At 59.6% G+C, this 42,909-nt stretch carries 54 protein-coding genes, 1 tRNA gene and 1 riboswitch; of the genes, 47 read left to right on the forward strand and 8 right to left on the reverse strand.

All coding sequences use genetic code 11. From position 1 onward, the window contains the following. Positions 1-84 precede the first annotated feature (84 nt). Positions 85-1,325 (reverse strand): IS3 family transposase gene (locus BM269_RS27760; protein ID WP_373994410.1). Its coding sequence is split into 2 segments (ribosomal slippage): positions 85-986 and positions 986-1,325, totalling 1,242 coding nucleotides; the frame shifts between segments, so codons are not numbered across the junction. 989 nt (positions 1,326-2,314) lie between these two features. Here BM269_RS27760 and BM269_RS27765 point away from each other — a divergent pair. From BM269_RS27765 to BM269_RS27835, 15 genes are all read left to right on the forward strand, one after another. Then, positions 2,315-2,596: a hypothetical protein gene (locus BM269_RS27765; RefSeq protein WP_090445439.1), complete on the forward strand. Its 282-nt coding sequence runs from the start codon at positions 2,315-2,317 to the stop codon at positions 2,594-2,596. Between the two features lie 68 nt (positions 2,597-2,664). Next, positions 2,665-2,949, forward strand: a complete 285-nt coding sequence (locus tag BM269_RS27770) for a hypothetical protein (protein WP_090445441.1) — start codon at positions 2,665-2,667, stop codon at positions 2,947-2,949. A 600-nt stretch (positions 2,950-3,549) separates the two neighbouring features. Next, positions 3,550-3,789, forward strand: a complete 240-nt coding sequence (locus BM269_RS29575; protein WP_170860505.1) for a hypothetical protein — start codon at positions 3,550-3,552, stop codon at positions 3,787-3,789. Positions 3,790-3,832: 43 nt separating this feature from the next. Further along, positions 3,833-5,095: a serine hydrolase gene (locus tag BM269_RS27780; protein ID WP_170860506.1), complete on the forward strand. Its 1,263-nt coding sequence runs from the start codon at positions 3,833-3,835 to the stop codon at positions 5,093-5,095. 156 nt (positions 5,096-5,251) lie between these two features. Then, a complete protein-coding gene (locus BM269_RS27785) occupies positions 5,252-5,614 on the forward strand; it encodes a hypothetical protein (RefSeq protein ID WP_090445450.1) in 363 nt (120 codons plus the stop codon). Between the two features lie 170 nt (positions 5,615-5,784). Beyond that, positions 5,785-6,180, forward strand: coding sequence for a hypothetical protein (locus BM269_RS27790; protein WP_090445453.1), 396 nt, complete (start codon positions 5,785-5,787; stop codon positions 6,178-6,180). Positions 6,181-6,261: 81 nt separating this feature from the next. Continuing rightward, positions 6,262-6,816: a YrhB domain-containing protein gene (locus BM269_RS27795; protein WP_090445456.1), complete on the forward strand. Its 555-nt coding sequence runs from the start codon at positions 6,262-6,264 to the stop codon at positions 6,814-6,816. 195 nt (positions 6,817-7,011) lie between these two features. Further along, complete coding sequence (locus tag BM269_RS27800; protein ID WP_090445458.1) at positions 7,012-8,355, forward strand: ankyrin repeat domain-containing protein; 1,344 nt, start codon at positions 7,012-7,014, stop codon at positions 8,353-8,355. A 44-nt stretch (positions 8,356-8,399) separates the two neighbouring features. Next, the gene (locus tag BM269_RS27805) at positions 8,400-8,786 is read left to right on the forward strand and encodes a hypothetical protein (protein WP_139232892.1); all 387 of its coding nucleotides are present in this window, start codon (positions 8,400-8,402) and stop codon (positions 8,784-8,786) included. Between the two features lie 48 nt (positions 8,787-8,834). Further along, on the forward strand, positions 8,835-9,629 hold the full coding sequence (locus tag BM269_RS27810) for an SMI1/KNR4 family protein (protein WP_090445464.1): 795 nt from the start codon (positions 8,835-8,837) through the stop codon (positions 9,627-9,629). A gap of 44 nt (positions 9,630-9,673) precedes the next feature. Then, positions 9,674-10,072, forward strand: a complete 399-nt coding sequence (arr, locus tag BM269_RS27815) for an NAD(+)--rifampin ADP-ribosyltransferase (RefSeq protein ID WP_373994411.1) — start codon at positions 9,674-9,676, stop codon at positions 10,070-10,072. After that, positions 10,053-10,589, forward strand: a complete 537-nt coding sequence (locus BM269_RS27820; protein WP_090445470.1) for a demethoxyubiquinone hydroxylase family protein — start codon at positions 10,053-10,055, stop codon at positions 10,587-10,589. The genes arr and BM269_RS27820 overlap by 20 nt, the downstream gene beginning before the upstream one ends. Positions 10,590-10,653: 64 nt before the next feature. Then, positions 10,654-11,121, forward strand: a complete 468-nt coding sequence (locus BM269_RS27825; RefSeq protein WP_090445472.1) for a YciI family protein — start codon at positions 10,654-10,656, stop codon at positions 11,119-11,121. After that, the gene (locus BM269_RS27830; RefSeq protein ID WP_139232893.1) at positions 11,118-11,438 is read left to right on the forward strand and encodes an MmcQ/YjbR family DNA-binding protein; all 321 of its coding nucleotides are present in this window, start codon (positions 11,118-11,120) and stop codon (positions 11,436-11,438) included. The genes BM269_RS27825 and BM269_RS27830 overlap by 4 nt, the downstream gene beginning before the upstream one ends. 171 nt (positions 11,439-11,609) lie before the next feature. Then, on the forward strand, positions 11,610-12,911 hold the full coding sequence (locus BM269_RS27835; RefSeq protein ID WP_090445477.1) for a serine hydrolase: 1,302 nt from the start codon (positions 11,610-11,612) through the stop codon (positions 12,909-12,911). Positions 12,912-12,960: 49 nt separating this feature from the next. Here BM269_RS27835 and BM269_RS27840 read toward each other — a convergent pair whose 3' ends face one another. The 5 genes from BM269_RS27840 to BM269_RS27860 all read right to left on the reverse strand — a co-directional run bounded on the left by BM269_RS27840 (position 12,961) and on the right by BM269_RS27860 (position 16,299). Beyond that, entirely contained in the window at positions 12,961-13,359 is a 399-nt protein-coding gene (locus BM269_RS27840; RefSeq protein ID WP_139232894.1) for a hypothetical protein, read from the reverse strand. Positions 13,360-13,371: 12 nt separating this feature from the next. Next, positions 13,372-13,776 carry a hypothetical protein gene (locus BM269_RS27845; protein ID WP_139232895.1) on the reverse strand — a complete coding sequence of 135 codons (405 nt, stop codon included), beginning with the start codon at positions 13,774-13,776 and terminating at the stop codon, positions 13,372-13,374. A 16-nt stretch (positions 13,777-13,792) separates the two neighbouring features. Then, positions 13,793-14,200: a hypothetical protein gene (locus BM269_RS27850; RefSeq protein ID WP_090445486.1), complete on the reverse strand. Its 408-nt coding sequence runs from the start codon at positions 14,198-14,200 to the stop codon at positions 13,793-13,795. A gap of 135 nt (positions 14,201-14,335) precedes the next feature. Further along, on the reverse strand, positions 14,336-14,749 hold the full coding sequence (locus BM269_RS27855) for a hypothetical protein (protein WP_090445489.1): 414 nt from the start codon (positions 14,747-14,749) through the stop codon (positions 14,336-14,338). Positions 14,750-14,886: 137 nt separating this feature from the next. Beyond that, positions 14,887-16,299: a DUF7133 domain-containing protein gene (locus BM269_RS27860; RefSeq protein WP_090445493.1), complete on the reverse strand. Its 1,413-nt coding sequence runs from the start codon at positions 16,297-16,299 to the stop codon at positions 14,887-14,889. A 145-nt stretch (positions 16,300-16,444) separates the two neighbouring features. Between BM269_RS27860 and BM269_RS30025 the strand changes: the two genes are divergently transcribed. The 5 genes from BM269_RS30025 to BM269_RS27880 all read left to right on the forward strand — a co-directional run bounded on the left by BM269_RS30025 (position 16,445) and on the right by BM269_RS27880 (position 19,864). Further along, positions 16,445-16,579 carry a hypothetical protein gene (locus tag BM269_RS30025; protein WP_255372318.1) on the forward strand — a complete coding sequence of 45 codons (135 nt, stop codon included), beginning with the start codon at positions 16,445-16,447 and terminating at the stop codon, positions 16,577-16,579. 31 nt (positions 16,580-16,610) lie between these two features. Next, positions 16,611-17,372: a GIN domain-containing protein gene (locus BM269_RS27865; protein WP_090445496.1), complete on the forward strand. Its 762-nt coding sequence runs from the start codon at positions 16,611-16,613 to the stop codon at positions 17,370-17,372. A gap of 43 nt (positions 17,373-17,415) precedes the next feature. Further along, on the forward strand, positions 17,416-18,033 hold the full coding sequence (locus tag BM269_RS27870) for a tetratricopeptide repeat protein (RefSeq protein WP_090445499.1): 618 nt from the start codon (positions 17,416-17,418) through the stop codon (positions 18,031-18,033). A gap of 51 nt (positions 18,034-18,084) precedes the next feature. Beyond that, positions 18,085-18,259, forward strand: a riboswitch (yybP-ykoY riboswitch). A 6-nt stretch (positions 18,260-18,265) separates the two neighbouring features. After that, a complete protein-coding gene (locus BM269_RS27875; RefSeq protein ID WP_090445502.1) occupies positions 18,266-18,844 on the forward strand; it encodes a TMEM165/GDT1 family protein in 579 nt (192 codons plus the stop codon). Between the two features lie 39 nt (positions 18,845-18,883). Continuing rightward, complete coding sequence (locus tag BM269_RS27880; RefSeq protein WP_090445570.1) at positions 18,884-19,864, forward strand: NAD(P)H-quinone oxidoreductase; 981 nt, start codon at positions 18,884-18,886, stop codon at positions 19,862-19,864. An 11-nt stretch (positions 19,865-19,875) separates the two neighbouring features. Here BM269_RS27880 and BM269_RS27885 read toward each other — a convergent pair whose 3' ends face one another. Both BM269_RS27885 and BM269_RS27890 read right to left on the reverse strand, forming a co-directional pair. Further along, positions 19,876-20,298, reverse strand: a complete 423-nt coding sequence (locus tag BM269_RS27885) for a hypothetical protein (RefSeq protein WP_090445505.1) — start codon at positions 20,296-20,298, stop codon at positions 19,876-19,878. A gap of 13 nt (positions 20,299-20,311) precedes the next feature. Further along, positions 20,312-20,698, reverse strand: a complete 387-nt coding sequence (locus BM269_RS27890; protein WP_090445508.1) for a hypothetical protein — start codon at positions 20,696-20,698, stop codon at positions 20,312-20,314. 75 nt (positions 20,699-20,773) lie between these two features. Between BM269_RS27890 and tpiA the strand changes: the two genes are divergently transcribed. The 27 genes from tpiA to BM269_RS28025 all read left to right on the forward strand — a co-directional run bounded on the left by tpiA (position 20,774) and on the right by BM269_RS28025 (position 42,660). Further along, the gene (gene tpiA, locus BM269_RS27895) at positions 20,774-21,520 is read left to right on the forward strand and encodes a triose-phosphate isomerase (protein WP_090445511.1); all 747 of its coding nucleotides are present in this window, start codon (positions 20,774-20,776) and stop codon (positions 21,518-21,520) included. Between the two features lie 30 nt (positions 21,521-21,550). Then, entirely contained in the window at positions 21,551-22,009 is a 459-nt protein-coding gene (gene secG, locus BM269_RS27900) for a preprotein translocase subunit SecG (RefSeq protein ID WP_090445514.1), read from the forward strand. Positions 22,010-22,104: 95 nt separating this feature from the next. Then, a tRNA-Leu gene (locus tag BM269_RS27905) sits at positions 22,105-22,189 on the forward strand. 141 nt (positions 22,190-22,330) lie between these two features. Continuing rightward, positions 22,331-22,690, forward strand: a complete 360-nt coding sequence (locus BM269_RS27910; RefSeq protein ID WP_028104279.1) for an NADH-quinone oxidoreductase subunit A — start codon at positions 22,331-22,333, stop codon at positions 22,688-22,690. Positions 22,691-22,693: 3 nt separating this feature from the next. Further along, positions 22,694-23,170: a NuoB/complex I 20 kDa subunit family protein gene (locus BM269_RS27915; RefSeq protein WP_028104278.1), complete on the forward strand. Its 477-nt coding sequence runs from the start codon at positions 22,694-22,696 to the stop codon at positions 23,168-23,170. 6 nt (positions 23,171-23,176) lie between these two features. After that, positions 23,177-23,767 carry an NADH-quinone oxidoreductase subunit C gene (locus BM269_RS27920; RefSeq protein WP_090445516.1) on the forward strand — a complete coding sequence of 197 codons (591 nt, stop codon included), beginning with the start codon at positions 23,177-23,179 and terminating at the stop codon, positions 23,765-23,767. 3 nt (positions 23,768-23,770) lie between these two features. Further along, on the forward strand, positions 23,771-25,024 hold the full coding sequence (locus BM269_RS27925) for an NADH-quinone oxidoreductase subunit D (protein WP_090445519.1): 1,254 nt from the start codon (positions 23,771-23,773) through the stop codon (positions 25,022-25,024). A 9-nt stretch (positions 25,025-25,033) separates the two neighbouring features. Then, complete coding sequence (gene nuoE, locus BM269_RS27930) at positions 25,034-25,513, forward strand: NADH-quinone oxidoreductase subunit NuoE (RefSeq protein ID WP_090445522.1); 480 nt, start codon at positions 25,034-25,036, stop codon at positions 25,511-25,513. Beyond that, positions 25,510-26,808, forward strand: coding sequence for an NADH-quinone oxidoreductase subunit NuoF (gene nuoF / locus BM269_RS27935; protein ID WP_028104274.1), 1,299 nt, complete (start codon positions 25,510-25,512; stop codon positions 26,806-26,808). The genes nuoE and nuoF overlap by 4 nt, the downstream gene beginning before the upstream one ends. Before the next feature lie 12 nt (positions 26,809-26,820). Further along, on the forward strand, positions 26,821-29,151 hold the full coding sequence (gene nuoG / locus BM269_RS27940; RefSeq protein ID WP_090445524.1) for an NADH-quinone oxidoreductase subunit NuoG: 2,331 nt from the start codon (positions 26,821-26,823) through the stop codon (positions 29,149-29,151). Next, positions 29,151-30,233, forward strand: coding sequence for an NADH-quinone oxidoreductase subunit NuoH (gene nuoH / locus BM269_RS27945; protein WP_090445527.1), 1,083 nt, complete (start codon positions 29,151-29,153; stop codon positions 30,231-30,233). Before nuoG ends, nuoH begins: the two co-directional genes overlap by 1 nt. A 15-nt stretch (positions 30,234-30,248) precedes the next feature. Beyond that, positions 30,249-30,737 carry an NADH-quinone oxidoreductase subunit NuoI gene (gene nuoI / locus BM269_RS27950; protein ID WP_090445529.1) on the forward strand — a complete coding sequence of 163 codons (489 nt, stop codon included), beginning with the start codon at positions 30,249-30,251 and terminating at the stop codon, positions 30,735-30,737. A 17-nt stretch (positions 30,738-30,754) separates the two neighbouring features. Next, positions 30,755-31,387: an NADH-quinone oxidoreductase subunit J gene (locus BM269_RS27955; RefSeq protein ID WP_090445532.1), complete on the forward strand. Its 633-nt coding sequence runs from the start codon at positions 30,755-30,757 to the stop codon at positions 31,385-31,387. Beyond that, positions 31,384-31,686, forward strand: coding sequence for an NADH-quinone oxidoreductase subunit NuoK (nuoK, locus tag BM269_RS27960; RefSeq protein WP_057259369.1), 303 nt, complete (start codon positions 31,384-31,386; stop codon positions 31,684-31,686). Before BM269_RS27955 ends, nuoK begins: the two co-directional genes overlap by 4 nt. A gap of 32 nt (positions 31,687-31,718) precedes the next feature. Then, the gene (nuoL, locus tag BM269_RS27965; RefSeq protein ID WP_090445534.1) at positions 31,719-33,767 is read left to right on the forward strand and encodes an NADH-quinone oxidoreductase subunit L; all 2,049 of its coding nucleotides are present in this window, start codon (positions 31,719-31,721) and stop codon (positions 33,765-33,767) included. A 24-nt stretch (positions 33,768-33,791) separates the two neighbouring features. After that, entirely contained in the window at positions 33,792-35,303 is a 1,512-nt protein-coding gene (locus BM269_RS27970) for an NADH-quinone oxidoreductase subunit M (RefSeq protein WP_090445537.1), read from the forward strand. A 22-nt stretch (positions 35,304-35,325) separates the two neighbouring features. Beyond that, positions 35,326-36,813, forward strand: a complete 1,488-nt coding sequence (nuoN, locus tag BM269_RS27975) for an NADH-quinone oxidoreductase subunit NuoN (RefSeq protein ID WP_090445538.1) — start codon at positions 35,326-35,328, stop codon at positions 36,811-36,813. A gap of 3 nt (positions 36,814-36,816) precedes the next feature. Further along, entirely contained in the window at positions 36,817-37,122 is a 306-nt protein-coding gene (locus BM269_RS27980; RefSeq protein WP_090445541.1) for a DUF2818 family protein, read from the forward strand. 63 nt (positions 37,123-37,185) lie between these two features. Next, the gene (locus BM269_RS27985; protein ID WP_090445544.1) at positions 37,186-37,743 is read left to right on the forward strand and encodes an NUDIX domain-containing protein; all 558 of its coding nucleotides are present in this window, start codon (positions 37,186-37,188) and stop codon (positions 37,741-37,743) included. Between the two features lie 4 nt (positions 37,744-37,747). Continuing rightward, complete coding sequence (locus BM269_RS27990) at positions 37,748-38,455, forward strand: hypothetical protein (protein WP_090445547.1); 708 nt, start codon at positions 37,748-37,750, stop codon at positions 38,453-38,455. Next, the gene (gene ispD / locus BM269_RS27995) at positions 38,452-39,135 is read left to right on the forward strand and encodes a 2-C-methyl-D-erythritol 4-phosphate cytidylyltransferase (RefSeq protein WP_090445550.1); all 684 of its coding nucleotides are present in this window, start codon (positions 38,452-38,454) and stop codon (positions 39,133-39,135) included. The genes BM269_RS27990 and ispD overlap by 4 nt, the downstream gene beginning before the upstream one ends. After that, positions 39,132-39,629 (forward strand): 2-C-methyl-D-erythritol 2,4-cyclodiphosphate synthase, encoded by a 498-nt coding sequence (ispF, locus tag BM269_RS28000; RefSeq protein WP_090445553.1) that lies wholly within the window; start codon positions 39,132-39,134, stop codon positions 39,627-39,629. Before ispD ends, ispF begins: the two co-directional genes overlap by 4 nt. 4 nt (positions 39,630-39,633) lie before the next feature. Beyond that, a complete protein-coding gene (locus BM269_RS28005) occupies positions 39,634-40,572 on the forward strand; it encodes a cupin-like domain-containing protein (RefSeq protein ID WP_090445556.1) in 939 nt (312 codons plus the stop codon). 102 nt (positions 40,573-40,674) lie between these two features. Beyond that, positions 40,675-40,938 carry a hypothetical protein gene (locus BM269_RS28010; RefSeq protein ID WP_090445558.1) on the forward strand — a complete coding sequence of 88 codons (264 nt, stop codon included), beginning with the start codon at positions 40,675-40,677 and terminating at the stop codon, positions 40,936-40,938. A 99-nt stretch (positions 40,939-41,037) separates the two neighbouring features. Further along, the gene (locus BM269_RS28015) at positions 41,038-41,391 is read left to right on the forward strand and encodes a hypothetical protein (RefSeq protein WP_090445561.1); all 354 of its coding nucleotides are present in this window, start codon (positions 41,038-41,040) and stop codon (positions 41,389-41,391) included. A gap of 105 nt (positions 41,392-41,496) precedes the next feature. Continuing rightward, the gene (locus tag BM269_RS28020; RefSeq protein ID WP_090445564.1) at positions 41,497-41,682 is read left to right on the forward strand and encodes a hypothetical protein; all 186 of its coding nucleotides are present in this window, start codon (positions 41,497-41,499) and stop codon (positions 41,680-41,682) included. 777 nt (positions 41,683-42,459) lie between these two features. After that, positions 42,460-42,660, forward strand: a complete 201-nt coding sequence (locus BM269_RS28025) for a hypothetical protein (protein ID WP_090445567.1) — start codon at positions 42,460-42,462, stop codon at positions 42,658-42,660. The last annotated feature ends 249 nt before the right edge of the window (positions 42,661-42,909 follow it).

A 42,909-nucleotide genomic window follows, 5' to 3' on the forward strand; every position in this document is an offset into this window, starting at 1 on the left:
GCGCATTGATTCTCAGGTAGGAAATGACGGGATGTCAGGATAACATTCGGCCGACCGCCCCGGTTGATGCTTCGGGGCGGTATTTCAGCAGCCTGTTAGCTCTTCCCGAAACATGCTTGGCGACTTATAGCCCAAGGACGAATGCGGATGAATCTCGTTGAAATGCCTGAATGCCGCTGGCATCTGTCGCAGTACGATATCGGCGCTGCTCCGGTCCATCTGGCTGACGTAATCGCGCTTGAACGTGTTCACGAAGCTCTCGGCCATGCCATTGGACTGCGGGCTGCACACCGGGGTGTGGACCGGCTTGATGCCCAGATCCTTGGCCAAAGTGTGCGTATCCTTCGCCCGAAAAGCGCCGCCATTATCACTCAAGAATTCCAGTTCGATGTCATTGCGCACCTTGGCCTCGCCAAAACGCGTTTCAACACCCTCGACCAGCATGTCACGCACAGGCTCACCAGGCAGGCCACGACTAGACCACGCACGCCAAGAAATGATCTCGCGGTCGCAGCAGTCTTTCAGGAATACGCCGGTGACCACGTCGCCGTTGTCGCAGCCAATCTCAAAGCCGTCGGAGCACCAACGGCGATTCGATTCCTGAACTGCCACAGTGCCGTTGTGCACGCGGGCGCTGACGATTCGCTTCGGCGCTTTCGGCAACAGCAGCCGATAAGCCTTCATGACTCGATAGAAGCGCTTGTGATTAAACAGCGCCAGGCCCGCTGCCATGCGCCGGCGGTTGACCAGTGCCCCAGCGCGTCGGTATCCGTACGTCGGCAATTGACCAATCTCCGCGCGAACCGCGTCGACCAAGGCAAGGTCGGCAAGTACGTCGATCTGGCGCACCGTGCGGCCATCAACCCAATCCGGAGGCCGCGTCATCAACTCAATCACGTGAGAGCGCGCCACGCCCAAGGCCTGGCAGACCGGTTTCACTGGTCGTCCTTCGGCAACAAGGGCGCGCGCGCAAGCCACTTTTTTTCGCGGGCAAAATCCACGGCCTCCTTCAGAATTTCAGCCTCCATGGTCTTCTTGCCCAGCATGCGCTGCAGCTGTGCGATTTGGGCACGGGCGGCTGCGAGCTCGCTGGCTGGCACGACCGATTCGCCGGCATGGACTGCCACCAGGGCGCCTTCGCGCTCCAATTTCCGCCAGTTGAATAGCTGGCTCGCGCTGATTCCATGTTTGCGCGCCACCAGCGAAACGCTCATTCCTGGCTCGTATGTTTCGCGCACTAGTGCTGCTTTTTCTGCGGCGGACCACCGGCGACGCTTCTCGTCGCTGACCGTCACCACCTCGATTGTTTGCCTGCTTTTAGTCATATGCCTAGTCCTATTCCTAGTCGTAAGGATAATGCATAGACTGTGTCCGGCGATTCAGGGGGCTATCTCACGGTTACGTCCAACGTTATGCCTAGCTCTTACATACATCTCGCCAATTCGCAAAACTTCCGAATCTCACACGAGTACGAGACGGTGTGGCTTGAGCGTGAAAATCAATCAAACGTGGTGATCGGAGACTTCTACGGCGATCCAAGCGCTGCGATAATTGACGCTGAAGAACGTCGGTGCGCGTGGGAATAGTTAATTGCGGGAACAGTGACTCTGATGGCCTGTGTCATGTTCGCGCTGAAACGGAAAATTGAGTGGGAGAGCGGTGGCCAGACCACTGCAGAGGAACGACCGGTGTTATTTTGGTCTTTCGTTATAAGTTTTGGCTGTGTTGGTTTTATCGGAATGGTATTGGTATATTCACATTATTGGGTTGGCGTCATGGCTAACATATCGCTCAATGCCGCTCGCGTTTCGTGGTCGACAGCTTCGTTGGCCGTCGGTGGCCAGTACAGGCGCTCGGTCCAGTACTGCGTTCCAGCGGACTGCCAACGGCGCGCGCTGAATTTGGACGTTAGTTCTCCCCGCAATGACTAATCGAAGCAAGCGCCTCACGAAAAAACTCCACCGCTACTGGCTTGGGCTGGGCGTCGTTGATGCGAGCCAAAGTTCGTACTGGCGAAAACGGCTATACGCGTCAGAACAAGGCAAGGTCTTCGTTATTTCCGCCGAAGATACAGCTGGGCTGCGGAACGATGTTGCGGCAGCAGTACGCCGTTATAAATTGCACTTCTCCGTGGCAAAGGTCGCGTCTAGCGAGGCTGAATCATGGCTTAGCGAACAAGGCCACATTATTTTTAAGTTTTGGGCTACTGCTTTTCCTACTGTCCGTGCATATTCTGGCAACAATCCGGCAATATTGTGAGAGGGCTTCCGTTGTGACCAGTGGAGCCTTCACCTTACACGTTAGAATTCAACGAATGAATCAAATGACCTTCCCAACACTAGACTCCGCTCGTTCAGCTCGCGACGGAGGCATCGACGCTATGGCGGCTCTCGACAAAGCAGTGCGAGAGGTGCTCGTTGGACTGTCTGACGCAGACCAAAAAAAGATTAAACTTGCCTTCGGCGAGGTGATGGGGGAGGTCGTTGAAAAACTTATCAATCCAGCGATACGGGCGTTTCCTGAACTGGACCTAGACCAAACTACTTGGACCGCAATCGCCAGGGCGCGCGCGGTAGCAAGAGCAAATGCGGTCTAACCATTTATTTATTCCAGCGGATCGCCTTCGGCGCCCGCTGAACAGCAACGTTGGGCATTTACGGAGCAATGAAAGTCCTGTTCACAATTCTCGCTAAGATCGTTGCTAGCTATCTCTTTGCCGGCGCGGCCTACCTGCTATATTTCAAGTGGCCCCACTACGATGGTCATGCTCACGTGCCATTTAGTGGTTTTCCTGAGTTCTTGGTATTCGCGCCGTTTTCTCCGTTCTTCTTGCTTGAAGATTTTCACGATAGGTCCGCAAACGCGCTTTCGGGCGCGCTGGTCTATGGAGCGTCGTTGGTCTGCTCGTTATGGTTCTTTTTCAAGAGGCGAAGGAATGTCCGACAATAAGCCTCAGCTAACGTGCTACAGCGGGCCGTTCCCGCCTTCGCACACCGCCGACCGATTACGGTAGCCCAATGGCAGCTCCTTTCAAAGAATACGAACTCGTTCGCGTGTGCCGGCTGATTCAATCTGGCGGTGCTCTCGATGGCTGGCGCTTGAATCAGCGAGCCCCGGCTCCTGGTGACGTAGGTACGCTGCTTAACATCTTGACTGCCCATGGCCTCCCGAACAAGTATGTCGTTGAGTGCTCCGGTCAAGACGGTGTTTCCATTTGGCTCGCGGATTTTTTCGCGGAGGAGATCGAGCATGTGTAATTGGGCTAACCTTGCGGGCAACCGTACTGCCTACGCTGCGGTTCCTTCAGCCAGATATCTTAGACGTTAGAAATTCAATGAGTGCACCGATTCCCTGTCCACGTTGCGACGGTCAAGGTCACGTACTACATGTGACTGTCCGCGCAATTTCTCTGGAGCTTTGGCTGTGCGATGAGTGCGACGCTACTTGGCGCACGAAGGATGCCATCTCACGTACGAAGTTTGAAGACTTTGAAACACTGGCCAAGTCTCTTGGCTTTTCACCCAAGTGGGATGGACTCGAGGTGCACCAATGAACGAGCTTATTTGTCCTGACATTCAGCTCAAGAGGACGCGAGATCTGATGGCATTGTTGGCCAATTACCTCCAGGCTGCGTATTGCCGCAGCCCGGGAAGCGTGGTGGATTTTGGTGAGCCTTTCCTGATCCTTGGTAAGTTAAGATATGCCGACTTTTTCAGGAGCCCCATTGATGTCCTTACACCCAATCGTTGGCGCAGCGCTGTTGCTGCAGGCCTGCTTCGCACACGCTAACAATACTTCCCTGGAGGGTCTGCTGGATGCCAAGTTGGCGCCCATGTTCAAGTCCGGCGCCCCCGGCGCCGCCGTCATTGTGATGCGAGATGGCGAGATGGTCTTCCGCAAAGCATATGGCCTGGCCGACGTCGACAAAAAGGTCCCGCTACAGGCGGATATGCAGTTGCGACTGGGCTCAATCACCAAGCAGTTCACCGGAGTGGCAATCCTGATGTTGGCGGAGCAGGGCAAACTTTCGCTGCAGGACGACATCACGCGGTTCGTGCCGGACTATCCGACCAAGGGCAAGTCCATCACCATACAGCAGCTGCTGCAGCACAAGTCCGGCATCCACAACTACACGGCCATGCGTTCGTTCTGGTCGGTGGCGCGCAAGGACATGAGCGTCGCGCAAATGATCGACTTGTTCAAGAATGAACCGCTGGACTACGCGCCAGGCGAACGCTGGGCCTACAGCAACTCTGGCTACTTCCTGCTTGGCGCAGTTATCGAGAAAGCCTCCGGCATGCGCTATGCCGATTTTATTGCACGGAACATCTTTGAGCCTTTAGGTATGGTGGATACGGCCTACGAAGGCGCGGAGCGCAGCACGAAGCGCCGCATTCCTGGCTATCGCGGCGGATTTTTCTCGGGCTATAGTCCGGCCGAACAAATCAGCATGTCATTGCCCTACGCGGCGGGTGCGCTGGTTTCCACCGTTGACGACCTGGCGCGTTGGGATGCCGCCATTAGCGCCGGTAAGCTGCTGACGGCGGAAAGCTGGAAGCAGGCTTTCACGCCATGCACGCTGCCTGATGCGTCGGCATGTAATTATGGTTTCGGTTGGACTATTGGCAAACTGCGCGGGCACCAGGAAATAGCGCACGGCGGTGATATTCCTGGCTTTAATGGTCACGTGATTCGCCTGCCGGACGATAAGGTTTATGTGGCTGTGTTGAGCAATGGCGAACGCAGTTTGCTCAATTCGGAAGTCGTTGCGCAGCATGCTGCAGCCATTGCAATCGGCGATCCATTCCCAGAGCGGAAGGTCATCGCTCTGACGTCGGAGGCGCTGGATGCCTTCGTCGGCACTTATAAGCTGGCCGATAACAGCACGCGTACGGTGCGTCGCAAGGGGCCAACTCTGACCTGGCAGCGCGATGGCCGTCCGGCGACAGACCTGAAGCCGTATGCGTCGACCAGCTTCTTCATGGAGGGAACCATGAATAGCGTTGAATTTCGGCGCGATGCCGGCGGCAAAGTTACTAGCCTGTTGATGCAGCAGACCATTGGCGACCAGGTGGCCGAGCGCATCGCGGATTAAGTGCGTGAAGTAGTAGGATCGATAAATAAGTTCAGGGGTACCTATGTATTTGAAAACCACGAACTGGATTTCAAATTCTAAAGCCCCTGACATTTAGCTCTAGCGGAAGGCATGCGGCGCCGCTGAGGGGCACGTTAGATTAAGTTGTACGCACTTATGGCAAGGCACTGGAAAGAGAAACTGGACCCCAGCAAGCATCGCGACTTTATGCGCGGCTATCAGGACGCGGGCGGCCTACCTATGGATGCGCCGCGGGACAACCTTCTGGAGTCTTGGGTTTACTTTGTTGAAGTTGCGGGGTTCACCTTTCAGTTCGTATCCGTCGATCAAATTCACGAAGCGTTGCGCTATTTTGAAGAGAAGGTCCATCCGAGCACCAAAGAATACAATAACGGACTTGAGCACCACTGGCAGCCGTGGTTTTGCCGCCTTGCCCCCGGGATCAAGTCCGAAGCCAAACGCGTAAAAGTGGTCAAAGCACTTCAGGCAACTTTAATTGAATACGGATCCGAAACCTAACCACCTCTCCGGAATGCCCGACGCAATGGCCATCGTGAAGGAGTATGGGTTGTACTTCTGCGACCACGGTGGACACGGCCGCAAGTACCTAGGGTTCGTAGTGGCGCAGCTTGTTCGAAACTTTGGTTCCGTCACGGTTGAAGAGCTGGCATAGCACATTGGGCCTATTTATGAACATTCGATTTCGGGCTGCGGATGCGGTTCTATCAGCCCGGGACATTTCGGCGATTCGCCGCGAATGCACCCTGTCTATCAGTGAGATCAAGGAGCGCGCGGGACGCTCGGACTGGTTATTTGAGATTCAGGTTTTTTCGGGCGATTGGCCGGCTGGCAGGCCAAGGGTGGTACGTTTGCTGACGGAGATCGAAAGCGGGAGGCTGCCTCTCGCGGTTTCGGAGCAATCGGATAGCGCGGGCGAGGATGAGCCGCTTACTCTTCCTGAGGCGAGAGCGAGAGTTCAGCTCTTTCGAGAAATCGCCATTGAGCAGCATCGGGCGTCTCAGCTGGAAGCCGGCCACATCGCGCAGCCGGACGACTACATTCCTGCAGGTGAAGATGAGGCTTAGTCACAAGTTCCAGTTGGCGTCCTTATGTTTGCTTCGCCACCGTAAAGCCGCGGCTGCGCTTGGGCGTTGGATCAATTGAATATGACGAACCCGCAAGGATTTGCCCAGAATTTGCGCACAGCAGAACAAGCCAGAAAGGTTGCCATCAGCATGCTGGCTTCAGGCGATTTCAGGGAAATGAAGGCAATGCTCATCGATGGCCACATCGAAGAGTTCGAGGCTGGATGGGTCTACTATTATCAGTCCGCACGGTTTTTGGAGACCGGGGACTTTAGAGACTGTCTGGTCGGAAATGCGCCGCTCTTCGTACCTCGAAATGGCGCTCCCGCTACTTTTATCAGCTATCACCGACCCGCGGTGGAGTCGATGGAAGCGTTTTCCTTTTGTGGAGATGCGAACGAAAAGGCAAATCCGGAGGTCGAGATATCTGGAGGACAGCCTGATTCGCTCAAGATTCCCGCCATCCAGTGCATCCGAACATACTCCGGCATTGGCCTAGCCGCAGCAAAAGAGGCGATCGACAAATGCCTGTCAGGCGAAGTCGTGCGAGTCCCCACGCAGAGTGTTGAGATCGCCCGCGAGCTGGTTTCTGCGCTCAGACAGTTGAGCTTTGTGACCATGGTGACCTACGGCTGAGAACGTTAGCGAACGGGATTGCCTGCCTCAGCGCTCGCGACTAGATTTGCCGAGCGTGAGAATTTGCGCATTTTGCATATGGACAAGAATGCTATCCTGCCGCCGGCGACCGGTTAAGGCCTGTCGAACACCATATATTTCATTCTCATAATAGTCCGTCGCGCATGTACGCGATGAGCGCCCTTGGAGGAGCCAATGTCACGTCTCGCAAGCACCCTGTATGCGGTGTTCACTTTGCTGTCGGCTAGTTGCGTGGCGACTTCCGCTGTTGCACCACTGCCGGCGATAGCTGCCGAGGCCAAGCCAGTTGATATCGATATTCTTCGGCTTGCAGCGCAAGGCGATGCGATTCAGCTCAAGGGCCTGCTGGCAAAAGGTGGTAATCCCGATGCGGTGGACAGTCGCGGCGTATCGGCTTTGTGGATTGCACTCGGTAGCGGAAATGCTGCAGTTGTTGAAGCTCTGCTGGATGCCGGCGCCAAGGGAATCAATGTCCCGGTGCGTATGCCTGACGGGAATTTGGTCACGCCGATCTACACGGCGGCCATGCGTGGCAACACCAATATCGTGCGTGCGTTGTTGGCCCGCGGTGCCGATCCGCAGTGGCGGGATAATCGCAAAACCGACATAGTGTTCCAGCTCGTGAATTGGCCCGATGCGAACGTTGAAACGTTGGGAGTCCTTCTCGATAGCGGCGTGAAGCTCGATAACCGCTTTAAAGACGGCGCCACCTATTTGATGGCCGCAGCGTTGACCGGCAAGCCCGAGACGGTGCAGCTACTGCTGGACCGGAAAGCGAATCCGAATGACGTGAACAATGGCGGCATTTCCGCCTTGGACTACGCAATGGCCGAATCGCGCGAAGACATCGTGGACATCCTTCTCGCCAACGGCGCCCGCACCGATTTGTTCCATGCCGACGGCTACACCACGCTGGACTATATTTCGCAGATCGAGAATGCGGCGGCCCGCGAAAGCATTCGCCAGAAGCTGGTGGCAAAGGGCGCAACGAAACTGACCAAGAACCGTCCAATGGATGAAGCTTTCCTCACGGCTGTCAAGAAGGGAGATATGGCCGGTGTCGAAAAGGCGTTGCAACAAGGCGCGGATTTGCACGTTCGAGTTGCGGGTACCTTCGGCGGCCGCAGCGCTCTGCACATGGCAATGCCATATCCGGCCGTCGTCAAACTCTTGCTGGACCGAGGCATCAGCGCCAATGTGTGGTGCGGTGGTACGTATTCGGCGCTGCATGAGGCTTCTGCGGTCGATGCCTCGCCGGACAGCATCCGCTTGCTTGTGGAGCGGGGCGCTGACATCAACGGCGAGCATAAGTATGGCGGCACGCCTCTGGCGTTTGTCATCAAAAGCCACCGTAAGGACAAGGCCGAAATCGTAGCGCTATTGCTGCAACTTGGCGCAAACCCGGATGGACGTATGAGAAATGGTGAGCCTTCGATGCTGACCTATGCGCGAACCAAGGGGTTAAAAGAGATTGAGACCTTGCTGATCAATGCTGGCGCCACGGTGGCACAGCAGTGATGAAAAGGCTGGCGATGAACTTTATCTATTTATGAGGAGGTACTTTGTCAAATCGTTTTGACCGCTATAACGGACATTTGATTGCGCTGCTAAAAGAGTCGATTTCGTGTTCGCCCGAAAGCTGGCAGGCAGGATACCTGACCATTGATTGCGACGGCTCTTACATGAACTATTCGCTCAAGAATGCGAGCAGCGAAGACAAGGCGCAAATCAGTGGCCAGCTGCGACAGCTCTGCGAAGACCTTTACGTCGAGATGCGGGAGTCGGGAGATTGGTGGGTCAAGGCGGTGCTGCATTTCTTCCGGGAGGATGGCTCCTGGTCGTACAAACTTGATTTCACCTACCAGGACCAAACTGCAACCCTGCAGCATTTGGAGCGCCAGCCTCACCAGGAGAGCAAGACGAAACCTTGGTGGAAATTCTGGAGCTGAGTCGCTTCTCGCCCGTAGCAGAAACTTTAAGAACCTGGATCTGATCAAATGGAACAACTGAATGACCTCATACGCGCCCAGCTCAAACGCGATTTGATTCGCGATAGAGCGTTGCCGTTCGAGCCGGAATTTCATCGAACAACCGATTTGGAACGATCGATTCTCGACCGCTTCGGCCGACCTGGGGCCGAGTTCATTATCAGCCAATATGATCTCGTCCCTTCTTTCGATGCCACCTGTCCGTGGCAGATCGAAGGCATGGAGGCCATCGATGCTGTGGAGCAGGTGCTATCGCCACTTCGCCGGCTGCTTCCGGAGTTTTTAACAACGCTGGAAGAACGAATTCGGTGGGTCGTGCCAGTGCGCAGCGAGGGCGCTTGGAAGCTTGTTTATCTTGTTGACCGGGCACTGTATGACGGCCGGCCTTACTACGAACTGATCGTCGGTGGCGCCCCAAATCCAACACCGCGACTCTCGGAGCGGGCGGAGGCCATGGGGTGGATCGTACCTCAATCGATGCGCGAACTGTGCATGGTCCATGACGGCCTGGGTGCTCTTGAGGGCGGAATGCTTGCTAGCCGAAACTTGGTGGATCTGGGCGAACTCATGGATCCGATCGCGAAGGAACAAGGCTTCCTTCCTGACGATTACCAGTTTCAAGATCTGCTTGAGTTCTGCTCGGATGGCGCGGGCAATTGCCAAGCCTTCCACCGCCACAGTCGCGACGACGCGGATCCGCTCACAGTCGATTGGGATCATGAGACACGCGAGATTTCTGGCGAGATGCCGTTTTTTGAATTTGCCGATGAAAGGCTGCTAGGCCAGATTCTCGATGAAGAGTGATCGATGGTTCGGCGGCCGCGGTGGCAGGAAACTAAGGGGGTATTGTGATCGAGGGACCTTTTTATCATGGCACCAAGGCCGACCTGAAGGTTGGAGACCTGATTGAGCGCGGCTTTTCCTCCAATTACGGGACGCGGCGGCAGGCCAATTTCGTCTATCTCTCCGCGACCCTGGAAGCGGCAACCTGGGGAGCCGAATTGGCGGTAGGAGAAGGGCGGGGCAGGATCTATATCGTGGAGCCGACGGGGGCGATTGAGGACGATCCAAACCTGACGAACAAGCGCTTTCCCGGCAATCCGACCAAGTCATATCGCTCGCGTGAACCGCTGCGTGTCACCGGTGAAGTCGTGGAGTGGACAGGCCATCCGCCAGAACGGCTTCGTGAAATGCTTGACCACCTTGAAAAACTCAAGGAGCAGGGCATTGAAGCAATCGAAGAATAGGGCGCACACGTTTGCGGAGCACGTTTTAAAGGTGAACCACGCTGGAGAGAATGGCGCGGTGCATATCTACGCAGGGCAGCTTGTTTTCGGGCGGTTGACGGCACCGGGGTTGGTGGCGGAACTGCGTGAGTTCAGGATTCATGAGGAAACGCATCGCGAGATCTTTGCGTCCGAGTTGCGGCGTCGCGGTATCAGGCGCTGCCGCAGCTTTGTCCTGTGCGCGATCGGAGGCTATGTACTTGGCCTGATGACCGGACTCTTTGGCAGGACAGCCATTGCGGCGACCACAGTGGCGGTGGAGCGCGTGGTGCTTGCCCACTTGCGGGAGCAGTTGCGCTTCCTGGACGGTAGCGATGCGGAGGCCGCGGCCGCTATCTCGCACATCGTCGCGGACGAGCAGGAACACCACGACCGCTCGGCAACTCACGCGGCTGAAGGCAAGTTCTGGCCCGCAGTCCTGTCTCCCGTCGTCGAAATTTCCACAGAATCAGTGATTTGGCTTGGCATGCGTTTGTGAGTGCGGAGCGCCGGGTTATGATTGTGCTCGATGCCGGGATCGACTGGCGACTAGGGGAGAGAAAATGAAAAAAGTCTTGAGCGCGATCTTGCTGGCCGCGCTGGCCTGCTTGGCGCAGGCGCAATCGCAATCATCAACGCCGCCCGCATACGATGCCGAGCTGGCGAAGTCGTTGGGCGGGAATGAACATGGCATGCGCAAATACGTGTTCGTGGTGCTGCGTACGGGCCCGAACAAGGTGCCGGCGGGACAGGAACGAACCGAAATGTTCGCCGGCCATATGGCCAATATCCAGCGCCTGGCCGATGAGAGCAAGTTGGCCTATGCCGGCCCGCTGGATGGCGTCGGCGGCGCGCGCGGCATTTTCATCTTCGCAGTGGAAAGCATCGATGAGGCCAAGGCGCTGGTGGCGACAGATCCCGTCATCGTCAAAGGCGAAATGGTGGCGGAGTACCACACCCATTTCGGCTCGGCAGGACTGATGATGGTGAACCAGGTCCATTCGAAAATCATGAAGCCGGCGGCAAAGTGAGATTCTCCACTGTCCGCACCTTCGCCATGTCGCTGCCGGACGTCAGCGAAGAGCCGCATCACAATTTCGGCTCGTTCCGCGTGAAGGGCAAGATATTCGTCACCACCCCTCCCGGGGAGGAATTCGTCCACATCTTCATTCCCGACGAAAAGCGCGATGAAGTACTGGAGCTGTATTCCTCCTTCGCGGAAAAGCTGGTATGGGGCAGCAAGGTGCTGGGCGTGCGGGTAGAACTGGCAAAGGCCGATGCAGCGGTGGTCAAGCGCCTGGTGAAGCAGGCGTGGGAGCATAAAGCGCCGAAACGCAAGGGTGCCTGACATTCACGCCGGGTATCCGGCCATTCGCCCCCCGGAATCAACCATTCGTCGGTTCGCCCAACCGCACGGGGCAGGGCGGGATTAGCATCCAGATTTTGAGGAGGCCACACTGTGACGAAAATAACCGCGACTCTCTTCGTATCACTCTCTCTTCTGCTAGGCAACAGCGCGATGGCGGAAACCCCGCTCGAGCAGCGCCTTGATGCCGCGCTGGCGCCTATGTTCAAGCCGAATTGGCCAGGCGCCACGGTCATCGTCACGCGCGACGGCAAGCCGGTCTTCCGCAAGGCTTACGGCCTGGCCAACGTGGCGGAAAACACGCCAATGCAGCCGGACATGCAGTTTCGCATGGGTTCGATCACCAAGCAGTTCACCGCAGTCGGCATCCTGATGCTGGCGGAGCAGGGCAAGCTGTCGGTGAAGGACGATATCCGCAAGTACCTGCCGGATTTCCCGGACAAGGGCCCTCGCATCACCATCGAACACCTGTTGCAGCACACCTCCGGCATCCCGAACTACACTGCGCTGAAAGGCTTCCGCGATCTGCCGGATGAAGGCGTCACGCTCACGCAGGTGTTCGACGTTTTCGCCAAGGAGCCACTGGAATTCGCGCCGGGCGAGCGATACAGCTACAGCAATTCGGGCTACTTCCTGCTGGGCCTTATCATTGAAAAGCTGTCCGGCATGAAGTACCACGACTTCATCGCGAAGAACATCTTCGAGCCGCTAGCCATGCAGGACACAGCCCACGAAGGCTTCGAGCGCAGCGCCAAACGCCACATCAAGGGCCACCGCCTGAGCGGAAAAGAGATCGTGGCAGTGAAGGATATCGACGTGACCCTGGCCTATTCGGCCGGTGCGCTGGTGACTACGGCGGAGGATATGGCGCGCTGGGATGCAGCCGTCAGCGGCGGCAAGCTGCTCAAGCCGGCCACTTGGCGCCAGGCCTTCACGTCATGCCGCTTGCCGAAGGAGGCGCCATGCAACTATGGCTACGGCTGGCATATCGGCACGCTGTCGGGCCACAAGATGATCCACCATGGCGGCTCGATCCCGGGCTTTACCGCACAGGCGCTGCGGCTGCCGGACGACAAGGTGTTTGTTGCGGTGCTCACCAACGGCAACGGCGGGGCGGTGAACACGCCGGTAATCGCCTACAAGGCGGCGGGCATTGCGATCGGCCAGCCGTTCGCCGAGTTCAAGCCGATTGCGCTGGCTCCGGAGTCGCTGGATGCCTTCGTCGGCACTTACGTCGGCACGGACAAGGTCAAGCGCGTGGTGCGGCGCGACGGCGACAAACTGGTGCTGCAGCGAGAGGGGCGCGATGCCGCACCGATCATGGCGCATGCGCCGGACAGCTTCTACATGGAAGGATCGCTGGCGAGCCTTGAGTTCCAGCGCGGCGCGGACGGCAAGGTCCACAGCCTGCTGGTACGCCAGCCAGGCGCGGACGAGACGGCGCTGCGCCAGTAAAAAGAGGCCGCCAGCGCAGTTCCTGCTGGCGGCCCGGACGTGCCCGCGGCTAGCGCGTCATGAGGGAGGCATAGGCCAGCGGTTTTTCTGGCAGGTCCTCATCTTGATAAACAATGCTGCCACTGACATAGCCTTGGCGCGAGATGACGATGTTGAGGGTCATTTTCTTGTCAACCGATTCAAACATGTTCTCACCCGTGGCTACAATTTCCCTTTCGGTCTGCTTGCCCACCTGCGCGTAAAGGTGGTTGGCAATGCGGTTGATGTACATCTTCTTGCCGTTGGAAAGATAGTATTCGCCCTTGTAGGCTTGCAGGTCGTCCGGCCAGATAAAGTATGGCTGGGGTTTGGCGGCCGGAACGATCACCCGGCCGACATCGGCTTGTTGCTGCGCCAGGGCTTGCGTGCAGCACATGGCAAGCCCCAGTGTCGCAATTGTTCTTTTCATGGCGCCCCCTTTTCAGCGTGAGGCGAATTCCACCAGCACGTGCACGAGGCCTGCGCTGCGATTGCTATCGACATAAGCTACATTGCCGGTGATCTGGCCGTCCCAAGTGTATTTGATGTGGACGGAAAGCTGGCCGTCCGCTGCGCTGAATTTGCGCAATCCTGTGGCGATCAGTTCGTGCTTCGGTAGCGAGCCAATCTGGCCGTACATCCTGGCGCCTTGCCTGGTGAGGTACAAGGTCTTGCCGTTGGCGAGCTGGTAGTCGCCAATAAATTCAAGGATTTCGTCGGGCCACAACGTAAGCGGCTTCACGTCCTTCTGGGCAGGCACCACAACTGTTTCGACCGAAGTCTGGCTTTGGGCGGGAACGCTAGAAGCGAAGAAGCCCAGGCCGCACGCGAGCAATAGGCGTTTCACGATAGCCTCCCTAAGGTCAGCGCGACGCAAACCGGATGCTGATTACCTTGGGTTCCAGGCCGGCCATCGATGGCGATTCGTCGACATAGTTCAAGCTGCCGCCGACGGAGTTGTCATTTGCCCACACGAGTTCCATCCACATCTTGCCGTCCAGGGCCTGGAACTTCCCATTGCCGGCGCGGGTGATTTCGTGTTCGCTCTGGTCGTCGACCCGCGCATACATGCGCGTAGCCTTGCGAATCAGGTACAGCGTCTTGCCGTTGGAGAGGTCGTATGCGCCCTTGTATTTGCTGAATTCGTCGGGCGACATATAGCTGCGTGAAACCTCTTTCGAGGCGGGGATCAAAACTGTTTGTTCGCTGCCCTGTGCGACCGCCGTAAGGGCGAGCGCGAACAGGCAGCCGGTAGCCACTAACCGCTTCATGATTGCCTCCAATTTTTTTGGTGTGGCCAGGGCTCTAAAATTGCCTGGCTCTTTCAATATAGTGCCCGGTTGGGCAGGATGCTACCCCTGCGTCACCTTGGTTTGTAACCGCGATGCGCAGGCTTTCGCTCGCGTTTAGCGCGAGGCTATTGAGAGGGTGGCATGCACCGGTTGATGACCGGCCATGCTTGGCGAAAAGTTCAGTTCACCGGTGGCGGTATCGTCGTCTTTCCAGACGATGTTCATATCCAGGCTGCCGTCGGCTGCAATGAACTTGCCGTCGCCTTGCCAAAGGATTTGCTGCCGGGGATGATGGCCAACTTGCGCGTAGAGGTGGACTGCGCCGCGCGACAGAGTGAGGGTCTGGCCGTTGGACAGGGCATAGGCGCCCTGGTATTGATAGAACTCTTGCGGTGAGATGAGCTTGCGTTCCAAATTCACTTGCTTCTGCGCGGGCACAACCACCGATTGGTCAGCGCTGGTGCCGCTTTGTGCCGCTGCGGTCGCAGCGAACACAAACAGCCCAGCGGCAGCGAAGTATTGCTTCATGACTGCCTCCATTCGTGGACCAAGGGTGCCAGTTCTAATTGTTGTCTGGCACTTTCCAATATAGCCTTGGAGGAGGCAGGCGGAATTTCAATATTTTGATGAAAGTGACTGCGGCGATACCTTGCGCATATGCCCCATCAACGTTGGTAGGTAACGCGATACACCTTGTGCGCGTGGTCGTCGGAAACCAGTATCGAACCATCCGGCATCACCGCGATATCGACCGGCCTGCCGCTGACCTCTTCGTTCTGCAGGAAACCGTCGATGAAGGCGGTGTCGCTGACCAGCTTGTTGCCGTGCAGGGTGACCAGGCGCACCTGGTAGCCGATCTTGTTGGCGCGGTTCCACGATCCGTGTTCCGCGATCAGCAACTGGTTGCGGTATTGTTCGGGGAACTGCGTGCCCGTGTAGAAGGCCAGGCCAAGCGGCGCCACGTGCGGCCCGAGTGCCGCCACTGGCGGGACATAGGCATCGCAGCTCTTGCCTTTGCCGAACTGCGGATCAGGCAGCACGCCGCCATGGCAGTAGGGGAAGCCGAAGTGCATGCCGGCTTTCGGCGCCACATTCAATTCGCAGGACGGCGTGTTGTCGCCCATTTCGTCGCGGCCGTTATCGGTGAACCACAGTTCCTTCGTCACCGGATGCCAGGTGAAGCCAACCGTGTTGCGCACGCCGCGCGCGTACAGTTCCCAGTTGCTGCCATCGGGGTTCATGCGCCAGATCTTGGCGTAGGCCTCGTTTTCCTTGTCGCAGACATTGCAAGGTGCGCCGATCGGGATGTACAGCTTGCCGTCCGGGCCGGCCTTGATGTATTTGGCGCCGTGCCAGGTTTCGGTTGGCAGGTCGCTCTTGATGACTTTGTAGGCTGGCTTGGCGGCGTAGTTCTTTTCGATATCGTCGAACTTGAGGATGCGCGAAATTTCGCCGACGTACAGGTCGCCGTTCAACAGGGCGACACCGTTGGGATTGTTCAAGCCTTCGGCGACGGTGACGACTTTTTCGGCGACGCCGTCCTTGTTGGCGTCAACCAGGGCGTAGACTTTGCCTGCCTTGGTCGAGCCAACGAAGACCAGGCCGCTGTCGGTCACGGCCAGTTCGCGTGCGCCATCAACCTTGTCGGCATAGACGGCGATCTGGAAACCTTTCGGCAGCGTGAGGGCGGACAGGCCTTTGGCCGGGGCGGCCGGCGCAGTGGCGCGGCCGGTCCCGGCGGCGGCCTTGCGGGCGGCGGCATTGGCCGGCAGCAGGTATTCGGCCAATTGGCTGACCTGGGCGCTGCCCAGTTGCTTGTCCCAGGCCGGCATGCCTTTGTCGATCAAGCCTTTGCCGATCACGCGCACCAGGTTGGCCTTGGTGGGGTGTCCGTGCAGCCAGGTTGCGTCGGCCAGGTTGGGGCCGGCGGCGCCTTGCAGGTCCTTGCCGTGGCATTGGGCGCAATTGGCCTGGTACAGCTTGTGGGCGGCGGTCAGCTCCGGGGCGGAGTATGCCGCGGAGGAGAGCAGGGCGGCAACCATGGCCGGGGCGGCCAGGGTCAGGACTTTGTTATGCATTGTGTTTCCCTCGGGAATGACGAAAAGGCAGTCGGATTATCCGCCTGTTCCCTGTTTTTTGCATTTCGTCGCATAGGGCAGGACGGGGGCAGGGGCGGCCGATATGATGAAACCATCGAAAAACCAGTCATTTCGGGAGTGCAAAATGAAAATCGCTAAAAACATGGAAGCCATCTTCCTGGCCGCCCTTATTATCCTTGGTGGTATTAATATTGCAACCAACGTCGTCACCGGCGCGCTCCCGGAACTGCCTTTCGTCCTCACGGCAGCCAACCTGTAACAATGCGCTGATGACTTACCAAGGATACGAGATGAAGAAACCATTCCAGATTGGCTGGCTGTTCACCGCGCTGTGTCTGTTGCTGGGCCTGGCCCGTGCCGACGACACGACGACGGAAACACGGCCCATCGATGCGCGCGTGGTGCGCGTCAAGCTCGACGGCGTGATCGACCTCAAGCTGCGCCGCGGCGACACGCCGGCGCTCAACATCACCACCGACAAGCGCTACGTCAACAAGGTGACGGCGGTGCAGACCGGCGACACGCTGTACCTCGATACGGAAAGCCGCGGCGTCAAGCTGAAGTCTTCGGCGGTGAAGGTAGAGCTGGTGCTGCCGCAATTGCGGGAACTGGTGTCGGAAGGCGTGGGCAGCACGGAGGTGAGTGGCTTCAGCGGCGAGAATATCGACCTCACCCTGGATGGTGCGGGCAGCATGAAGGTGGTCTGCGACTACAAGAAGCTGAAGGCCAACCTGGGCGGCGTGGGCAGCATGCATGTGTGGGTGACGGAGAACGAAAACGTCGACCTGGACCTGCAGGGGGCGGGCTACATCACCATCGGCGGCCGCAGCAAGAACCTGAAAGCCACGCTGGGTGGCCTGGGCGGCTTGAATGCGCAGCAGTTCAAGGCGGAGGACGTGAGCCTGGATTTGAGCGGCTTGGGCAACGCGACCATCAACGCGTCCAACAACGCCAACCTGAATTTGAGCGGGCTCGGTTCGGTGACCGTGTACGGCAAGCCTACGACCCGCAACGTGAGCGTGGATGGCCTGGGCAAGGTGAGCTGGAAGTAAGAGACATTCTGCAGTGCATAAAAAGAGATAAATCTAAAGCACCATGAAAAAACTACGAGGCGTGTTAATCGCGCTCGGCATCGCACTTGGGCTACAGGCCAGTGCGCATGCCGGGTTCGCGGAAGGGGCCACGGCGTATAACAACAAGAATTATGCGCTGGCCTACAAGGAGATCCTGCCGCTGGCCAAGGCGGGCAATACGGATGCCGAGCATTTGCTTGGCTTGATGTATTACATGGGCCGTGGCGTGCCGCAGGATTACAAGCAGGCGCTGACCTGGCATCGCAAGGCTGCCACCAAGGGCAAGGCGGATGCGCAGTATGTGGTCGGTGCCATGTATTACACCGGCAATGCGGTGATCCAGGACCATAAGGAGGCGGTGACCTGGTTCCGCAAGGCGGCCGAGCAGGGGCACCCGGATGCGCAGCAGGTGCTTGGCCTGATGTACCGGTATCACATTGGCGGCATGCCGCAGGATAACGTGATTGCTTATATGTTGTGGAACCTGGCCGCGGCTGGCGGGTCTGCCAATGCGGCGGAGCAGCGGGCGGCGGTAGCGCGCGGAATGACCCAGGAGCAGATCGAGGAAGGGCAGGCGTTGTCGTCGGCCTGGCGGCGGGGGACGGCGTTGCCGCGCTCGTCGCGCACTGGGGGCGGCTGAAACCGGCAAACGGGGGGGGCTGACCCCGTTTGCCGGTTTCGGGTTACAATCCCGCCCGTCATTGGGGAGTAGCTTCTCCTCCACCTGCGGAGGAGGCATATGTCAACACACTTGGCCCACAGGCCATGGCATATGCGGTCCCATACTTGGCAAGACCTTTGACCACAGCGCCGCCGATTTAGGCCGGGGGCGTGCTGTGGTCATTCGTCCGTGCCCGGCCTGGATTAATACAATGGAATCCCTCCTCATCTCAACCGGCGTCGTCGCCCTGGCCGAAATCGGCGATAAGACCCAGCTGCTGGCCTTCCTGCTGGCGGCCCGTTTCAAGAAGCCGCTGCCGATCATCGCCGGCATCTTTATCGCCACCATCTTCAACCATGGCCTGGCCGGTGCGCTGGGCGCTTGGATCACCTCTTTGCTGACACCGGAAGTGCTGCGCTGGGTGCTGGGCCTGTCTTTCCTCGGCATGGCTGCCTGGACCCTGGTGCCGGACCAGATCGAGGACGATGAAGCCACCATCGCCAGCCGCTTCGGTGTGTTCGGCGCCACCCTGGTGACTTTCTTCCTGGCCGAGATGGGCGACAAGACCCAGGTCGCCACGGTGGCCATGGCCGCCCACTATCCCGACCCGCTGATGGTGGTGGCCGGCACCACGCTCGGCATGCTGGTCGCCGACGTGCCGGCCGTCTTTGCAGGCGACAAGCTGGCCGCGAAAATCCCCCTCAAGCTGGTGCACGGCATCGCTGCCGCCATGTTCGCTGGGCTGGGCCTGGCGACCCTGCTTGGCATGGGCGCACGCTTCGGCCTGTAAGCGCTACAATCGCCTCTTTCCCAGGGAGGTGCTGCCATGATGCGTGCGATCGAAATCCAGAAACCCGGCGCGGCCGATGTGCTGCGTTTATGCGAGCGCCCGCTGCCCGTGGCGAGGGAGGGCGAGCTGCGCATCCGCGTGCACGCGGCCGGCATCAACCGGCCGGACGTGTTCCAGCGCATGGGCAGCTATGCTCCGCCGCCGGGCGCCACCGATATCCCCGGCCTGGAAGTGGCGGGCGAGATCGTCGATGGCGACCTCGCGGCAGGCGGCTTCAAGATCGGCGACATGGTATGTGCGCTGGTGCAGGGCGGCGGCTATGCCGAATACGTGACCGCGCCGGTGGAGCAGGTGCTGCCGGTGCCGCGCGGCCTGTCGCCATTGGAGGCGGCCTCGCTGCCCGAGACTTTCTTCACCGTCTGGAGCAATGTGTTCGACCGCGCTGGGCTCGGCAAGGGCGAGACCCTGCTGGTGCAAGGCGGAACCTCGGGCATCGGCGTGACGGCGATCCAGCTGGCGCGGGCGCTGGGCCATCGCGTGTTTGCCACGGCTGGCAGCGACGAGAAGGCGAGGGCGTGCGAAGCCCTGGGCGCGGCGCGCGGCATCAATTACCGTACCGAGGATTTCGCCGCTGTGGTGCGCGAGCTGACCGGTGATATCGGGGTCGACGTGATCCTGGACATGGTGGGCGGCGATTACCTGCCGCGCGAAATCAGCTGCCTGGCCGATGACGGACGCATCGCCATCATCGCGCTGCTGGGCGGCGCCAAGGGCATGCTGGACATGGGCCAGGTGCTGAAACGCCGCCTGACCATCACCGGTTCGACCCTGCGCCCGCGCTCGGTGGCCTTCAAAGGCGCCATCGCGCGCCAGTTGCGCGAAAAAGCATGGCCCTTGATCGAAGCGGGCGACATCAAGCCCGTCATCTACGAAAGCTTCCCGCTGGAGCAGGCGGCACAGGCCCACGCGCTGATGGAAAGCAGCCACCATGTGGGCAAGATCATGCTGCAAGTGCTTTAGTCCGGCATCCGCTATTTGGCGGGCGGCTTTTTCTTCGTGAAGCGGCTGGCGACAAACGCGACGAAGGCCGCTCCCCAGCCGAAGCCACCCAGCACGATCACCAGGACCACCGCGCCGACGCCAGCTGCCGCCGCGGCAGGTGCGCCCGCCGAAGTGGCGCTCTTGCCGGCGATGAGCCCAAACAGGGCTATGATCGCAACGACAGGAATCAGGATGAGCGGGACGATGATGCTGCGCAGGAAGCGGTGGACAGTCTGCCTCGCGCCGTCGCTGCGCATGCCGTAATAGGTGAGCGCCGGCCATCCGGCCAGGAAAACCAGCGCACCCAGTTCGCCGTTTTTTCCGATCAGTCCCACGATGAGGGCCGCTAGCAGGGCCTGGATGAGGGCCAGCACGGCACTTAACAGGAAGTGCCCGATTTTTTTCATCAGCATGTCTCGCAACCTATCAATTGGTGGCCCAGGCAAGCGCTGCGGCCAATAAGCCCAGGCAAACCGTGCTGGCGGCGACGATGCTCATCAAGAGCCAATAGGCGCCGCCGGCATAGCCGCCCGGCAGCTTGATCATGCCGAACATGGCGGCGGTGGCGGCCAGCGGCAGCAGGAGCAGGGCGGCGACCAGGTATTGGCGGAACTCGCGCTTGCCCTCGCCATGGCGGCGCGCGATGCAAAGCTGGGCCAGCATTGTCCAGGCAAGGAGCAGGGTGCAGGCTGTCGCCAGCAGTGCCAGGCTGCCGGCTTCGTTGTCAAAGGCCAACGGTATGGTGCCGGCCATGATCGAGAGCGGCAGTGCCAGGGCGAAGCCAAAAGAGATGTCAAAAATATTATTTTTCATAGGGCGCGGAGTCTAGCGTTTGACCCGACTTTGGGGCGCACGCTACAATTACGGGTTATTAAAAATTAAGCTACTATGCGCCGCAAACTCGTCATCGGTAACTGGAAAATGAACGGCAGCCGTGCCGCCAACACTACCCTGTTGGCTGGCATCAAGGCTGGCCTGGGTGACGCAAGGGCCGATACCGCGGTCTGCGTCCCAGCCCCGTATCTGGCACAATGTCAGGCTGAACTCACCGGCAGCGCGATTGCCTGGGGTTCGCAGGATGTGTCCGCCCACGCTGCGGGCGCCTACACGGGTGAGATCTCGGCAGCGATGCTGCAGGACTTCGGCAGCAAATTCGCCATCGTCGGCCACTCCGAGCGCCGCTCCTATCACAAGGAGAGCAGCGCCCTGGTGGCGCAGAAGGCGCTGGCCGCCGTGAATGCCGGCCTGGTGCCGGTGGTGTGCGTCGGCGAAACGCTGGAACAGCGCGAAGCCGGCAAGACCGCCGACGTGGTGGGTGAACAGCTGGATGCGGTACTGGAGGTGCTGGGCGCCGGGCAGTTGGCAAAGATTGTGCTGGCGTACGAGCCCGTCTGGGCAATCGGCACCGGCAAGACCGCCACCCCGGACATGGCGCAGGAAGTGCACGCACTGCTGCGCGCCCGGGTGGCACAGAAGGATGCGGCATCGGCCGCCGGCATGCAGATCCTGTATGGCGGCAGCATGAAGCCGGAAAACGCCAAGGAGCTGTTGGCCCAGCCGGATATCGACGGCGGCCTGATTGGCGGTGCGGCACTGAAGGCGGCGGATTTCCTCGCCATCATCGCTGCTGCATAAGCAGGGCAATTTTATTAATTAAGGAATAGCATGAACACTTTGTTCAATCTGGTTATCGTAGTACAGGTCATTTCCGCGGTGGCGATCATCGGCCTGGTATTGCTGCAGCATGGTAAGGGCGCCGATATGGGTGCGGCCTTCGGTTCGGGTGCTTCCGGCAGCCTGTTCGGCGCCTCCGGCTCCTCCAACTTCCTGTCCAAGTCGACCGCCCTGGCGGCAGCGATTTTCTTCGGCGCCACCCTGGGCCTGTCGGTCCTGGCCAGCAAGGGCAACGTTTCGGCCGGTGCCGGCGTGATGGATAACGTCAAGGCGCCAGCGGCAGCCCCTGCGCCGGTCGGCGGCGCGGCAGCGATCCCTTCCGCTGCCCCGGCCCCTGCGCCTGCTGCCCCGGCCGCTGCAACCCCGGCTCCTGTTGAGGCTCCGGCGGCTTCCGCGCCAGCTGCGTCGGCGCCTGCCGCGGCCGCGCCGGCGGCGTCGCCGGCGAAGTAAAACTGGCAACTTTGAACTTTTTGCCGTTTTTCTTCTTGATTATGCGCAATGTGCATTAACAAAGCGACGATCACAGTGTAGAATAGCGGCCTATTGCCGACGTGGTGAAATTGGTAGACACGCTATCTTGAGGGGGTAGTGGCGCAAGCTGTACGAGTTCGAGTCTCGTCGTCGGCACCAAAAAAGATCAAAAGCCAGCAGGTCGTTTGAATCATAGATTCAGGGCTTAGCTGGTTTTTTTACGAGGATGTGTCGTTTGATCCTGGTCTCAGTAGCAAGTGATTGGGGTCGAGCGTATTTCAACTAAGCTGCTTACCCATCGTGAACCTCGAAAATTACTTCCCCGTCCTGTTGTTCCTTCTCGTCGGCATTGGTGTCGGCGTAGTCCCGCAAGTGCTCGGCCATATCCTTGGCCCGAACAAGCCCGATGCGGCCAAGCTTTCCCCATTCGAGTGCGGCTTCGAAGCTTTCGAAGACGCGCGCATGAAATTCGACGTGCGTTACTACCTCGTCGCAATTCTGTTCATTCTGTTCGACCTTGAAACTGCATTCTTCTTCCCATGGGGCGTCTCCATGCGTGAACTGGGCTGGCAGGGTTACGTGACGATGATGGTGTTCATCGCCGAATTCGTGGTCGGTTTTTGGTATATCTGGAAGAAAGGTGCCCTTGATTGGGAATAAGCCATGTCTATTGAAGGCGTATTTAACGAAGGCTTCATCACCACTACCTTTGACACGGTAATCAACTGGGCGCGTACGGGGTCGATGTACCCGATGACGTTCGGTCTGGCTTGCTGTGCGGTGGAGATGATGCATGCTGGTGCTGCCCGTTACGACCTGGAGCGTTTCGGTTTCATGTTCCGTCCGTCGCCACGTCAGTCCGACGTGATGATCGTGGCAGGCACCCTGTGCAACAAGATGGCCCCTGCGCTGCGCAAGGTCTATGACCAGATGCCGGATCCGCGCTGGGTGATCTCGATGGGTTCCTGCGCCAACGGCGGCGGCTACTACCACTACTCGTACTCCGTGGTGCGCGGCTGCGACCGTATCGTGCCGGTCGACGTGTACGTGCCGGGCTGCCCGCCGACTGCAGAAGCCCTGCTGTACGGCATCCTGCAGCTGCATAACAAGATCAAGAAGACCAACACGATCGCGCGGTAAGACCTTATGAACACACATCTGCAAACACTGGTCTCCGCCCTCGAGCAAAAGCTGGGCGAGCGGGCCTCCATCGTCGTCGCGCTGGGCGAAGTGACGATTACAGTCAAATCTGGGGACTACTACCAGGTAATGCAAGAGCTGCGCGACGACGCAGCTTTGCGTTTTGATACGCTGATCGACTTGTGCGGCGTTGACTACTCGACCTACGGTGAAGGCACCTGGGACGGCCTGCGTTTCGCGGCCGTGACCCACCTGCTGTCCGTGGAAAAGAACTGGCGCCTGCGCGTGCGCGTGTTCGCGCCGGACGAAGACTTGCCTATCGTGGCCTCCGTGACCACGATCTGGCGCGCCGCCAACTGGTTCGAGCGCGAAGCGTTCGACCTGTTCGGCATTATTTTCGAAGGCCACAACGACCTGCGCCGCATCCTGACCGACTACGGTTTCATCGGCCACCCATTCCGCAAGGACTTCCCGGTGTCGGGCTACGTTGAAATGCGCTATGACCAGGAGCAGAAGCGCGTCGTCTACCAGCCTGTGACCATCGAGCCGCGCGAAAACGTGCCGCGCGTGATCCGCGAAGAAAACTACGGGAAGTAAGAAATGGCTGAAATTAAGAATTACACCCTGAACTTTGGTCCGCAGCACCCTGCGGCGCACGGCGTGCTGCGCCTGGTGCTGGAGCTGGACGGTGAGGTGATCCAGCGCGCCGACCCGCATATCGGCCTGCTGCACCGCGCCACCGAAAAGCTGGCCGAGCAGAAGACCTACCTGCAATCCGTGCCGTACATGGACCGTCTGGACTACGTGTCCATGATGTCCAACGAACACGCCTACGTGATGGCGATCGAGAAGCTGCTGGGTCTGGACGTGCCGATCCGCGCGCAGTACATCCGCGTGATGTTCGACGAAATCACCCGCCTGCTGAACCACCTGCTGTGGCTGGGCGCGCACGCGCTGGACGTGGGCGCCATGGGCCCGTTCCTGTACGCGTTCCGCGACCGCGAAGACCTGATGGATTGCTACGAGGCCGTGTCCGGCGCGCGTATGCACGCGGCGTACTACCGCCCGGGCGGCGTGTACCGCGACCTGCCGGACGCCATGCCGCAGTACAAGGCATCGCTGATCCGCAACGCCAAAGCGCTGGCCGAGCGTAACGAAAACCGCCAGGGCTCCCTGCTGGATTTCGTGGAAGACTTCACCAAGCGTTTCCCGACCTATGTCGACGAATACGAAACCCTGCTGACCGACAACCGTATCTGGAAACAGCGTACCGTCGGCGTGGGCGTGGTGTCGCCGGAAGATGCGAAGGCCATGGGCTTCACCGGCGCCATGCTGCGCGGCTCGGGCATCGCCTGGGACGTGCGCAAGAAGCAGCCGTACGAAGTCTATGACAAGATGGACTTCGACATCCCGATCGGCACCAACGGCGACTGCTATGACCGTTACCTGGTGCGTATCGAAGAGATGCGCCAGTCGAACAAGATCATCAAGCAGTGCGTGGCATGGCTGAAAGCCAATCCGGGTCCTGTCATGACCAGCAACCGCAAGGTCGCGCCGCCCAACCGCGTGGACATGAAGACCAATATGGAATCGCTGATCCACCACTTCAAGCTGTTTACCGAAGGCTTCCACGTGCCGCCGGGCGAAGCGTACAGCGCGGTGGAACACCCGAAAGGCGAATTCGGCATCTACCTGATCTCCGATGGCGCCAACAAGCCATACCGTATGAAGATCCGCGCACCGGGCTTTGCCCACCTGCAGGGTCTGGACGAAATGTCGCGCGGCCACATGATTGCCGACGCCGTGACCATCATCGGTACCCAGGACATCGTTTTCGGTGAAATCGACCGCTAAGGGCAAGAAATGCTGTTATCCCAAGAATGCTATAAAAAAATCGACCGCGAGTTGGCCAAGTATCCGGCCGACCAGCGCCAGTCGGCCGTGATGGCCTCGCTGGCCCACGCCCAGGTTGAACTGGGCTGGCTGTCGCCACAAACCATGAAGGAAATCGCGGACTACATCCGCATGCCGGCCATCGCCGTGCAGGAAGTCGCGACTTTCTACAATATGTACAACCTGAAGCCGGTCGGCAAGCACAAGATCACCGTGTGCACCAACCTGCCATGCGCACTGTCGGGCGGCGTGAAAGCTGCCGAGCACCTGAAGGCCAAGCTGGGCATCGACTTCCGCGGCACCACCGAAGACGGTGCGTTCACGCTGATGGAAGGGGAGTGCATGGGGGCCTGCGGCGACGCGCCGGTACTGCTGGTCAATAACCACCGCATGTGTTCCCACATGAGCAACGACAAACTGGACGCCCTCGTGGAGGAGCTCAAGAAATGACTTCCCTGCACGACCGTCACATCAATCCGCTGATCCTGAAGGATCTGAACGGCGACAACTGGCACCTGGCCGACTACGTCAAACGCGGTGGTTACTCCGCGCTGCGCCGCATCATCGAAGAAAAAATCGCGCCGGAAGCGATCATCGCCGACCTGAAGACCTCCGGCCTGCGCGGCCGCGGCGGTGCGGGTTTCCCGACCGGCCTGAAATGGTCCTTCATGCCGCGCCAGTTCCCTGGCCAGAAGTACCTGGTCTGCAACACCGACGAAGGCGAACCGGGTACCTTCAAGGACCGCGACATCATCCGCTACAATCCGCACTCGCTGATCGAAGGCATGGCCATCGGCGCGTATGCGATGGGCATCACCGTGGGCTACAACTACATCCACGGCGAGATCTTCCAGGATTACCTGCGCTTTGAAGAAGCGCTGGAAGAGGCGCGCGCCGCCGGCTTCCTGGGCGACAAGATCATGGGTTCGGACTTCAGCTTCCAGCTGCACGCCCACCATGGCTACGGTGCCTACATCTGCGGCGAAGAAACCGCGCTGCTCGAATCGCTGGAAGGCAAAAAAGGCCAGCCGCGCTTCAAGCCGCCGTTCCCGGCCTCGTTCGGCCTGTACGGCAAGCCGACCACCATCAACAACACCGAGACTTTCGCGGCCGTTCCGTTCATCCTGAACATCGGCGCCGAGAACTACCTCGGCCTGGGCAAGCCTAACAACGGCGGCACCAAGATCTTCTCGATCTCGGGCGACGTCGAGCGTCCAGGCAATTACGAAGTCCCGCTGGGCACCCCGTTCGCCAAGCTGATGGAGCTGGCCGGCGGTATGCGCGGCGGCAAGAAGATCAAGGCCGTGATCCCCGGCGGTTCGTCCGCTCCGGTGATCCGCGGCGAGATCATGATGCAGACTGACCTCGATTACGATTCGATCGCCAAAGCCGGCTCCATGCTCGGTTCGGGCGCCGTGATCGTGATGGACGAGACGCGCTGCATGGTGAAGGCCCTGGAACGCCTGTCCTACTTCTACTTTGAAGAGTCGTGCGGCCAGTGCACCCCGTGCCGTGAAGGCACCGGCTGGATGTACCGCATGATCCACCGTATCGAAAACGGCCAAGGCCGTCCGAGCGACCTGGACATGCTGAACTCCATCGCCGACAACATCCAGGGCCGCACCATCTGCGCGCTGGGCGATGCTGCCGCCATGCCGGTACGCGCCTTCGTCAAGCAGTTCCGCGAAGAATTTGAATATCACGTCGAACATAAGCACTGTCTGGTGCCTGTTTCGGCTTACTAAGCTGCGATTATCATGGTTGAAATCGAAATTGACGGCAAAAAGGTAGAAGTCCCTGCGGGTAGCATGGTGATGGACGCCGCCAACAAGTTGGGCACCTACATCCCGCACTTCTGCTATCACAAGAAATTGTCGATCGCGGCAAACTGCCGTATGTGCCTGGTCGAAGTGGAGAAGGCGCCGAAGCCTTTGCCAGCATGCGCCACGCCGGTATCGGCTGGCATGATTGTGAAGTCCGCCTCCGACAAGGCTGTGCAGGCACAGAAGTCGGTGATGGAATTCCTGCTGATTAACCACCCGCTGGATTGCCCAATCTGCGACCAGGGCGGTGAGTGCCAGCTGCAGGACTTGGCCGTAGGTTACGGCAAGATGGAGTCCCGCTACGAGGAAGAAAAGCGCGTGGTGCCGCCGAAGGCCGGCAGCGCGCTGGTGGCGATGGAAGAAATGTCGCGTTGCATCCACTGCACCCGTTGCGTGCGCTTTGGCCAGGAAGTGGCCGGCGTGATGGAACTGGGCATGCTGGGCCGCGGCGAGCATTCCGAGATCACCACCTTCGTCGGCGAAGCGGTGAGCTCCGAGATGTCGGGCAATATGATCGACCTGTGCCCGGTCGGCGCGCTGACCTCGCGTCCGTTCCGCTACAGCGCCCGTACCTGGGAACTGTCGCGCCGCAAATCGGTCTCCCCGCACGATTCCACCGGCGCCAACCTGATCGTGCAAGTGAAGCAGGGCTCCGTGAAGCGCGTGCTGCCGTTCGAGAACGACGACGTCAACGAGTGCTGGATTTCCGACAAAGACCGCTACTCCTACGAAGCGCTGGAAAGCGCCGAGCGCCTGACCAAGCCGATGCTGAAGCAGGGCGGCGAGTGGAAGGAAGTTGAATGGCAAGTCGCGCTGGAATACGTGGCGCACGGCCTGAAGAACATCAAGCACGAACACGGTGCGGATGCGCTGGCTGCCTACGGCACCGCGCATTCCACCGTGGAAGAACTGGCCCTGCTGAAGAAACTGATGCACGGCGTGGGTTCGGAGCACGTGGACTTCCGCCTGCGCCAATCCGACTTCGCGCTGGACGGCGAAGTGAAGCCATGGCTGGGCATGCCGATCGCCGAACTGAGCGCGCTGCAGCGCGTGTTCGTGATCGGTTCCTTCCTGCGCAAGGACCACCCGCTGTTCGCCACCCGCATCCGCGCGGCCGTGAAGGCCGGCGGCAAGCTGTCCGTGCTGCACGCTGCCGATACCGAAAACCTGATCACCACCGCCAACAAGATCATCGCTGCGCCGACCGACTGGCTGGCCGCGTTGTCCGGCGTGGTTGCCGCCGTGGCGAAAGCCAAGGGCGTGGCCGCTCCGGCCGGCTTTGAAGGCGTGGTGGCTTCGGCCAACGCCGATGCGATCGCCGAATCCCTGCTGGGCGGCGAGCGCAAGGCGGTGTTCCTGGGTAACGCCGCCGTGGCGCATCCGGAAGCGTCGAAGCTGCACGCAGCGGCGCAGTGGATCGCCGAACAGACCGGCGCCAAGCTGGGGGTCCTGACCGAGGCGGCCAACACCGTTGGCGGCTACCTGGTTGGCGCCACCGCGAAGAGCGCTGCGCCGGCCTTCTCCGTGCAGAAGAAAGCCTATGTGCTGCTGAACGCCGAGCCGGAACTGGACGCTGCCAACCCGCAAGCTGCCAAGGCCGCGCTGAACGCCGCCGACATGGTGGTGGCGATGTCGGCCTTCAAGCACGGCATGGATTATGCCGACGTGCTGCTGCCGGTCGCGCCGTTCGCCGAGACTTCCGGCTCCTTCGTCAATGCCGAAGGCCGCCTGCAGTCTTTCAACGGCACCGTCAAGCCGATGGGCGACGCCCGTCCGGCCTGGAAAGTGCTGCGCGTACTGGGCAACATCCTGGGTCTGGGCGGCTTCGACTACGAAACGTCGGAATCGATCCGCGACGAACTGTTCGAAAAAGGCGTGTCCGACCTGTCGGCCAAGCTGTCGAACGTGTCGCGCAAGGCAGCAGTTGCCGGCGTGCCGTTCACCGCAACCGGCTTGCAGCGCCTGGCCGACGTGCCGATCTACTTCGCTGACGCCATGGCGCGCCGTTCCGGCCCGCTGCAGGCGACCACCGATGCTGCCGCGCCTAAAGCGCACCTGTCCACTGCCACCGCGCAGCAGATCGGCGTGAAAGCCGGCGACAAGGTCGAAGTGAAGCAGGGCTCCGGCTTTGCGATCCTGGAAGCCATCATCGACGCCGGCCTGCCAGCGAACGTGGTGCGCGTGTCCGCCGCACACGCATCGACCTCGATGCTGGGCGCGATGTTCGGTGAGATCACCGTTGCTAAAGCAGGGGAGGGCAAGTAATGGCTCTGCCAGAAATGATTGATTCGATTAAAGTGATGGGCGAGGCCAACCTCGGCACCTTCTGGCCGTTCGTCTGGACCATGGCCAAGATCCTGTGCGTGACCCTGCCCCTGATGGGCCTGGTTGCCTACCTGACCCTGTGGGAGCGCAAGCTGCTGGGCTGGATCCAGATCCGTATCGGCCCCAACCGCGTGGGCCCGAACGGCCTGCTGCAGCCGATCGCCGACGCGCTGAAACTGCTGTTCAAAGAGATCATCGTCCCGACCAAGTCGAACAAGTCCCTGTTCTTCATCGGTCCGGTGATGACCATCATGCCGGCGCTGGCATGCTGGGCGGTGGTGCCGTTCGCCCCGGGCGCCGCCCTGGCCGACGTCAACGCCGGCCTGCTGCTGATCATGGCGATCGCCTCGATGGAGGTGTACGGCATCATCATCGCCGGCTGGTCCGCCAACTCGAAGTACTCCTTCATGGGCGCGATGCGTGCATCGGCACAGATGGTGTCCTACGAAATCGCGATGGGCTTCGCCCTGGTGATCGTGCTGATGGTTTCCGGTTCGCTGAACCTGTCGGAAATCGTCGCCGGCCAGCAGAAGGGCACCATGGCTGCCATGGGCCTCAGCTTCCTGTCCTGGAACTGGCTGCCGCTGCTGCCGATCTTCGTGGTGTACCTGATTTCCGGCCTGGCAGAATGTAACCGTCACCCGTTCGACGTGGTGGAGGGCGAGTCCGAGATCGTCGGCGGCCACATGGTTGAATACGGCGGCATGGCCTATGCCATGTTCTTCCTGGCGGAATACGCCAACATGATCCTGATCTCGCTGCTGGCGTCGATCATGTTCCTGGGCGGCTGGGCTGCTCCGATCGCAGCGCTGGATATCGGCGGCGTGTTCGGTGGCTTCTTCTGGTTGTTCATCAAGACCTTCTTCATCGTGTCGCTGTTCATCTGGACCCGCGGAACGTTCCCACGTTATCGCTACGACCAGATCATGCGTTTGGGCTGGAAAGTGTTCATCCCACTGACCCTGGCTTACCTGGTCTTCGTGGCGACCTGGATGCAGACCTCCTGGAATATTTGGAAGTAAGAGAGCGAATACAGAATGGACCGATTGAAAGATTTCTTCGGCAGCTTCTTGCTGACCGAGCTGTTCAAGGGGATGGCGCTGACGGGCAAATACATGTTTGCCAAGAAGATTACCGTCCAGTTCCCTGAAGAGAAAACCCCGATCTCGCCGCGTTTCCGCGGCCTGCACGCCCTGCGCCGTTACCCGAACGGCGAAGAGCGCTGCATCGCCTGCAAACTGTGCGAAGCAGTGTGCCCGGCGATGGCGATCACCATCGAGTCGGAGCAGCGTGACGACGGCAGCCGCCGTACCACCCGCTACGACATCGACCTGACCAAGTGCATCTTCTGCGGCTTCTGCGAAGAATCCTGCCCGGTGGACTCGATTGTCGAGACCCACGTACTGGAATACCACGGCGAAAAACGCGGTGACCTGTACTACACCAAAGAGATGCTGCTGGCCGTAGGCGACCGCTATGAAGCGGACATCGCGGCTAACCGCGCGGCCGATGCCAAGTACCGCTGATCGCCGAGGCTAATCATATGAACTTCACTTCTATTTTGTTCTACGTGTTCGCCGCCATCCTGGTGCTGGCGTCGCTGCGCGTCATTACGGCTCGCAACCCGGTGCAAGCTGCCTTGTTCCTGGTGCTGGCCTTCTTCCAGGCGGCCGGCATCTGGATGCTGCTGAAAGCCGAATTCCTGTCCATCGTGCTGGTGCTGGTGTACGTCGGCGCCGTGATGGTGCTGTTCCTGTTCGTCGTGATGATGATCGACATCGACCTCGACAAGCTGCGCGCCGGCTTCTGGAATTACCTGCCGCTGGCGGCGATTGTCGGTGGCGTGATCGTGATCGAGATGTCGGCTGTCATCTGGCGCGCCTTCCCGGGCACCGGTACCGCCGTGCCCGAGGCAGCCAACAGCATCGGCCAGACCAAGGCGCTGGGCCTGAAGATCTACACCGAGTACATCTACGCGTTTGAAATCGCGGCCGTGGTGCTGCTGGTGGCAATCGTTGCCGCCGTGGCCCTGACCCTGCGCAAGCGCAAAGACACCAAGGCTATCGACCCGGGCCTAGCCGTCCGCGTCAAGCGTAATGACCGCCTGAAGATCGTGAAGATGGACGCCACCGTCCACGCTCCGGTCGCCCCGGCGGAAACGAAGGAGGCACCATGACTTTATCCTCGGTACTGATCCTGGGCGCGATCCTGTTCGCGATCTCGATCGTCGGTATTTTCCTGAACCGCAAGAACGTCATCGTCCTGCTGATGGCCATCGAACTGATGCTGCTGGCAGTGAACATGAACTTCATCGCGTTCTCGCACTACCTGGGCGACGCGGCCGGGCAGATCTTTGTCTTCTTCATCCTGACCGTGGCGGCTGCCGAATCGGCAATCGGCCTCGCGATCCTGGTGGTGATGTTCCGTAACCTGGACACCATCAACGTGGAAGACCTGGACAGCCTCAAAGGCTAAGTTAAAACCTCGAAAAATAGATAAGGTAAATCATGACGGGGCAACTTAACCCAACCCTCCTTCTGGCCGTTCCGCTGGCGCCATTGGCAGGTTCCGCAATCGCGGGCCTGCTGGGCACCAAGTTCTTCGGCAATGTCGTCGGCCGCAAGGTGTCGCATACCGCGACCATCCTGGGCGTGCTGATCGCCTTCCTGATCTCGTTCCAGACCCTGCTGCAGGTGATGGATGGCGCCACCTACAACGCGGACGTGTACCGCTGGATGACCGTGGCCGGCGTCAAGCTGGCGGTCGGCTTCCAGATCGACACGCTGACCGCGATGATGATGAACGTGGTGACGTTCGTGTCGCTGATGGTGCACATCTACACCATCGGCTACATGGCTGAAGACGAAGGCTACAACCGCTTCTTCTCCTACATCTCGCTGTTCACCTTCTCGATGCTGATGCTGGTGATGTCGAACAACTTCCTGCAGCTGTTCTTCGGCTGGGAAGCTGTCGGCCTGGTGTCCTACCTGCTGATCGGCTTCTGGTACACCCGCCCGACCGCCATCTTCGCCAACATGAAGGCCTTCCTGGTCAACCGCGTGGGCGACTTCGGCTTCATCCTGGGCATTGGCCTGATCCTGGCCTACACCGGTTCCATGGACTACCAGGAAGTGTTCGCCAAGAAGGATGCGCTGATCAACGGCACCCTGCCGGGCACCGACTGGATGCTGATCTCGGTTGCCTGTATTTGCCTGTTCATCGGCGCGATGGGCAAGTCGGCGCAGTTCCCGCTGCACGTCTGGCTGCCGGATTCGATGGAAGGCCCGACCCCGATCTCGGCGCTGATTCACGCGGCAACCATGGTTACCGCCGGCATCTTCATGGTGACCCGCATGTCGCCGCTGTTCGAAATGTCGGACGCTGCGCTGTCGTTCATCCTGGTGATCGGTTCGATTACCGCGCTGTTCATGGGCTTCATGGGCATCATCCAGAACGACATCAAGCGCGTGGTGGCCTACTCGACCCTGTCGCAGCTGGGCTACATGACCGTGGCACTGGGCGCCTCCGCTTACTCGGTGGCCGTGTTCCACCTGATGACCCACGCGTTCTTCAAGGCCCTGCTGTTCCTGGGCGCCGGCGCTGTCATCATGGCGATGCACCACGACCAGGACATCCGCAATATGGGCGGCCTGAAGAAGTACCTGAAGATCATCTGGATCACCTCGCTGCTGGGCTCCCTGGCGCTGATCGGTACCCCGTTCTTCTCCGGCTTCTACTCGAAAGACATGATCATCGAAGCGGTGCATGCCACCCACCTGCCGGGCGCTGGCTTTGCCAACTTCGCCGTGCTGGCCGGCGTGTTCGTGACGGCGTTCTACTCCTTCCGTATGTACTTCGTCGTGTTCCACGGCCCGGAGAACTTCGGCAAGGAACACCACCACGCGCACGATTCGCACCACGCTGACGAAGGCGAGGAAGACGACCACGGCCACCACGGCCTGGCCCCGGGCGAGAAGCCGCATTCGCCAGGCCTGGTAGTGACGCTGCCGCTGATCCTGCTGGCTATCCCGTCGGTCATCATCGGCGCGATCGCGATCGAACCTATGCTGTTCGGCAGCTTCTTCAAGGACGTGATCTTCGTCGGCGAGAACCACCACGCGATGCACGAACTGGCGGAAGAATTCCACGGCCCGGTTGCCATGGCAATCCATTCCCTGACCACGCTGCCGCTGTGGCTGGCGATTGCAGGCGTGGCTTCGGCTTACTACTGCTACATGGTCAATCCGAAGGTCCCTGCATGGTTCTACGCGAAATTCAAGTTCCTGCACACCCTGCTGGATAACAAGTACTACATGGACAAGTTCAACGAGGCTGTCTTTGCCCGCGGCGCACGCCTGCTGGGCGAGGGCCTGTGGGCAGCGGGCGACCGCGCCATCATCGATGGCCTGCTGGTGAACGGTTCGGCGAAAGTGGTGGGCTGGTTCTCCAGCATCACCAAGGTGTTCCAGACCGGCTACATCTATCACTACGCCTTCGTGATGATCATCGGTATCCTGGGCTTCCTGGTGTACTTCCTGCCGTTTTGGCACGCTTAACAGCTGACGCAAAAGAGATAACAAATGCAGTCAACGATTAATACTCTACCTCCTTACCTCAGCCTGTCGATCTGGGTTCCGATCGTCTTCGGCCTGATCGTACTGGCCATCGGCCGCGATACGCGTGCCGGCATGGTGCGCGTGCTGGCGCTGGTAGGCGCCCTGGTATCCCTGGTGCCGACCATCCCGCTGATGACGCAGTTCGACAACGTGGCCCACGGCATGCAGTTCGTCGAGAAGTCGGCCTGGATCGACCGCTTCAACATCTTCTACTCGCTGGGCATCGACGGCCTGTCGATGTGGTTCATTCCGCTGACCGCCTTCATCACGGTCATCGTGGTGATCTCGGCCTGGGAAGTGATCACCGAGCGCGTGGCGCAGTACATGGGCGCGTTCCTGATCCTGTCGGGCCTGATGATCGGCGTGTTCGCCGCCATGGACGGCCTGCTGTTCTACTTCTTCTTCGAAGCGACCCTGATCCCGATGTACATCATCATCGGCGTGTGGGGTGGTGCCAACCGCATCTACGCAGCGTTCAAGTTCTTCCTGTACACCTTCTTCGGCTCGCTGCTGACGCTGGTTGCCATCATCTACCTGTACAACAAGTCGGGTAGCTTCAGCATCCTGGACTGGCACAAGCTGCCGCTGACCATGGGTGAGCAGATCGCGATCTTCTTCGCCTTCTTCATGGCGTTCGCCGTGAAGGTGCCGATGTTCCCGGTCCACACCTGGCTGCCGGACGTCCACGTGGAAGCGCCGACCGGCGGCTCCGCCGTGCTGGCCGCGATCATGCTGAAACTGGGTGCTTACGGCTTCCTGCGTTTCTCCCTGCCGATCGTGCCTGACGCTTCGCACAAGCTGGCGCCGTTCGTCATCGTGCTGTCGCTGATCGCCGTGATCTACATCGGCCTGGTGGCCCTGGTGCAGAAAGACATGAAGAAACTGGTGGCGTATTCGTCCATCGCGCACATGGGCTTCGTGACCCTGGGCTTCTTCATGTTCAACGACATGGCAGTGCAGGGCGGTATCGTGCAGATGGTGTCGCACGGCTTCATCTCCGGCGCGATGTTCCTGTGCATCGGCGTGCTGTACGACCGCATGCACTCGCGCCAGATCGCCGACTACGGTGGCGTGGTGAACAAGATGCCAAAGTTCGCCGCATTGTTCATCCTGTTCTCGATGGCCAACTGCGGCCTGCCAGCCACCTCCGGCTTCGTGGGCGAGTTCATGGTGATCCTGGGCGCGGTGCAGTTCAACTTCGTGACCGGCATCCTGGCCGCTACCGCCCTGATCTTCGGCGCGGCTTACTCCCTGTGGATGGCCAAGCGCGTGATCTTCGGCGCCATCACCAACCCGCACGTGGAAGAGCTGACCGACGTTAACAACCGCGAGTTCCTGATGCTGGGCATCCTGGCGATCGCTGTGCTGGTGATGGGTCTGTACCCGGCGCCGTTCACGGACGTGATGCAGGTTTCCGTGGCCGACCTGCTGGCGCATGCCGCTCAAAGCAAGCTGCCAGCCGTCGTGGCCCCTTGATTGCAAATAGGACCAAGTTTTCATGAATACCACTAACCTGATCCCGCTCTACGCAGAAGTCTTTCTGCTGATCGCCGCTTCGGCGATCCTGCTGATCGACATGTTCCTGGACCAGAGCAAACGTGCGATCACTTACATGCTGACGCTGGCGACCCTGGCGGGTGCGGCCTTCTTCAGCTTTGCCGACTTCTCGGCCGGCAGCACGGTGTACGCGTTCTCGAACATGTTCATCAACGACCCGATGGGCAACCTGCTGAAACTGTTCTCCTACCTGACCACGGCGATGACGCTGGTGTATGCGCGCCAGTATTCCACCGACCGCGGCATGTTGGGCGGCAACCTGGGCGGCGAGTTCTACGTCCTGGCGCTGTTCTCCATGCTGGGCCAGATGGTGATGATCTCGGCAAACAATTTCCTGACCATCTACCTGGGCCTGGAACTGATGTCGCTGTCGCTGTACGCCCTGGTGGCCCTGCGCCGCGACGATGCCCGCGCGACCGAAGCAGCGATGAAGTACTTCATCCTGGGTGCATTGGCTTCCGGCTTCCTGCTGTATGGCATGTCGATGCTGTACGGCGCGACCGGCTCGCTGGATATCTCCCGTGTGGCGGCCGTCATCGGCTCGGGCACCGTCGACAAGTCGATCCTGGTATTCGGCCTGGTGTTCGTCGTGGCTGGCCTGGCCTTCAAACTCGGCGCGGTGCCATTCCATATGTGGGTACCGGACGTCTACCAGGGTGCGCCTACCGGCGTGACCCTGCTGCTGGGCGGTGCACCGAAGCTGGCGACCTTCGCCATCTGCGTGCGCCTGCTGGTGGAAGGCATGCTGCCAATGGCATTCGACTGGCAGCAGATGCTGATGATCCTGGCCGTGCTGTCGCTGGCGATCGGTAACTTGACCGCCATCGCACAGACCAACTTGAAGCGCATGCTGGCTTACTCCACCATCGCGCAGATGGGCTTCGTGCTGCTGGGCCTGATGGCTGGCGTGGTTGGCGGCCACGATACCGCCAATGCTGCCGCTGCCTACTCGGCTGCCATGTACTACTCGATCACCTACGTGCTGACCACGGTCGGTTCGTTCGGCCTGATCATGCTGCTGGCGCGCCAGGGCTTCGAAGCGGAAGAAATCGACGACTTCAAGGGCCTGTCCAAGCGCAGCCCGGCCTACGCGCTGCTGATGTCCGTGCTGATGTTCTCGCTGGCCGGCGTGCCGCCGATGATGGGCTTCGCCGCCAAGTTCGCGGTGCTGCAATCGGTGCTGGCTACCGGCGCTGTGTGGCTGACCGTGTTCGCCGTGATGTTCTCGCTGGTGGGCGCGTTCTACTACATCCGCATCGTGAAAGTCATGTGGTTCGACGAGCCAGCCGACAACGCACCGCTGTCCGTCACCAGCGACAAGGGCATTGTGCTGGCACTGAACGGCTTGGCCGTCGTGGTGCTGGGCATGATTCCAGGTCCGCTGCTGAATGCCTGCATGGCGGCCATGCAGAAGACCCTGGCTTCCTGATAGATGGACGTCAATGCATCATCCTGGCTGGTCATCCTGCTTGCAGTGGTGGCCGCCAACCTGCCTTTTCTGAACGAGAAGGTATTTGCCCTGGTTCCGCTGAAAGCCGCGCGCAAGCCATTCCTGGTGCGGTTGGCGGAACTGGCAATGCTGTATGTCGTCGTAGGCGGCATCGGCATCGCGCTCGAATCCCGCATCGGCACCGCGTTTCCACAGAACTGGGAGTTCTACTGGGTCGCGGCTTTCGCTTTCCTGGTGTTTGCTTTTCCTGGCTTCGTGGTACGCTACCTGCGTAAACACCACGAATAAACCGGTAGACCAGGGTCTGGCCCGCAGGGGCAGACCCTGGTCTACCGGTTTAAAAAGCAAACCATGGACAACCACCTAAAAGAAACCAAAATAGACGGCAGCATCGCCTACGACGGCGGCTTCCTCAAAGTCCACCGCGACACGGTCAGCCTGCCCGACGGCAAGCACACCAAGCGCGAATACATCCGCCACCCCGGCGCCGTAGTGATTATTCCCGTGCTGGATAACGGCAAGGTCCTGCTGGAACGCCAGTACCGCTACCCGAACGACCGCGTCTTCATCGAACTCCCGGCCGGCAAGATCGACCCGGGCGAAGACCCGCTGGCATGCGCCATGCGCGAGCTGGAAGAAGAAACAGGCTACACCGCCAGCGACTGGCAATTCGTCAGCACCATCCACAATGCCATCGCCTATTCGGACGAGCACCTGGACATCTACCTGGCACGCGGCCTGACCGCCGGCGAAGTAAAGCTGGATGATGGGGAGTTCATCGAAACGATCACCGTCAGCGTCGACGAAATGCTGGACTGGGTCCGTGGCGGCAAAATCACCGACGTCAAAACCGTGATCGGTGCCTTCTGGCTCGACAAGCTGCGTGCCGGCGCCTGGAAGCTGGACTGAATCCATGAACGGTTCGCGCAGCCTGTTGCTGGTTGGCGCCCTCGCGGCAAACCAGGCGCAGGCGGCGCAAGTGCAGCGTACCCCATTTCAGATCCGCTGCGAGGACACGATCAGCAAGACAGTCTCGGTACTGTCGGCGCGCCAGAACGGCTACACCGTCAACACCCAGCTCTCGTACAGGCAGCTCTCGGCCATGCGCACCGAGAAGATGCCGGCCACCGGTTATGTGCTGGGCCTGACCCGCACCGAGTCGCGCGTGCAGATCGGCCTCGACGGCCCGATGCTCATGGATCCCGCCAGTGGCTACGAATGCGTGGCGCCACAGATCAAGGTGCAGTTGACGTACGCCCCGGTGCGCATCTACGTCGGCAACGAGTTCCCGCCCGGGACTTGCGGCTACGCCGAAATCCTGACGCACGAACTGCGGCACATGAACGCTTATATGGATCACCTGGTCAAGGTCGAGGAAGTCGTGCGCACAGCACTGGCGCGGCGTTTCGAAGCCAAGCCGTTGTACGCTCCAGCCGGCACCGCACGCTCGGCGCTGGCGCACGAAATCGACAGCGGTTGGCTGCCCTATATCAAGGCCGAAATGGCGAAAGTGGAGGTGCGGCAGGCATTGATCGATTCGCCGGCTGAATATGCCCGTTTGAGCAAGGCATGCAACGGCGAGATACAAACCATTTTGAGGAAGTCACGTAACAAAAAATGAAGCGATATTTCGCACTGATTCCCGCCGCCGGTGTCGGCGCACGCATGGCGGCCGCCAGCCCCAAGCAGTATCTGCCGATCAATGGCGTGCCGATGCTGCAGCACACGCTGGACGCATTCCGCCAAAGCGAGTTGATCGCACACACCTTCGTGGTGGTGAGCGCCGGCGACGGCTATATCGAATCCATCACCCCCGAACTTGGCGTGACGGTCTTGCGCTGCGGCGGCGCCACGCGCATGGAGTCGATCCTGAACGGCTTGCGTGCCATGCGCGCCAGCGTGGGCGACGACGACCTGGTGCTGGTGCACGACGCCGCGCGCCCCGGTTTGACCCCCGCCATGATCGCAAAGCTGATCGCGGCAGTGGGCGACCATGAAGGCGGCGGGCTGCTTGCGCTGCCGGTGGTGGACACGGTAAAGTCCACGCGCTCGGGCACCGTGCAGACCACGCCGCGCGACGGCCTGTGGCTGGCGCAGACGCCGCAAATGTTTTCTTACGCGCTGCTGCTGCGGGCACTGGCGCTTGCGCCGGATCCGAACGCGATTACCGACGACGCCAGCGCAGTCGAGATGCTGGGCTTTTCGCCCAAGCTGGTCGAAGGCCATCCGCGCAATATGAAGGTGACGCTGCCGAGCGATATCGCGATCGCAGAAATGTATTTAGGACAGGATTCAAAATGACGCACCTCCCATTCCGTATCGGCCAGGGCTACGACTCGCACCGCCTGGTTGAAGGCCGCAAACTGATACTCGGTGGCGTCGATATCCCGCACGAACGCGGCTTGCTTGGGCACTCGGATGCCGACGCGCTGCTGCACGCAATCACCGACGCGATCCTCGGCGCGGCAGCGCTAGGCGACATCGGCAAGCACTTTCCGGATACCGCCGAAGAATTCCGCGGCGCTGATTCGCGCGTGCTGCTGCGCGAGGCCGCCAAGCGCGTGCGCGCCACCGGCTACGATATCGGCAATGTAGATTGCACCATCATTGCGCAGCGCCCGAAAATGGCGCCGCATATTGCCAGCATGGCGGCCAATATCGCCGCCGACCTGGGCGTGCCGGCCGGCCATGTGAACGTGAAGGCCAAGACCAACGAGAAGCTCGGCTATCTCGGCCGCGAAGAGGGCATTAACGCGGAAGCTGTAGCGCTGCTAGTGTTGCGCCAGGGGGCGTAAGGCCATGACGTCCCGCCAGCCGCCGCGCGAACCAGCGACCGGCGCGTCGCTTGCCGCATCACGCCTGCCGCCACTGGAAGCCTCGCGCGCCGTGCCAGCCGGCGAGGCGGCCCAAGCCGCCAAAAACGAAGCGCGCGAACGCCGCGATGCCGAGATGCGCGGCGTTTCGTCGATGCAGGAAATGCGTGACGCAATCCGCGCCGTTGCCCGCACTTTACCGGCAATCGATGCCGTGCCGCGTGTTCGTCCCATGAGCGCAACCGCGTTCCGCGCCCGGGCTCGCGAAGGTTTGCCATTCCTGATTCCTGGGGCGGTTGCGCGTTGGCCGATCTGTGCGCTCGGCCCGGAGGTGTTACGCGAACGTTTCGGCGGCGTGCCGGTGCGCGCCCGGGTTGGCGACTATATCGGCACCGCATTCGCACCGGACCGCGCAATGCTCGATACCACGATGCGCGAATACCTCGACCTCGCTGAGGCAACTGAAGGCTTGCCGCCATACCTCGGCAACCTGGAGTTGCGTGAGCTGAATAGCCTGTGCCACTGGCCGACGTATTTCGAAAAGATGGGCCCGCCGCGCTTCTGGATCGGCCCCGCAGGAACGGTCACGCCGCTGCACTGCGACTTTGACGACAACATCTTCGCGCAAGTGTGGGGCAGCAAGCGAATTTTCCTGTCGCCGCCGCACCACGACGAATTCCTTTATATCCGCGAGGCGAATCCAGTCCTGTTCGGCAGCCCATTTGACCCGGAGGCGCCGGACTTCGAGCGCTACCCATTGGCGCGACAAGCCACGATGATCGAAGTGATCGTGCAGCCGGGCGACATGCTCTACGTCCCCGCCGGCTGGTATCACCAGGTGCGCGCGCTGACGTTTTCGCTGTCATCCAATCGCTGGGCGCGCGCGAAGCCATTTGCTTTGAATATTGGTCTGTTACATGGATAATTTTGTCACCAGGCGCGCTGAAGAATTACCGATCGATCTGCATATTGCGCTAAAGTCAAACGGCGACTGAAATCGGCCAGCAGCCGACGTTGGATATTTGAAATGACATACACCTTAAAGATGACCGCATACTCGCTTTTGATGCTTTTGGGCTCAGCTGCGCTTTCGTATTACAGCCTTATGCATCTGCTGAACACTCGACTTGTATTCGGTGTTTTTGTAGTCGGTTTTGCATTCGTTGGCGGTGCTGTGTGGCATTTTTTACCGTGGTCCAGGGGCTCAATGGGCCATGCCTTTTCGACTGGGATGGGCATCGGTCTGTTTGCCGCAACGGTTGTCTACTTCGTATCCAGTTATGGCGGATAACCGCATCCGGCCAACGGCCGCCGTCCGAACGGAGCCGGCCTGAGCGGCGTGTGCTACCCACCTGCATTTCAACAAATAATTTGAGCGATTGAAGAAACTTTGAGTCTCGTAGAAATTTCGAATGAACTTGCGGCGTTGTTTCCAAATGATCGGGTCACACGCGACCTGAACGAGCAACTATTTGCTGATCTGCCAGCCGGCGTAAGCCTTTCTGTCGAACTTGACGGAGCACTGTTCAAGATCCCATCAATGTGCCAGCATGAGGTCTGCACCGTCGTGCTTCAATGCGACCTGATTCCTACCTCCGTTCACGTCCGGGTCTTCTGCGCAATTGGCGGAGTCAAAGACGAGTCATGCGGAATCATCGAATCGAATATCTGCTTTGCCGTACTAAAATACAACCTAGATGGTTCGCTCTACACATATGACCTCTACTCCTCGCAGTTCTATTGACGGTGGGGTTTTGAATCCAGGTCCTGAGTGCTTGCGGCCATCAGCAGCCACCGAGACAGCGCCTGGCTAATCCAATAAGAGCACGCAAGGAAGGCGAGTGAAGAAATGTCTGACAACAAACAAGAAACGGAAGTCTTCGAAATGGCGAGCGGCGACATCAGCATCTGGGTTGACGGTGGCATCCACCTGAAGGTCAATACCCCTGGCAGGGATCCAGTTGAACTCGGCGAGCAGGAAGCATTGAAGCTGGGCGAGCTCCTGGTTCGCTTAGCAAACGAGCAGCGCGCCTAACGGCCACAAGCCGCCGGAACCAAATAACATGACATATAAACAGCTAGAATGAAAAGTGCACTAAATTCTCTCTCCACAATCCTCCTAGCTACTGTATCGGGATGCGCGTCAACGACCACGATACATGTTCCAGTCGGAATGAAAGTTGCAACTTCAGAGATGGTTGCAAGCTGCCGCTTAGTTGGTGACGTGCACGGCGTATCCAGTCTCTACGGTGTTTTTGCCGAATCAGCCCTTGCCAACGCTCGGCGACAAGCTTTTGAGCAGGCAAGACTCCTTGGCGCTAATACAGTTGTTTGGGGGCCGTTCTCTACGCCGTACGGTTCGACTTCCGTTTCTGGTAATGCATATTTTTGCTCGCCTCAACGACCAGAAACTGCTGCCCCTGGCAGCGCCAACAATTGAGCAATGATGCTTCTTTTAAGCAGCCTGGAGATTCGAATGAAATGTGTCATTTCAGTAGTCGCAGCTCTATTTCTAGTCGCTTGCGCCACCACGAGCACCGGTCCAATTGCAGCTGGCAATGATACTTTCGTAGTATCTCGCCAAGCTGGCGCATTTCCGAGCGGCCGTGAGCCGTTGCTAGCGGAGGCAATTGCTGAAGCAAATGCGAAGTGTACGGGTATGAGTAAGTCTCTAAAGCTAATATCGACTGCAGAGAATCCTGGGCCGTACGTGCTGGGAAACTATCCGAAGGCGACCGTTGTTTTCTCCTGTAACTGAACGGGGCGGCATCCGGCCAAGAGCGGACTTCGCGAATAATAGAAAGTGAAGCTGATGGAAGAGTTCGACCCGGAGTTAGGCTTCAAAGTCATGTTCCGATTTCTCGAAAAGTATTACGAGATGACCGGTGCAGATGACATTGGCACCCTTCTAGGGAGCATGAATACAAACCTGTTCGCGGATGGTCGCCCCGCAGACCCGGCGATTTGGGAAGATTGGTTGGACGCGGTGCGCGAAGTATCGAAGGTCGACTGATGTCAGCCAATAGCCGTCATTAGCCGCTGCGGGGCGGATGCGCCTGCCAGGCGAACGAGTACACTCGGCCAAGTGCGGACATTGATTTAAACGAAGGTATTGGAAACTGATATGGACCAGCGTGCGCTAGCAGGCTGCTGAAATACCGCCCCGAAGGTAAGCGTCCAGCGCGACCACATATGAAAGTTGGCAAGGCCTGGTCAAACTTCGGTTTTCACTTTGGAGAACCGGATGGCAAATCAGGAACGA

The sequence above is a fragment of the Duganella sp. CF458 genome (assembly GCF_900113115.1).
Classification (GTDB): domain Bacteria; phylum Pseudomonadota; class Gammaproteobacteria; order Burkholderiales; family Burkholderiaceae_D; genus Rugamonas.

Coding starts and splice junctions, on each gene's coding strand:
- BM269_RS27765 (WP_090445439.1), top strand. CDS start 2,315: ATGAATCAAATGACCTTCCCAACACTAGACTCCGCTCGTTCAGCTCGC.
- BM269_RS27770 (WP_090445441.1), top strand. CDS start 2,665: ATGAAAGTCCTGTTCACAATTCTCGCTAAGATCGTTGCTAGCTATCTC.
- BM269_RS29575 (WP_170860505.1), top strand. CDS start 3,550: ATGAACGAGCTTATTTGTCCTGACATTCAGCTCAAGAGGACGCGAGAT.
- BM269_RS27780 (WP_170860506.1), top strand. CDS start 3,833: ATGTTCAAGTCCGGCGCCCCCGGCGCCGCCGTCATTGTGATGCGAGAT.
- BM269_RS27785 (WP_090445450.1), top strand. CDS start 5,252: ATGGCAAGGCACTGGAAAGAGAAACTGGACCCCAGCAAGCATCGCGAC.
- BM269_RS27790 (WP_090445453.1), top strand. CDS start 5,785: ATGAACATTCGATTTCGGGCTGCGGATGCGGTTCTATCAGCCCGGGAC.
- BM269_RS27795 (WP_090445456.1), top strand. CDS start 6,262: ATGACGAACCCGCAAGGATTTGCCCAGAATTTGCGCACAGCAGAACAA.
- BM269_RS27800 (WP_090445458.1), top strand. CDS start 7,012: ATGTCACGTCTCGCAAGCACCCTGTATGCGGTGTTCACTTTGCTGTCG.
- BM269_RS27810 (WP_090445464.1), top strand. CDS start 8,835: ATGGAACAACTGAATGACCTCATACGCGCCCAGCTCAAACGCGATTTG.
- BM269_RS27825 (WP_090445472.1), top strand. CDS start 10,654: ATGAAAAAAGTCTTGAGCGCGATCTTGCTGGCCGCGCTGGCCTGCTTG.
- BM269_RS27835 (WP_090445477.1), top strand. CDS start 11,610: ATGGCGGAAACCCCGCTCGAGCAGCGCCTTGATGCCGCGCTGGCGCCT.
- BM269_RS27840 (WP_139232894.1), bottom strand. CDS start 13,359: ATGAAAAGAACAATTGCGACACTGGGGCTTGCCATGTGCTGCACGCAA.
- BM269_RS27850 (WP_090445486.1), bottom strand. CDS start 14,200: ATGAAGCGGTTAGTGGCTACCGGCTGCCTGTTCGCGCTCGCCCTTACG.
- BM269_RS27855 (WP_090445489.1), bottom strand. CDS start 14,749: ATGAAGCAATACTTCGCTGCCGCTGGGCTGTTTGTGTTCGCTGCGACC.
- BM269_RS27860 (WP_090445493.1), bottom strand. CDS start 16,299: ATGCATAACAAAGTCCTGACCCTGGCCGCCCCGGCCATGGTTGCCGCC.
- BM269_RS30025 (WP_255372318.1), top strand. CDS start 16,445: ATGAAAATCGCTAAAAACATGGAAGCCATCTTCCTGGCCGCCCTTATT.
- BM269_RS27865 (WP_090445496.1), top strand. CDS start 16,611: ATGAAGAAACCATTCCAGATTGGCTGGCTGTTCACCGCGCTGTGTCTG.
- BM269_RS27870 (WP_090445499.1), top strand. CDS start 17,416: ATGAAAAAACTACGAGGCGTGTTAATCGCGCTCGGCATCGCACTTGGG.
- BM269_RS27875 (WP_090445502.1), top strand. CDS start 18,266: ATGGAATCCCTCCTCATCTCAACCGGCGTCGTCGCCCTGGCCGAAATC.
- BM269_RS27880 (WP_090445570.1), top strand. CDS start 18,884: ATGCGTGCGATCGAAATCCAGAAACCCGGCGCGGCCGATGTGCTGCGT.
- BM269_RS27885 (WP_090445505.1), bottom strand. CDS start 20,298: ATGCTGATGAAAAAAATCGGGCACTTCCTGTTAAGTGCCGTGCTGGCC.
- BM269_RS27890 (WP_090445508.1), bottom strand. CDS start 20,698: ATGAAAAATAATATTTTTGACATCTCTTTTGGCTTCGCCCTGGCACTG.
- tpiA (WP_090445511.1), top strand. CDS start 20,774: ATGCGCCGCAAACTCGTCATCGGTAACTGGAAAATGAACGGCAGCCGT.
- secG (WP_090445514.1), top strand. CDS start 21,551: ATGAACACTTTGTTCAATCTGGTTATCGTAGTACAGGTCATTTCCGCG.
- BM269_RS27915 (WP_028104278.1), top strand. CDS start 22,694: ATGTCTATTGAAGGCGTATTTAACGAAGGCTTCATCACCACTACCTTT.
- BM269_RS27920 (WP_090445516.1), top strand. CDS start 23,177: ATGAACACACATCTGCAAACACTGGTCTCCGCCCTCGAGCAAAAGCTG.
- BM269_RS27925 (WP_090445519.1), top strand. CDS start 23,771: ATGGCTGAAATTAAGAATTACACCCTGAACTTTGGTCCGCAGCACCCT.
- nuoE (WP_090445522.1), top strand. CDS start 25,034: ATGCTGTTATCCCAAGAATGCTATAAAAAAATCGACCGCGAGTTGGCC.
- nuoF (WP_028104274.1), top strand. CDS start 25,510: ATGACTTCCCTGCACGACCGTCACATCAATCCGCTGATCCTGAAGGAT.
- nuoG (WP_090445524.1), top strand. CDS start 26,821: ATGGTTGAAATCGAAATTGACGGCAAAAAGGTAGAAGTCCCTGCGGGT.
- nuoH (WP_090445527.1), top strand. CDS start 29,151: ATGGCTCTGCCAGAAATGATTGATTCGATTAAAGTGATGGGCGAGGCC.
- nuoI (WP_090445529.1), top strand. CDS start 30,249: ATGGACCGATTGAAAGATTTCTTCGGCAGCTTCTTGCTGACCGAGCTG.
- BM269_RS27955 (WP_090445532.1), top strand. CDS start 30,755: ATGAACTTCACTTCTATTTTGTTCTACGTGTTCGCCGCCATCCTGGTG.
- nuoK (WP_057259369.1), top strand. CDS start 31,384: ATGACTTTATCCTCGGTACTGATCCTGGGCGCGATCCTGTTCGCGATC.
- nuoL (WP_090445534.1), top strand. CDS start 31,719: ATGACGGGGCAACTTAACCCAACCCTCCTTCTGGCCGTTCCGCTGGCG.
- BM269_RS27970 (WP_090445537.1), top strand. CDS start 33,792: ATGCAGTCAACGATTAATACTCTACCTCCTTACCTCAGCCTGTCGATC.
- nuoN (WP_090445538.1), top strand. CDS start 35,326: ATGAATACCACTAACCTGATCCCGCTCTACGCAGAAGTCTTTCTGCTG.
- BM269_RS27980 (WP_090445541.1), top strand. CDS start 36,817: ATGGACGTCAATGCATCATCCTGGCTGGTCATCCTGCTTGCAGTGGTG.
- BM269_RS27985 (WP_090445544.1), top strand. CDS start 37,186: ATGGACAACCACCTAAAAGAAACCAAAATAGACGGCAGCATCGCCTAC.
- BM269_RS27990 (WP_090445547.1), top strand. CDS start 37,748: ATGAACGGTTCGCGCAGCCTGTTGCTGGTTGGCGCCCTCGCGGCAAAC.
- ispD (WP_090445550.1), top strand. CDS start 38,452: ATGAAGCGATATTTCGCACTGATTCCCGCCGCCGGTGTCGGCGCACGC.
- ispF (WP_090445553.1), top strand. CDS start 39,132: ATGACGCACCTCCCATTCCGTATCGGCCAGGGCTACGACTCGCACCGC.
- BM269_RS28005 (WP_090445556.1), top strand. CDS start 39,634: ATGACGTCCCGCCAGCCGCCGCGCGAACCAGCGACCGGCGCGTCGCTT.
- BM269_RS28010 (WP_090445558.1), top strand. CDS start 40,675: ATGACATACACCTTAAAGATGACCGCATACTCGCTTTTGATGCTTTTG.
- BM269_RS28020 (WP_090445564.1), top strand. CDS start 41,497: ATGTCTGACAACAAACAAGAAACGGAAGTCTTCGAAATGGCGAGCGGC.
- BM269_RS28025 (WP_090445567.1), top strand. CDS start 42,460: ATGGAAGAGTTCGACCCGGAGTTAGGCTTCAAAGTCATGTTCCGATTT.